The sequence below is a fragment of the Bizionia sediminis genome (assembly GCF_042684585.1).
Classification (GTDB): domain Bacteria; phylum Bacteroidota; class Bacteroidia; order Flavobacteriales; family Flavobacteriaceae; genus Algorimicrobium; species Algorimicrobium sediminis.
In genome coordinates this window covers 57,289-110,924 of the sequence record NZ_JBHULS010000007.1, presented here as the reverse complement: position 1 = coordinate 110,924, position 53,636 = coordinate 57,289, and the positions used below count along the sequence as shown (strand labels likewise).

The window sequence follows — 53,636 nt, the reverse complement described above, 5'->3', positions numbered from 1 at the left end:
TATCTTCTTTCTTGTTACTCGCGCAACAAAAACCGTTTCCAGCTTGTCGCTTAAGCGGGTGCAAATATAATAACTTTATTTCTTACCCACCAAATTTAATTTTAAAAAAAAATAACTTTTTTTACTCCTAAATTTAAATAACAAAACTGTCATGATCGTCTCTAAAAACACTGCCGTTTTTAGCGGCTGCAAACATACAACCTTTTTTATTCCTGCAAAGCTTTTTGTTACTTTTTTTTGAAAATGTTTTTTAAACCGTTTTCAACTTCTAATAACCCGCTTGTCAAAGATCCTAACGCATCATTTCTATACCCTGCGTTAGCGGCTGCAAATATGAAACCTTTTTTTGCTTCCTACAAAGCTTTTTCAATAATTTTTTACCACAATATTCAAGCGTTTTGAATTACAGACCGTTAGCGTCGTGTTTATCGCATTACCCGCTGTTCATTTCGTGGGGTTGCTTAAAGAAAATCCCCTCTAACACCGTCTAAAAAGCGTCTACTTTTAATTTGAGGTAAAAACAGCTTATAAATATAATTAAAATTTTTCACTTTTAGATGTAACCGGCAGCTTTCATTTACATAAAAACACCTATTGCAATTTTAATATAACTAAAAAAGCATTGTCCAATTTCAACAAAACTAAAAACCAAACACCATATTGTGACTTTAAACATAAAACGAATTACATCTTTTACAAATTAATAGACCTATATATATTGTATGTAAATATTTATCCCTTTATATTTGCGCTTCAAAATTTACACCATATATAATGATAGAGATTACCTTACCAGATGGCAGTATAAAGTCGGTTGCACCCGGCACTACCCCAATGGATATTGCAAAAAGCATTAGTCAAGGATTAGCAAGAAACGTTATTTCAGCAAAATTTAACGACACCATTGTTGAAACCAAAACCGCTTTAACCACAAATGGTAGTCTTGTATTATACACCTGGAATGACCCAGAAGGTAAAAAAGCGTTTTGGCACTCCTCTGCTCATATTTTGGCACAAGCTATAGAAATACTGTATCCAAATGCAAAATTGTGGGTTGGGCCAGCAATAGAAAATGGGTTTTATTACGACATAGATCTAGGAGACGAAACCATATCGGATAAAGATTTTAAGCGTATTGAAGATAAAATGTTGGAAATTGCGCGCGGAAAGCACGAATTTACCATGCGTGAAGTGTCAAAACTAGAAGCGCTAGCCTATTACCGCGATTCTAACAAATACAAACTAGATTTAATTGGTAATTTAGAAGATGGCACCATTACCTTTTGCGACCACGATACCTTTACCGATTTATGCCGTGGTGGCCATATTCCAAATACAGGAATTGTAAAAGCAGTTAAAATACTAAGTGTAGCCGGTGCCTATTGGAAAGGTGATGAAAATAACAAGCAGTTAACACGTGTGTATGGTATTTCTTTTCCGAAGCAAAAAGAACTAACAGAATATTTACAACTTCTTGAAGAAGCTAAAAAGCGTGATCACCGAAAATTAGGCAAAGAGTTAGAACTGTTTACATTTTCGAAAAAAGTAGGACAAGGGTTACCATTGTGGCTTCCAAAGGGGGCTGCTCTGCGTGAACGTCTTGAAAACTTCCTGAAACAGGCACAGAAAAAAGCAGGTTATGAAATGGTTATTACACCCCATATAGGGCAAAAAGAACTTTATGAAACCTCTGGCCATTACGCCAAATATGGAGAGGACAGTTTTCAACCTATTTTAACACCTAAAGAAGACGAGGAATTTTTATTAAAACCCATGAACTGCCCACACCACTGCGAAGTATACAATAGCAACCAGTGGTCCTACAAAGATTTACCAAAGCGCTTTGCCGAGTTTGGCACGGTATACAGATACGAACAAAGTGGAGAGCTACACGGACTAACACGTGTTAGAGGCTTTACTCAAGATGATGCACACATATTTTGTATGCCAGATCAATTAGATAAAGAATTTAAGGATGTCATTGATTTGGTTTTATACGTATTTGGCTCGTTAGGGTTTGAAAACTTTACAGCACAGGTATCTTTAAGAGACCCAGAAAAACCAGAAAAATATATTGGTAGTAACGAAAACTGGGAAAAGGCCGAAGCTGCCATACTTAACGCTGCCAAAGACAAAAATTTAAATTATGTTGTTGAAACAGGTGAAGCCGCATTTTATGGCCCAAAACTAGATTTTATGGTAAAAGATGCCCTAGGCAGACAATGGCAACTTGGAACCATACAAGTAGATTACAATCTACCCGAGCGTTTTGATCTTACTTATAAAGGTAGCGACAACGAACTGCACAGACCCGTTATGATTCATCGCGCACCGTTTGGCAGTATGGAGCGTTTTGTTGCTATTTTACTGGAGCATACAGCAGGAAATTTCCCGTTATGGTTAGTACCGGATCAGGTTATTGTGCTGTCTATTAGTGAAAAATATGAAAAATACGCTCAAAAAGTTTTAAATGTGCTAGAAAATAACGAAATTCGCGCCCTAATCGACAACAGAAATGAAACGATGGGTAAGAAAATTCGGAAAGCCGAAATGAAAAAAATCCCATATATGATTATTGTTGGAGAGAATGAAGAACAAGAAAATAAAATTTCTGTTCGCCAGCATGGTGGGGAAGATTTGGGTATGATTACCATAGAAGACTTTAAAACCCTGTTAAATAGCGAAATAGAAAAAACCTTAAAGCAATTTTAAAAAATAAGTTAAACTAAAATTATAAAGCCATAGCAATACGTAGAAGAAGACAAGCTCCTCGCAGAGTAAATCAAGAAGATCAGCACAGAATCAATTCTAAAATTAGAAATGAAAAAGTGCGTTTAGTAGGTGATAATGTAGAAGTAGGAATTTATCCAACCAAAGAAGCCTTGGCCATTGCCGATGCACAAGGTTTAGACCTTGTTGAAATTTCACCTAAGGCGGATCCTCCTGTTTGTAAAGTAATGGATTATAAAAAGTTTCTTTACGAACAGAAGAAACGTGAAAAGGTTTTAAAAGCAAAAGCCTCGAAAGTTGTTGTTAAAGAAATTCGTTTTGGTCCGCAAACAGACGATCACGACTATGAATTTAAAAAGAAACACGCCGAAAAGTTTTTGCAAGAGGGCGCAAAATTAAAAGCCTTTGTGTTTTTTAAAGGACGGTCTATTGTTTTTAAAGAACAAGGCCAAATTTTATTATTGCGTTTAGCACAGGATTTAGAAGATTTAGGTAAGGTTGAACAAATGCCTAAATTAGAAGGTAAACGAATGACTATGTTTATTGCCCCAAAAAAAACGAAATAAACAAAGCTTGGATACAAAACCAAGTTTGAATAACATATAGTAAGCGAAATAACTTAAACTAGGAAAACAAATGCCTAAAATGAAAACAAAATCTAGTGCCAAAAAAAGATTTAAACTAACTGGTACTGGTAAAATAAAAAGAAAGCACGCTTTTAAGAGCCATATCTTAACAAAGAAATCTAAAAAGCGCAAGTTAGCATTAACGCATAGTACTTTGGTACATGCCAACGATGAAAACAGCATTAAAGAACAATTACGATTAAAATAATTGTAAAAACGTTCGGTTAAAATTAATTACAAACCCTGGAGTTAGGCTCAAAAAGAATCTAAATTAGATCGCCTACTACAAAAAAATTTAAATTATGCCAAGATCAGTCAATTCTGTTGCCAAAAGAGCCAGAAGAAAAAAAGTTATTAAACAAGCCAAAGGTTATTTTGGAAGACGTAAAAACGTTTGGACAGTAGCCAAAAATGCGGTTGATAAAGCGATGCAATACTCGTACAGAGACCGCAGAAACAAAAAGAGAACATTCCGCGCACTATGGATTCAGCGTATTAATGCTGGTGCCAGACAACACGGTATGTCTTATTCGCAGTTTATGGGTAAACTAAAAGCTAATAACATTGAATTAAACCGTAAGGTTTTAGCAGATTTAGCTATGAATAACCCAGAAGCGTTTGCGGCTGTAGTAAATAAAGTAAAATAAGGCGTTTCGCCTATTGTAAAACATATTTCGCTTATTATTAAACCGAATCATTCCTGATTCGGTTTTTTTTGTGCCAAAAAAAACAGCGAACAACCACAATTGGTTCTCGCTGCCTTTAATCAAATAAAAGGTTCCCTTTAAAACCTTTTCTAACTAAAATGGTTTCCCACTGGAATTAATAGCTTACAAAAGTAAAGATACTATTGGGCTAATTAAATTGATAATTTATGTGTTAAAACACGCCATTTTGTATGCAAACTACTGCCTAAACTGTTTTGCGTAGGTTCTAGACAAGGGAATTAATTGCGTATCCACCAAAATGGAATTAGCCGAAACACGGCGGATATAAGTTGTGTTAATTACATACGACCGGTGTGTTTGTTTAAACGTATCTATAGGCAATTGCTTTGCAATAGCGTTTAACGACTGCCTGATAGTGTATTTTTTAGACCCAGAACAAATATTGCTATAATTACCGTTCGCCTTTATAAAAATAATATCAGAATACGGAAGACTAACCAAGTCGTAACCATCTTTAAACTGAAAGGTTTGCAATTGTTTTTTCTGGATAGTTAAATTTACTGTTGCCAACACATCCAATGGTTTAATGGGCTTTGTTAAATAAGCAACCGGATTTGTTTTGCAGGCCTGCCCCATTAAATGTACGTCTAACTGGCCAGTAACAAATATAACCGCAGCTTCATTGTTTTTTTGTTTAGCCAATTCAATTCCCGCATTCGTACCCTCCAAATTTATATCCATTAACACAATATCTGGTTTAAACAGGCGCATTTGGTATTGTGCAGATTCTACATTATGGGCCATTTTTACATTACAATACTGATTGTCTTGTAAAATTTCAGCAATATAATCGGCAATGAGTATATCATCTTCAACAATAAGTATTTTAGTTTGTAAATACTCCTTCATTTTTATAATTCTTTTTAAATGAAAACATAAAACCTGTGGCCGTATCAATAATATATACTATTTGCAACTGTCGGCATATTTTATCAATTAATTTGGGGGCTATTGCAGCGTTTATAGCGTTTTGGCCATTATCCTGATAATTAAAATGTAGGGTAGCCTCCTTATACCGCAACTCAAATAAAATACGTTTATTGGTTTGGTTAGTAAAAGCATGTTTTACAGAATTAATAGCCAACTCGGTAAACAATAACCCAAAGTACATGGCAAAATCGATTGGAATTTTAACCGCATCTGCATGAAAAATCATAGTTATTTTCTGCTCCTTAAAAACCTCATGAAAACTACTATTTACATCGTTCAGATATGTACACGCATCAACCCGCTTTTTATCTTCATGCTTATATAAGTGTTTATGCAGCATTGAAATAGCATCTACCTTTGTTAAAATACTTTGAAGCTGAAATTTGTTTTGAGTACTTGCTTTTTTTAACTGATCGGTAATAAGGATAACTACCAATTGCAAATTATTATTTATGCGGTGATTGGCCTCACTAAGAAGAAAGGCATTTTCTGTAGAGAGTTTATGAAGTTTTTTATTACTTTTTTTCGCTTTTTTAAGAAAATAAATTGTGAGACAAATAACAAATATGGCTAATAAAAACATACCCATACCAATATAGAAATTGGTTCTACTAGAGGCCAAGGCCTTATTTTTCTGGGCTATTTCCAACTGATTTATCCTAATCTGATTTTCCTTTTCCTTTAGTTTATGGCGCTCCTCCAACTCCAAGACAAAGCGATCGTATTCCTGAAAATCGTATTTTTCTTTTAATTTAGAGCGTAGTAAAAGGTATTCGTAAGCCTTCTTATAGTTATTTAACTTTTGGTAAGTTTCAAAAATATTGGTGCTTATAATGATACTATTATACGCTAAATGATGTTTTGTTGTGAACGCTAGGGCTTCTAAAGAAATTTGCAGCGCCTCATCCAAATCCTTATTTTTAATTAACGCATTTGTGTAATTTATATACACATCTGCCTGGTGCTGAATAAGTTTATTGCTCTGGGCAAAATCCAATAACTGCTTAAAATAGATTAAAGCTTCTTGCAAATTGTTTTGCCTGTAATACACATTGGCTATTTCTAAAGATGCATAAAAAATAGTATCTAAATCATTAGCTCTTTTTGCCAAATCCAACGCTTTATTAGCGTATACCAAAACAGAATCTAACTGACCAAAATGCTGGGAAAAAATTGCAGCACGTCTGCCATAATAAGCAGCTTTATAAGCATCAGGAATATGGGTGTTATGTAAAATTCTTTGCGCCTCCTGCTGATTTTTTATAGCGTCTGCATATAACCCTCGTTTTCTATAAAACTCCATCATTTTTACATGATATAAAAATTCTAAATCGCTGGCATTTACAAGGTCAATTTTTGCTTTAGCTTGCTGCAGGTAATTATAGGTTTTAGAATAATTTAATTGTAGTTTATAAACATCGGCTAAACCAAAAAGCAGGCCAATTTCCACCTTTTCTTGTGTGGATTTCGCTAATTGAGCGTTAAAGTAGGATATGGCGTCATCTAATTTATTTTCGTAAATTAAACGCGTTCCATGATGTAATATGGCGTTGTTTTGCGCGGATAGCACAAGGCTTGTAAACGATAAAAGAAGTGTAAAATAAAACTTCATTTTAAGTTTTTTGTTTCTTCTTTCTAGCTGCAGGAAACAAAACATTATTTAAAATTAACCTGTAACCTGGAGAGGTTGGGTATAAATCTAATTCTGTTTTAGGGTCGCCAACTTTATGCGTATAATCTTCCGGATCGTGCCCTCCATAAAAGGTAAAAAACCCTTTCCCCTTAACACCGTGAATATACCGGGCCTCGCCATTGGTTTTGTTTTCGCCCATAACCAATACGTTTGCTTTAATTTGATCGCGGTTATAGGCCGTTGTTTGCCCCATAAAACCTTTAACTAAAGCCGTATGATTTTGACAAAGCATGGTTGGAATAGGATCCCATTTGGCAGAAAAGTCCATTAGAGTGAAATAATCGGTCATTTTTGGAATTTGACGCCTACTGGTCATATCTATAGAGGCGAATTCGTACACATTTGGATTGCGTTCTAAAATAAAATCGGTAAAAGCAAAAGTCCTACTGTAATCAAGTTTACTTTGGTAATTGGCCTCGCTGGGGTCGCCATCAAACATAGGTTCGCATATATCTACACCATCGGCGGCCAGTGCAATATCAAAACTATCGGTTGCACTACACATGGCAAACATAAATCCGCCGCCAATTACATACTCTCTTATTTTGTTGGCCACTGCTAGTTTCTGTTCAGAAACCTTGCTAAAGCCCATGCGTAAGGCCTCGGACTCGGCTGTTTTTTTCTCTTCAATATACCAAGCGGCCGTTTTATAATTACCATAAAACTTTCCGTATTGGCCGGTAAAATCTTCGTGGTGTAAATGCAGCCAATCGTAAAGTAACAGGGCATCGTTTAAGACCGCTTCGTCGTAAATTGTTTCGTAAGGAATTTCGGCATAGCTTAAAACCATTGTAACCGCATCGTCCCATGGTAAGTTTCCTTTTGGCGAATACACGGCGATTTTAGGCGCTTTTTCTAAAATTACAGACTCCATATTTTTACTCGGACTTGCAATTTCAGATAAAATTGCCTCCGCTTTGGCATTGGATACAACTTCAAAAGAAACACCCCGTATTTGGCACTCGCGTCTTATACGTTCTGTATCGGGCATTAAAAAGGACCCACCTCTGTAGTTTAATAACCAATTAACCTTAACCTGATTATTAAGTGTCCAGTACGTAATACCATAAGCCTTAAGATGATTTTTTTGGCTTTCCGCATCCATAGGAATTAAAATATAGGAGGCAAAGCTATTAAGCGATAAAAACAGTAGCAATAAGAATGTTAACTTTTTCATAGTTGAAAGATACAGAAAATAAGCACCTTTCAAATTTATTTAAAAAAAAATTAACCTGCCAATACCTTAATTTTCGCCGGACAATAAACTAGCTATTACTTTGGTGCTACTAAACTGCTCCAACATAATTTTAATGAAAACCGTAATAGGAATGGCCATAATTAAGCCGGGTACACCCCATATAAAGCCCCACAACATAAGCATTACCAATACAGTAATAATATTTAATGAGAAAGATTTACCCATAAAAACAGGCTCTAAAATAGATCCAAATAACACTTGTACACCGGTTATGGAAAGGATGAAAAAGAATAATATACTGGTTGGATCTAACTCTATAAAGGCGAAAGCAGACAGCAATACAACCGTAATAATAGAGCCAACCATTTGAACAAAATTGATAAGAAAAGCAAATAAACCCCAAAAAATAGGGAAGCTAACATCAAAAAACAAACATGCCAAGCCGGTTCCTATACCGGTTGCCAAACTAACTAAAAACTTAACTTTTACAAACTTTATTAAATCCTTTTCAATTTTTAAAAACGTTTTTACAGACGTGTGTTTAAGTTTTAAAAGGGTATTGTTTAGAGCACGCTGAATGTTTATGGATTCTGCCAACCATAGGACAACAAAAAAGGCCGTCATTAAAATCATGGTAACCGTTTTACGCACAAAATCCAAGGTTAAACTAATGGATTCCTCGTGAATAAAGTTTTTAACCAGACTTTCTTTACTATCAATTTCAACACCAAATGTATCTTGAATGGTAAGCAGTAAGGCATCCAACTTGTCTTCGGCTTTTACAAAAAATTCAGTTTCCGAGTTTAATATTTCTCTACTGGAAAGCTGCACCAGTTCGGCACCAATTTTTAATCCTGCTGCAATTAATAAAACCACGACCAAAATACTAACTGGTTTTGGGATATTTTTTTTCCCAAGCCAGCGCATTAGTGGTAAAAACAGTAAAGCCACAAACATGGAAAAAATTAAAGGAATAAAAATAAAGGACAATATTTTTAATAAGTAAAATACTATCGGAATTACAATTATGGTTAATAGTAAGTTGGTTGTGCGCAACTGATTCATAAAAATACCCTGATTTAGAAAACTGCAAAATTACAAGAAAAAAAGCTGTTTGCTTCCAAAAACCTGCAACATTTTCGAAACTATCCTAATAACAATTACATTGGTACAACATACGAATTAAAACCTCTTTTAAAAAGGAACATCGTCATCGTCTGGCCCACCAAAGGCATCGTTTGCCGAAGGAAAATGATCAGATTTAAAGGTATTATCGTTGGCAGCTTCGTTCATTTTAGAATGAAATTCATGATCGAATGGTGTATCAAAATCATCCAAATTGTCAAACTTACCTAGGTTACCAATAAATTTCAAACGAATATTATCCAATCCACCATTTCTGTGTTTGGCTATTATAAATTCGGCTTGACCTTCGGTAGGCGATCGTTCATCGTCGTCCCATTCGTCTATTTTATAGTACTCTGGCCTGTAAATAAAGCTAACAATATCGGCATCTTGTTCAATGGCTCCAGACTCCCTTAAGTCGGACAATAACGGACGCTTACTACCGCCACGTGTTTCAACGGCACGCGATAGCTGCGACAGGGCAATAACCGGAATACTTAGTTCTTTTGCTAATGCCTTTAAGTTTCTGGAAATAGTGGATATTTCTTGCTCACGGTTTCCTCCTTTCTGACTACCACCAGCAGTCATTAATTGCAAATAATCCACCATAATAAGTTTAATGTCATGCTGCGACGCTAAACGTCTGGCTTTTGCACGCAAATCGAATATGGATAAGGATGGCGTATCGTCTATAAACAAGGGCGCTTTTTCTAAATCTTTTACTTTTACGTTTAGTTGTTCCCACTCATGTTTTTCCAGTTTTCCAGTTCGAAGTTTTTCTGAAGACAACCCCGTTTCGCTAGAAATTAAACGCATAATAAGCTGAACTGAAGCCATTTCCAGCGAGAAAAACGCAACTGGAATGTTTTGATCTACTGCAATGTTACGCGCCATGGAAAGCGTTAAAGCTGTTTTACCCATACCTGGACGCGCCGCCACAATAATTAAATCGCTTTCTTGCCAGCCCGACGTTAACTTATCCAACTTGGTAAAACCGGTTGGAATACCACTTAAGCCGTCTTTATTTGATATTTCCTCAATTTTCTTTTTAGCCTGAATAACTAAACTTTGTGCCGTTTCGCTCGATTTTTTAATGTTACCTTGGGTAACTTCGTAAAGTTTGGACTCGGCTTTATCTAGAAGATCAAAAACATCTTGTGTTTCATCATAGGAGTCTTCAATTATTTCACTGGAAATTTTTATCAGACTGCGTTGAATAAATTTCTGCAAAATAATGCGTGCATGAAACTCGATATGTGCCGAAGATGATACCTTTTGTGTTAAAGAAATGAGGTAAAAATCGCCTCCTGAAACATCTAGTTTCTGATTTTTCTTTAATTGACTAGAAACGGTTAATAAGTCTATTGGTTCACTATTTTCGAATAGCTGAAAAATAGCTTCAAAAATATGTTGGTGCGCTTCTTTGTAAAAGGCTTCGGGGCTTAAAATATCAATAACCTCATCGACACCTTTTTTATCTATCATCATTGCACCTAACACAACCTCCTCTAAATCAACAGCTTGAGGTGGAATTTTACCTTTCTCTAGGCTTACTAGAGTGCTTTTATCTATGGGATACCCTTTTATTTGCTTTGGTTGATTCATGTTAGCGAAAGTAATTAAAACAAAGCTATAATAACAGCTTTGGCACCGTTACGTTGTTAACCGTAAGTTAACAATTTAACTGTTAATAAGTTGATTTTATTGTTAATAAGCATAAAAAAATCTGAAACTACATATTTCAGATTTTAAGAGTATAAAGTATGAAAAGGATTAGCCTTTAAAGACACCCATTTCAAGATATTTATCCATTCTGGTTTTTACCAAATCTTTTGGTGATAAGTTTTTAAGTTCTTCAAAAGATTTTAAAATAGCTTCTTGAACGGATAAGAATGTGCTTTCACGATCTTTGTGGGCACCACCCAGTGGTTCCTTAATAATTTGATCTACTAATTTCATGCGCTTCATATCTGTTGCCGTAAGTTTTAAGGCAGCTGCCGCTTGTTCTTTATATTCCCAGCTTCGCCATAAAATGGATGAGCAGGACTCTGGTGAAATAACCGAATACCAGGTGTTTTCAAGCATTAACACCTTATCGCCTACGCCAATTCCTAACGCGCCTCCCGAAGCGCCTTCGCCAATAATAACGGTAATAATAGGCACTTTTAAACGGGTCATTTCCAGAATATTTCTAGCTATAGCCTCGCCTTGCCCCCGTTCTTCGGCTTCCAAACCAGGATACGCACCTGGGGTATCTACGAAGGTAATAACAGGAATACCAAATTTTTCGGCAGACTTCATTAAGCGTAAAGCCTTTCGGTAGCCTTCAGGATTGGCCATTCCAAAATTTCTGTATTGGCGGGTTTTGGTATTGTACCCCTTCTGCTGCCCAATAATCATGAAACTTTGATCGCCAATTTTTCCGAGTCCGCCAATCATGGCTTTATCGTCTTTTACATTTCTATCGCCATGGAGTTCCAAAAACGATTCGCCACAAAGCGCCTTCACGTAATCTAGCGTGTAGGGCCTACTAGGGTGACGAGACATTTGAACCCGCTGCCAAGGTGTTAAATTCTTATATATTTCTTTTTTAGTAGCAATTAATTTCTTTTCTATTTGCTTACAGGTTTCCGTAACATCTACCTCACTTTCCTTACCTATAATTTCGCACTTTTCTAATTGTGCTTCTAGCTCTTTTATTGGAAGTTCAAATTCTAAATATTCCATAGGAATTTTTAATTTAAATTAGTTAGCCTACAAACCTACATATTTTTTTTGTTTTTATACGGAACAAAATAAACGAAATATTAGTCGTGCATAATGCTTTTTTCAAAATTACTAATTACCAAATACATACTTATAAGTGCTAGTTTTTGCTTAAACCAAGCCTACTTTGGCTCTTTTGCGTTTCCTGTTTTTAAGTAATCCGTTTAGCACCACGACACTAATAATAATACTAGCACCAATGTAAAAATTTAAACTCATTTTTTCTTTTTCTGGAAAAATAAGTAGGGCTAAAATGATACCATAAATAGGTTCCAAATTATAAGTAAGCACGACGGTAAATGGTGTTATATAGCGCATAACATAAACCGATGCTATAAAGGCATAAGCAGTACAAACAGATGCCAAAATAAATAAGTACAGAATGTCCGAAAGGTGAATGGCAAAAAATGCTGGAGAAAATCCGTTGTCCGCAAACAACAAGTAAATTGTTATAAATGCCACACCACTAACAAACTCGTAAAAAGAAATGACGGTAGCCGAATGATGCTCCAAAAATTTACCATTTAACACCGCGAATAAAGACGACAAAAAGGCTGAAACAATACCTAAAACAATGCCTAACCAATAATGCCATTCGCTTTGGGTTATAAAAACAACCCCAACTATAACCAGTAAACCGAATAAAATTTCGTAGGAAATAAGTTTGCGCCTGTAAATTAGAGGTTCAATAAACGATGCAAAAAAAGCTCCTGTAGAAAACATGGCGAGCGTTATGGAAATGTTAGAGACTTTTATGGCCGCAAAAAACGTAATCCAGTGTAAAGCAATAACAATACCTGCAAAACTTAATTTTAAAATAAAACTAAAAGGAATATTTATTTTGGCTTTTGAAACATATACGTACAAAGCCATTAAAACCAATGCCATAAGCATGCGGTACCACACCAACGCAACAGCTTCCACGGAAATAAGTTGCCCAAGAATGGCTGTAAAACCAGCAATAAAAACCAATACGTGGAGGTGGGCGTAATTTTTAAGCTTATCGTTTAGCATTGTATAACAGATAGGCTGCTAATATAGCAAATATAACATTTGGGAACCACACTGCTACCAAAGGTGGAAAGTCTGATTGCGACGCTAGTACTCCAAAAATTTTATCGAAAAACACAAATACCATGGCAATACAAATACCAAACGCCAAATTTACTCCCATACCACCGCGGCGTTTTATGGAGGATACAGCAACGGCAATTATAGTTAAAATAAATATAGATACCGGTAAACTCCAGATACGGTATTGTACTAGCTTATACCTATTAATATAGGACGAACCTCGCGCCTCTTCCTTTTTTATAAACCGTATTAATTCGGAATACCGTAATGTTTCGGCAATGTATTCTACGGGTGTTAAATCTTCTAAATCGAATGAAAAAATAGTGTCTTTACGTCTGGCTGTTTCTAGTACATCAGCGCCTTTGCCAATTGTACGTTTTACATAATTGGTTAACCGGTACGTTGAGTCTTCTTCTATATAACGAATAGAGCCTGCTGTAATTTTATGCAGCATTTTGTCGTTTTCAATATATTCCAATGAAAAATTCTGACCCAATTTTTGTTGCGCATCAAAACTGCTAACAAAAATAATAGTATTGGCATCAATTTGGCGGTAAACGTTTTGGTTGTCTACGGCGCTTTTATTTTTTTTAAGGTATTTATACGTAAAATCGTTAAATCCTTTACTGGCTTCTGGAGCCAAATAAAGTCCTAATACTAGGGCAAACACCGATACAATAGAAGCACCAATTAAATACGGTCTTAAAAAACGCGCAAACGAAACACCCGAGCTTAAAAACGCAATAACCTCTGTATTGTTGGCTAGTTTGGAGGTAAACCAAATAACCGATAAAAACAAAAAAAGCGGAAATAATAAATGAGCAAAGTAGATTGTAAAATCTAAAAAATAAAGCATAACCTCGCCAAAAGGTGCTTCATTCTCTAGAATCTTCCCAATTTTTTCGGCCAGATGCACGGTTATACCAATTGGAATAAAAAGCAGCAACATTATTAAAAATGTAAACAAATAGCGCTTTAGTATGTACCAGTCTAATATTTTCAATGTTATCCTTTCAATTTTAAAGTCTGTTATCCATTTGTTTTACCATTTTGGTTTTCCAGGCGGCAAAAGTACCTGCTAATATTTGTTTTCTGGCCTCACGCACTAACCACATGTAAAAACCAAGGTTGTGTATGGTTGCAATTTGCTTTCCTAGCAATTCGTTTACGGTAAAAAGGTGTCGTAAATAGGCTTTGCTATATTGGGTATCGACGTAGGTTATACCCATACTATCTATTGGTGAAAAATCTTCACGCCATTTTACATTTTTTATGTTTATGGTGCCATGAGCCGTAAAAAGCATGCCATTTCGGGCATTTCTTGTTGGCATGACACAGTCGAACATATCCACTCCAAGCGCTATATTTTCAAGAATGTTAATTGGTGTTCCCACTCCCATTAAATAACGAGGCTTATCCTGTGGTAGTATTTCGGTAACCACCTCGGTCATCTCGTACATGGCCTCGGCTGGCTCGCCTACAGATAACCCGCCAATAGCATTGCCCACAGCTCCGGCGTTAGCAATATACTCCGCCGATTGCTTTCTTAAGTCTTTGTAGGTACTTCCTTGAACGATAGGAAAAAATGCCTGATTATAATCGTATTTTAAAGGTGTCTTTTCTAAATGATTAATACATCTATCCAGCCACCTATGCGTCATGTGCATGGAGCGTTTTGCGTATTTGTAATCGCATGGATACGGTGTACACTCATCAAAAGCCATAATAATATCGGCACCAATAGCGCGCTGAATTTCCATAACACCTTCAGGCGAAAAAAAATGATAACTGCCGTCTATATGACTTTTAAATTTAACACCTTCCTCTTTAATTTTTCTGTTTGCAGAAAGCGAATACACCTGATACCCTCCAGAATCGGTTAAAATATTCCTATCCCAATTCATAAATTTATGCAACCCACCTGCTTTTTCTAACACATCGGTTTGCGGACGCAGGTACAAATGATAGGTGTTTCCTAAAATAATATCCGGATTTATATCTTCCTTTAATTCCCGTTGGTGCACGCCTTTTACCGTACCTACGGTACCCACCGGCATAAAAATGGGTGTTTCAATGGTACCGTGATCTGTGGTTATTTTTCCAGCGCGTGCTTTTGTAGTTGGGTCTGTATGTTTTAATTCGAAAGTCATATTTGCATTATCATGAAGGAGCAAATATAAATAAGATATTAGGATGTCGTTCTTAATTAAAACAAAATTGTTAGCAAATGCGTGTAAATCGTTAATAAAAGCCCATTAACGGCCTTTATTACTGCTTATAAAATCTTATTTTTGTGACTTAAAATAAACAACACAAACATGTCGAACACACAACATTTAGAAGATTTAACAACCCAAGTTCGCCGCGATATTTTACGCATGGTACACAAGGTAAACTCGGGACATCCTGGCGGCTCTTTGGGCTGTGCCGAATTTTTTGTGGCACTTTACCAAGAAATTTTAGACCGAAAAGACACGTTTAATATGGACGGAATTGGGGAAGATTTATTCTTTTTATCTAACGGTCATATTTCGCCGGTGTATTACAGTGTTTTAGCCCGTTCTGGCTATTTTCCGGTTTCCGAATTAAATACATTCCGTTTAATTGATTCACGTTTACAGGGGCATCCAACCACTCACGAAGGCTTACCAGGTGTAAGAATTGCATCAGGATCATTAGGTCAAGGTATGTCGGTTGCTTTAGGTGCAGCACAAGCAAAAAAACTAAACGGAGATAGCCATTTGGTATACAGCTTGCATGGCGATGGAGAACTTCAAGAAGGTCAGAATTGGGAGGCTATTATGTACGCCGCAGGAAATAAGGTAGATAATATTATTGCTACCATCGATTTAAATAATCAGCAAATTGATGGGTCTACAGACGATGTATTACCAATGGGAAGCCTTAAAGCAAAATTTGAAGCTTTTGATTGGACCGTTGTAGAAATTGAAGCCGGCAATAATATTGAAGCCATTTTAAAAGGAATGGCTGAAGCTAAATCAAAAACTGGTCAGGGCAAACCAGTTTGCGTACTACTTAAAACCGTTATGGGCAATGGCGTCGATTTTATGATGCATACACATGCTTGGCACGGAAAAGCGCCTAACGATGACCAATTAGCAAGTGGTTTGGAACAAAACCCGGAAACTTTAGGCGATTACTAAAGCTGCTGTTATAAGCTCTTTTTAAAAAACAGAGCGTTTAAAACATGTATTAATAAAAAAGACACCCACCATAGTGGAATTACGATGAAAACATACACAAATACAGGAAATAAAGACACCCGTTCAGGTTTTGGAGCGGGCCTAACAGAACTAGGAAAAACCAACGAGAATGTAGTTGCCTTATGTGCCGATTTAATTGGCTCGTTAAAAATGGACGCGTTCAAAAAAAATCATCCAGAACGTTTCTTTCAAGTAGGCATAGCTGAAGCAAATATGATTGGTATAGCTGCTGGTTTAACCATTGGCGGTAAAATACCCTTTACCGGAACATTTGCCAATTTTTCAACGGGTCGGGTATACGATCAAATTAGACAAAGTGTGGCCTACTCTGGAAAGAATGTGAAAATTTGTGCATCGCACGCGGGTTTAACTTTAGGGGAAGATGGTGCCACACACCAAATTCTAGAGGATATTGGCCTAATGAAAATGCTTCCAGGGATGACCGTTATAAATCCGTGCGATTATAACCAAACCAAAGCTGCTACTTTGGCTATTGCAGAACATGAAGGTCCAGTTTATTTGCGTTTTGGCAGACCAAGTGTTCCTAATTTTACCGCAGCCGACCAACCTTTTGAAATTGGGAAAGCCCTGCATTTAGTAGAAGGGACCGATGTTACTATTATTGCTACAGGCCATTTAGTTTGGGAGGCTTTAGAAGCGGCTAAAGCACTAAACGAAAAAGGGATATCTGCAGAGGTTATTAACATTCATACCATTAAACCTTTGGATGATGCCGCTATATTAAAATCGGTTGCCAAAACGGGCTGTGTCGTTACGGCAGAGGAACATAACTATTTAGGTGGTTTAGGCGAAAGTGTATCGCGTGTGCTTTCAACCAATAATCCGGCGCCACAAGAGTTTGTAGCCACCAATGATACTTTTGGCGAATCTGGAACACCAGCACAACTTATGGAAAAATATGGTTTAAACGCTAATGCCATTATAAAAGCAGCCGAAAAGATTATAAAAAGAAAATAAATACGTAAGTTTCACGTTTAAAACACTTTAAAACCTTATTTTATGAAAAAGCTTGTTTTTGCTCTAGTGCTTCCGTTAGCTTTAACCTATTCCATTCAAGCCCAAAACGCCAAAGGCTTGGGTATAAAAGGAGGATTAAATTACAGCGGTAACGGTAACTATTACGAATCGGCAGTGAGCGCGTCGGAAAAACCAGACAGAAATTTAGGATTTCACTTTGGTGCTTTTTACAAAACAGGCGGTAAATTTTTTGTGAAACCCGAGCTTGTTTACACCCAAACAACCAGTGCTTACAAGCAAGGCGACTTTAAAATGCAAAAACTAGATGCGCCATTACTGGTGGGTATGCGCATATTTAAATTTGCCAATGTGTTTGCTGGTCCTGCTTTACAATATATTATTGATAGTGAATTTAACAAGATTGCTATTAAAGATATAAAAAACGATTTTACCGTTGGACTCAATGTTGGTGTTGGCGTTAGTTTTCAAAAAATTGGCATAGACCTGCGTTACGAGCGTGGCCTAAACAAAAATGAAGCGCGTTTTGTTACCAATAACGGTTTAAACACTAGCCGCATTGATACACGACCAGATCAGTTAATTTTAAGTTTGTCCTTTTCGCTGTAAAAGCGGTTTTACTTGCACAAATACTTTACTAAAGTCTCGTGGTAGTAAAAGGTATTTTAAAGATACCCGAAACTAGGTAATTTTAAACCTAACTTAAAACAATCTGGCTACATGGCTCAAGCCGCATGATCATGAATAAGATGCGTGTATTACTTACCTAAAAATATATGATAAAAAAAACCGCAATTAATGCGGTTTTTTTTGTGTTTAATATGCTGCCTTGTATTTTTTCAAGGCTGTCTTTTACGGCAATGGGATGGTATTTTTATCCAAATAATCTGGAATGCCGTCGTCGTTTCTATCGGTAACAATAACTGTTTTTATGGTTATCTGACCGTTGTTTTCAACGCGTGTACGTTCAAATTCATTTTCGGCTAATACGGGTTCTGGATCGCCCATCATAATTATATATTCGGCGTAGTCCAATTCGTCTCGAGTTAAATAACCGTCGCCATCATCATCGTTATCAATAAAATTTGGAAGCAAATCGCCATCGGTATCGTCATCGTACGGATTTCCATTTTTATTTAAATCTTCCATATAGGAGAAAATGGCGTCTACATCATGATCTAAAATGGTACGTTTAAACACATTAAATTTAAAAATAATAGGTGAATACCCCGGAACACCATCTAGCGGCTGATTAAAATAGCCCAAACCAGAAGGTATAAAAACAGCCCCAATTCCATGATTTCTATAGGTAACGGTACCATCGGTATTTATGGTAAAATCGTTGCTTGTTTTAAACTGAATAACCCCTTGCTGAAAACCTGTTACAACACCAAGCTGTGTACCTACGGTTAGCAAATTAAATTGTGTTTCGTTTACCGCACTATCAAAAACAAAGTTATCGGCAACACTTAAACCTTCGTAAGTTAAGGTTACTTGGTCTGAAAAATGTACTTCATTGCCCAAGCCCTCCCTAACTTTTAAATAATATAACGTGTAGTCCACTCCATCAAAAGGATACACAATGGATTCCACCATTTCTATTAACGGTATTTTATCGCTATTAGCGCCTGCTATAGTATCGAAAACAATCTGAAATTGATCGTTTTCTGGACTGTATGGATCATTTTCCTGAAAGGCTTCATAATTATAAAAATGTGTTCGCAAGTAAGTTTCAATTTCTGCAATATCCTCTTCATAAACCTCTGTAGCGTCTCTTAACGGCACCTCTTCACCAAAATCATCATCTTTTTTACAGGCTGTAAAAACAGTTAAAAGCCCGATACTTAAAAGTAAAGTTTTTCTTAAATTCATTATTACTTATTTTTGCGAGCAAGATACAATTTTTAAATAATTTTGTACAAGAAGATTAACGTAGTTTTTAAACGAATTATATGCGAGTAGATAAATTTTTATGGTGTGTTAGGTATTTCAAAACAAGAACTATAGCTACAACAGCTTGTAAAAAAGGCCATGTAAAAGTAAACGGCGATACGGTAAAACCCAGTCGGGAAGTATATGCCACGGACAAAATTGAGGTACGTAAAAACCAAATTCACTATACCCTTACGGTAAACGATTTACCTGCCAACCGTGTAGGCGCAAAATTAGTGGACATTTACCGAACGGATACCACACCCAAAGAAGCTTTTGAGGCTTTGGAATTATTAAAATACGCCAAAGACTACTACCGCAAAAAAGGAACGGGTAGGCCGACTAAAAAAGACAGGCGGGATTTGGAAGATTATACCGAGGATTTTGATTTAGATGAACCCAATGAAAATACGCCCGATTTATAAAAATTAGTAATTTCTGTATTACCTTTGAAAAAACACCAATTATGGAAATAAGCAACAACAATCGCATTTTAAATCACGATGAAATAGTTCATAAAATAAGACGCATAGCCTATCAAATTTATGAGCATAATGTAAATGAAGCTTCTGTTGTTTTAGCCGGAATAGATAAAAATGGTTTTTTACTGGCCGAGAGATTACAGGCTGTTTTAAGCGAAATTTCGCCCATTAAACCAGTTTTATGCCGGGTGTACATAAACAAACGAAAACCACTAGACCCTATTACCACATCTGTAGCCCCGGAATTATACACAAACCAATCGGTAGTCCTTATTGACGATGTTTTAAACTCTGGTACCACCCTAGCCTACGGGGTACGTCATTTTTTAAACGTACCGCTAAAACAGTTTAAAACGGCTGTACTGGTAAACAGAAATCATAAAAAATATCCTGTTAAAGCCGATTTTAAAGGAATATCCCTCTCTACTTCGCTGCATGAACACGTAAGCGTTAATTTGGAAAACGACCAACTAGAAGCCACTTTAGCCTAAAAGTTTTAGTAATTGCGTTAAAGTCTCTTCCGGCGTTCCGTTTGCATTTATGCTATAATCCGCTTGATTATAATAGCTGAGTCTTTCAAATAGGTGTTTCCCCACAAACTCGGTTACTGCCGCTTGGGTACCTAAATGCGCTACCAAGGGTCTTTCCGCTTTATTATGAAATAAGCGCTGACCTAATTGAGCAACAGATACGTTTAAATAAACCGTTTTAGCGTTTTCTTGCGCTTTAATAATATCTAAATTACTACCATAACAGGGCGTACCACCTCCCAACGCGTAAACGCCATCAGGTTGTTGTAAAAATGCTGGTAAATAGGAATGTTCTTTTTTCCGAAAATACAATTCGCCTTTGGTTTGAAAAATTTCTGAAACCGACATGTTTTCATTTGCTTCAATAAACTGATCCAAATCGTAAAAAGGCACTTCTAGTTTTTGAGCCAATTTTGGGCCAATTAACGATTTTCCGGAGGTCATATAACCAAAAATAATTATTTTCATAAAACGCTATAAATTGATTATTAAAAAGATAGGTAATTGCAGCGCAAAAAAACGAAAAAAAAGTAAAAAAAAGTATTGTATAATTAATAAATGCTCTTATATTTGCACCCGCAACGGAGAAACAAAACGACTAGGTAGCTCAGTTGGTAGAGCATCTCCCTTTTAAGGAGATGGTCCTGGGTTCGAGCCCCAGCCTGGTCACAAAAAAAAGTTAAGCATTCAGCTTAACTTTTTTTATTTAAAGACATTTTTAATGCGCACGTGGCGGAATTGGTAGACGCGCCAGCTTGAGGGGTTGGTGGACATTAGTCCGTGGAAGTTCGAGTCTTCTCGTGCGCACTTTTTTACTTCGCTTTTATTTTTAGGTAACACCGTGGGTTATTTGAATTAATTTAGTACTTTTGTTTAATCTTTTTAAATAAAGTATGAACAACGTTAAGAATAACTTTAGCATTAAGGACCTAGAAAATTTATCGGGTGTAAAGGCGCACACCATAAGAATTTGGGAAAAGCGCTACAACCTTCTGGAGCCAAACCGAACAGATACCAATATTAGACAATACAGTTTAGAAAGTTTACAAAAGTTGCTAAACATAACTTTTCTGTACAACCATGGTTTTAAGATATCGAAAATCGCTAAAATAAGTGAAAACGATATTGCAGACACGGTGCGTACCTTATCTGCCAAGGATTTTGCGGATGACCACGCCATAAATATGTTTAAAGTGGCTATGCTAAATTTCGATAAGTCGCTTTTTTTAAAAACCTACGATAACCTTAAAGCACAGAAAAACTTTTCAGAAATTTTTATGGAAGTTTTTGTTCCGCTTATGAGCGAAATTGGCTTGCTTTGGCAAACTAACACAGTTACGCCAGCGCAAGAGCACTTTATCTCGGAGTTAATAAAGCAAAAAATGTTGGTTAATATTGAAAAGCATCAATACGAGAAACCAAAAAATTTAGAACGTGTTTTTGTTTTATTTCTACCAAATAACGAAATTCACGACCTTGGCTTACACTTTTTAAACTATAAATTAAGTAAGGCCGGTTACCACACCGTATATTTGGGACCAAGTGTACCTATTGTTAGCTTGAAAGATGTTTTAAAAAATTACAACAACGTAACATTTCTTTCTTATTTTACTGTAAAACCGGAAGCCGAACATTTAGAGGCCTACCTTCAAGAATTTAAAGAAGAATTACTTCACGACACAAACGAATTATGGATTTTTGGTAGGATGATAGACCTGCTAGACGCTCAAAAACTGGATGAGGCTATTAAACCATTCCACGCAATTAAAGACATCGATAAATATCTTTAGAAAAACATATTTTTTGTTTAGTCTTTTTATATATTTGTTAAACATATGAAAAAGAAAATTACAATTATTGGTTCTGGGTTTTCATCCCTAGCCGCGGCATGCTACCTTGCAAAATCTGGCCACGAGGTTACCGTATTTGAAAAAAACGAAACCATTGGTGGTCGCGCTAGACAACTAATTAAAGATGGCTTTACCTTTGATATTGGTCCAACTTGGTATTGGATGCCCGATGTTTTTGAACGCTTTTTTGCCGATTTCAACAAAAAGCCTTCAGATTATTACCAACTAGACAAACTAAATCCAGCTTATTCCGTTTATTACGGCAAAGACGATTTCATAACCATTGAGGATACCTTGGAAAAAATATGTGTCGCTTTTGAAAACGAAGAGCCGGGCAGCGCAAAAATTTTAAAGAAGTTTATACATAAAGCGCAAGATAATTATAATGTTGCCATAAAGGATTTGGTTTACAATCCGGGCGTATCTCCATTTGAATTGGTAACACCAGAAACCATTAAAAAGGTGGGGCAATTTTTTAGTACCATAAAAAAAGATGTCCGTAAGGAATTTAAAAATCCCAGATTGGCTAAAATTTTAGAGTTTCCTGTTTTATTCCTTGGCGCAAAACCTAGCGATACCCCATCCTTTTATAGTTTCATGAACTACGCAGATTTTGGCCTAGGCACCTTTCATCCTAAAAAAGGGATGTATCAGGTGGTTTTAGCCATGCAAGAATTGGCTGTTAGTTTGGGTGTAAACATCATAACAAATGCCGCTATTAGTAAAATTTTAGTAGAAAATAATCAGGCTACTGGCGTTGTCGTAAATTCAGAAACGCACAAAAGCGATGTTGTTTTAAGCGGTGCAGACTACCACCATACCGAAACATTATTACCTGCGGCCAGCAAACAGTATTCCGAACGTTATTGGAGCAACAAAACCTTTGCACCATCCTCGTTGCTGTTTTATGTAGGCTTCAACACTAAAATTAAAAATGTAAATCACCATACCTTATTTTTTGATGTAGATTTTGATGCTCATGCAGCCACCATATACGACAAGGCCGCATGGCCAGAAAACCCCTTATTTTACGCCAGTTTTCCATCAATAACAGACAGCCACGCGGCTCCAGAAGGAAAAGAAGCAGGCATATTTTTAATTCCTTTGGCACCAGGACTTAACGACACACCAGAATTACGCGAGCGCTACTTTACTAAAATAATGGACCGTTTTGAGGAACTTACCTCGCAATCTGTGCGCCAAAATGTACTATTTAAGGAATCGTTTTGTGTAAACGATTTTGTTCAAGATTACAACTCCTATAAGGGGAATGCCTATGGTATGGCCAATACGTTATTACAAACTGCATTTTTAAGACCCAAATTAAAAAGTAGTAAGGTAAATAATTTGTACTTTACAGGACAATTAACCGTTCCTGGTCCGGGGGTACCCCCATCTTTAATCTCTGGTAAGCTAGTTTCAGAGCTTATAGACAAGTACCATACGGTTTAGTTTATACAAGGTTTTTAAAAAATATCGGTATAAATGAATCGTCGCTATCAATTAATAAAACACTAAAACATGAAATCAATTTTTGACCAAATTTCCCGTTCCTGCAGCCAAACGGTAACAAAGACTTACAGCACGTCTTTTTCTTTGGCCACTAAAATGTTGTCTGCTTCAATTAGGCAAGACATATATAATATTTATGGCTTTGTAAGATTTGCAGATGAAATTGTAGATAGTTTTCATGAGTTTGATAAAGAAACTCTTTTAAACGAGTTTGAAAAAGATCTTTATTTGGCCATAGATAGAAAGATAAGTATGAATCCTATCCTGAATGCTTTTCAAGAAACTTACCATAATTACGGTATTGAAAAACACATGGTAGAGGCTTTTATGAAAAGTATGCGAACAGATTTACATAAAACCACCTATTTAACCGAAACGGAGTACAAAACGTATATTTATGGCTCTGCCGATGTTGTTGGCCTTATGTGTTTAAAAGTTTTTGTAAAAGGTGATAATGAAAAATACAACAGTCTTAAAGATGCAGCTATGCATTTAGGATCTGCTTTTCAAAAAGTGAATTTTTTACGCGACCTTAAAAGTGATTTCGAAGATTTAAGTAGAACGTATTTCCCAAACACCGATTTAACCAAATTAGATGAAGCCTCAAAACTTGTTATTATTAACGAAATTGAACGCGATTTCGAATTAGGCTTACAAGGTATTAAAGAGCTTCCTATAGAAGCTAAATTTGGTGTTTTTACGGCCTACCGTTATTACAGTCAGTTATTAAAGAAATTGAAAAAAACTCCAGCGTTACAAATAAAAAATACGCGGATACGCGTTGCTAATTACAAAAAAATTGAGCTGTTAACGCGTAGTTATGTAAAATATCAATTAAATTTGCTATAAAAATAATTATGGATACCCTATACTGGATACTAATTTTTCTTGGCACGTTCATTTTCATGGAATTCATGGCCTGGTTTACCCATAAATACATCATGCATGGTTTTTTATGGAGTATTCATAAAGACCACCACCATAAAAAGCACGATAGCTGGTTTGAGCGCAACGATTTATTTTTTATTTTCTATGCCGTGGTAAGTATTAGTTTGTTTCTACTTTGGCGTTTTAAGGGTTTTTGGGCAGGACTTCCGCTTGGATTAGGTATTTTTGCCTATGGTTGTGCCTACTTTTTTGTACATGACATTTTTATACACCAACGTTTTAAAATTTTCAGAAATGCCAATAACTGGTACGCCAAAGGTGTTCGTAGAGCACACAAAATGCATCATAAGCATTTAGGTAAAGAGGATAGCGAATGCTTTGGTATGTTGTTTGTTCCTTTTAAATACTTCAAAAAGTAATTACTTAAATTGCGTTTAGCATGCATAACGATAATCATTTCGATTATATTATTGTTGGAAATGGTTTGGCAGGTCTGCAACTAGCGCTAGCTTTTATTCAGGACCCCATTTTAAGTAAAAAAACACTTGCTTTAATAGACCCTGTTACCAAAACTAAAAACGACAAAACCTGGAGTTTTTGGGAAATTGGTTACTCTGAATGGGACCCAGTTGTAGAAAAATCATGGCAAACGGCTTCATTTAAATCACCTAAAAAAGATTTGGTGCTTCCCTTAAAGCCGTACCAGTATAAAAGCATTCGTGCCATCGATTTTTATGACTTCGCGAAAACAAAATTAGCAGGTTACAATAACATTCGGTTTATTAAGGATGCGGTTATAACACTGGAAGAAGATACAAAAGTTCGTGTTATTGGAAAAAACAATAGCTATACGGCTTCACATGTTTTTGACAGCAGATTACCGGAAAAGTATTTTAAAAACATACATAAATATACGTTAGTCCAACAGCACTTTAAAGGTTGGGTCATAGAAACAGATGTTCCTGTTTTTAATAACAATATGTTTACCATGATGGATTATCGCTTTCAGTACCAAGGCAGCACAAGTTTCATGTACGTATTGCCTTTTTCCGAAACGAAAGCGCTCATAGAATATACATTTTTTACGCCCGATACTGTACCAGAAGCTGTGTATGACACGGCTTTAGAACATTACATTACGGAGCACTTACAAATAAAAAACTATCAGGTAGTTGAAACTGAACAAGGTAATATTCCCATGACGGACTTTCCTTTTTGGAAAGAAAACACGGCAAAAATTACTAAAATAGGTACAGCCGGAGGTTGGGTTAAAGCGTCCACCGGTTATTCTTTTAAGCACGTTGAAAAAAACGTTGCTAAAATGATAGCTAATATTAAGACTGGTAACTTACCGCATAGCAATTTATTTAAAAGGAAATACAAAATTTACGACAAAATATTTTTGCACGTTTTATATACTAATAATAAAAAAGGGGTCTGGATTTTTGAGCAATTTTATGCTAAAAATACCATTCCAACCATGTTCCGATTTTTAGACGAACAATCTACGTTTTCTGAAGATTTAAAGATTATGAAATCCTTATATTCCCTAGATTTTATAAGGGGTTTTTTTAAGGTGTTATTCCGCTAAAATTAAGGTATCTAGCACCGCTCGAACGCTGCTACTATTCCAATTTGCGGCACCAGATTTATCCATTACTATATAACCAGATTTATCTATAATATAGGTTTGTGGTATGCTTTGCGCTTGTAATTGTGCGGGTGCTTGGTTATACGCCTGGTAAAACGGAAATGAATAGTCATTTTTAGCCTTATAAGCTGTAATTGTACCAACCTCCTCATTGGAAACCAACAAAAATAAAACCGACTCCTTATAGTCTGTATACAAGCTGTTAATACTTGGCATTTCGGCAATACATGGCGGACACCAGGTAGCCCAAAAGTTAATAAATACAACTTTGCCTTTTGCGTCTTCAAAATTAAACACCTTACCATTGGCATCCACTAACTTCCAATCGCTATAATTGGTTAGCTTTTCACGTTTTTCTTCCTTTATTTCTGAAGGACTAATTAAGGCCATGCCTTTTTGGATAAACACTTGAATAGGTTGCCTTGTTTGCGGTATTATTAAAAGCATCAAAAATACCACGAAAACAATATTACTGACACTGAATTTATTTTTTTTCATAATAAGTCAATCAGTTAGGTAGGTCGGGAAAAGTTAATATTGCTAACAAAAAAACTCCTGAAAAGCATATTTACAGGAGTTTTTTTATGGTTACTAAAATATATAATTAAGCGTTATTTTGCTTCTTAATTAAGTTTAAAGCAGATCCTTCGTTATACCAATCTATTTGTGCCTGGTTATACGTATGGTTGGCCTTTATGATATCTTTGGTTCCATCGGCATGCACAAACTCAATTGTTAGCGGCGTATCTGGTGCAAAACCATCTAAATCCAAAAAGTTAATCGTATCATCTTCTTGAATTAAATCGTAATCGCTTTCATTTGCAAACGTTAAACCTAACATACCTTGTTTTTTCAAGTTTGTTTCATGAATTCTGGCAAAAGATTTTACCAATACAGCAGCAACACCTAGGTGTCTTGGTTCCATGGCAGCATGCTCTCTAGATGAGCCTTCCCCATAATTATGATCGCCCACAACTATAGAGTAAACGCCTTTAGATTTGTAGTAACGTGCCACATCTGGAACACCACCATACTCACCCGTAAGTTGGTTTTTCACAAAATTAGTTTTCTTACCAAAGGCATTAACTGCACCAATAAGCATGTTATTAGAAATATTATCTAGATGGCCTCTAAAACGCAACCAAGGTCCTGCCATAGAAATATGATCTGTAGTACATTTACCAAAGGCCTTAATTAACAATTTCGCACCTTTAATAGTATTCCCTATTGGTTCGAAAGGTGTTAATAACTGTAAACGCTCCGACTCTGGATTAACAGAAACCTCTACTTGACTACCGTCTGCTACAGGCGCCACGTAACCGGACTCTACTACATCAAAACCTAATGGTGGTAATTCCAAGCCATTTGGTTCATCTAATTTCACTTCTTCGCCATCTTCATTAATTAATGTATCTGTCATTGGATCGAAATCCAAACGACCGGAGATAGCTATAGCAGCTACCATTTCTGGTGATCCTACAAAAGCATGTGTGTTTGGGTTACCATCCGCACGCTTCGAAAAGTTTCGGTTAAACGAGTGTACAATGGTGTTTTTTTCATCGCCTTTTCTGTCGCTTCTATCCCACTGTCCAATACATGGTCCGCAAGCATTGGTGAAGATGGTAGCGTCTAAATCTTCAAAGATTTTCAATACGCCATCGCGTTCAGCTGTATATCTAATTTGTTCCGAACCTGGATTAATACCAAAATCAGATTTTGCTTTAATTTTTTTATCTACGGCTTGTTTAGCTATAGAAGCTGCCCGTGTTAAATCCTCGTAGGACGAGTTTGTACAAGACCCTATTAAACCCCAATCTACTTTTAGTGGCCAATCATTTTTTCTAGCTTTTTCACCTAATTCGCCCACTTCAGTAGCTAAATCTGGTGTAAAAGGACCATTTAAATGAGGACGCAGTGTGTCTAAATTAATTTCAATAACTTGGTCAAAATAGTTTTCTGGATTTGCATACACCTCATCGTCTCCAGTTAGGTATTCGCGAATTTTATTGGCTTCATCGGCTACATCATTTCTATCGGTTGCACGCAAGTAGCGTTCCATGGAATCGTCGTAACCAAATGTAGACGTTGTTGCACCAATTTCGGCACCCATATTACAAATAGTTCCTTTGCCCGTACATGATAAGTTTTTAGCACCAGGACCAAAATATTCAACAATAGAGCCTGTTCCACCTTTAACTGTTAAAATACCGGCAACTTTTAAAATAACATCTTTAGCTGAAGTCCAGCCATTTAATTTTCCAGTTAATTTAACGCCAATAAGCTTTGGAAATTTAAGCTCCCAAGCCATTCCTGCCATAACATCTACGGCATCTGCACCACCAACTCCAACGGCTACCATGCCTAATCCACCTGCATTTACTGTATGTGAATCGGTTCCAATCATCATACCACCCGGAAAGGCGTAGTTTTCTAATACTACCTGGTGGATAATACCTGCACCCGGTTTCCAAAAGCCCAATCCGTATTTTTTAGATACAGAAGCTAAAAAATCGAAAACCTCGTTACTTGTTTCGTTGGCACGTTTTAAATCTGGAACAGCACCTTGCTTGGCTTGTATTAAGTGATCGCAATGTGTAGTTGTAGGAACAGCAACTTTTGCTTTACCAGCCTGCATAAATTGCAATAGCGCCATCTGCGCAGTAGCATCTTGTAAGGCAATCCGATCAGGTGCAAAAACTACATAATCCTTACCTCGTACAAAGGCTTTGGTTGGAGCACCATCCCATAGGTGCGCGTATAAAATCTTTTCTGAAAGTGTGAGTGGTTTACCAACAACTTTGCGCGCTTGATCTACACGCTCGGCCATATTTGCATAAACCTCTTTGATCATGTCAATATCGAATGCCATATTATAATTTTTAGTATGAATAAACTTATTAATTCCCAAGTTAATGAGGACCGCAAAAGTACAAATTTTAAAGAAGATTTAAAAATATGTAACGAAAAGCCGGTATCATTGAAATATTTTAAATAAATATAACAATTTACCTAAAATTACAGCTTAAATTTGATTAATACCGTATAATTACTAATAATTTAACAATTTAAACCGGATATATTACCAAAGCATCAATTTAGAACCATTTAAAATAAACTTGTTATTATGGCTTCCTCTGTAATACCTTCGGCATCTGCCTTGTAGTTTTTAACAATACGGTGTTTAAAAATGGCATGCGCTACGGCTTGCACATTTTCGATATCTGGCGAAAATTTACCATGAACCGCTGCATGCGTTTTGGCTGCTAATATTAAATTTTGAGACGCTCGAGGTCCAGCTCCCCAATCGATAAAGTTTTTAACCATATCGGCAGCATGTGGACTATCGGGTCTTGTTTTTCCCGTCATTTTAACAGCGTATTCTACCACGTTGTCTGCCACTGGCATTCTGCGAAGTAATTGTTGAATATCGACAATTTCTTGCGCCGTAAATAACGGATTTACGGTATGTGTAACGTTTGAAGTTGTTGCCTTTACGACCGCCACTTCTTCTTCAAAAGTGGGATAATTTAAATTAATGGCAAACATAAAGCGGTCCAGTTGTGCTTCGGGTAACGGATAGGTACCTTCCTGCTCAATTGGGTTTTGTGTGGCCAATACAAAATACGGTAAATCCAGTTTGTAATGATGTCCAGAAACCGTAACAGATCGTTCCTGCATAGCCTCCAGCAAAGCGGCTTGGGTTTTTGGCGGTGTTCTATTTATTTCGTCGGCCAGAATGATGTTAGCAAAAACAGGCCCTTTTATGAATTTGAAATTTCTATTTTCATCTAAAATTTCACTACCTAAAATATCGCTTGGCATTAAATCTGGTGTAAACTGAATGCGTTTAAAATTTAAACCTAATGCTTCGGAAATGGTATTAACCATTAGGGTTTTGGCCAATCCGGGCACACCTATTAACAAGGCATGACCACCAGAAAAAATGGCTATTAAAATTTGATCGACAACCGCTTCTTGACCAATGATAACTTTGGCAATTTCGGTTTTTAGTGCTTTATATTTTTTTACGAAGCTTTCAATTGCAGCTACATCGGACATATTTATTGTTTTAACCAGTTACTAGAAAAATCGCAATCTCTGTAGTCACCATTAATTTTGATATAGGTATCCATTATTTTTTCGTTTTGCCATTTTTCAATTGCTTTAATACGTTTTTCGTTTAAAGCAAGTTCTTTTATTTTAAGATAATCGCGCGAATAGTCTGCCACGTGCTCCTCTACACGGTCGCTAACCATTAAAATTTTGAACTTAATATTGCCCGTTCTATCTTGATCTGTTTGTATTAAGCTCACTTCGCCCTCTTCCAAATCTTGAATTTGGCCGTATAATTCTGGATCTATTTTGGTTAACTCAAAATTATAGTCTTGCGTAGCTGGATTAATTAATAAGCCGCCCTCGCTTCTGGTTTCTTTCTGATCGCTAAACTCTCTAGCTGCATCGGCAAAGCTAATATGGCCATCCACAATGCGCTGTCTTATTTTTGTTAACTTTTCGCGTGCTTCGGCAATGGCCTCTTCCGACACTTTTGGAATTAAAAGTATATGACGCACATCGTATTCCTGACCACGAATTTTTTCTAGATAAATAATATGGTAACCATAATCTGTTTTTACAGGATCTGAAATTTCACCTTCTTGTAAAGAAAAGGCAACCTCCCGAAATTCTTTTACCATGCGTGGTCGTTTTCTGTTAAGTGTGTACATACCTCCTTGCGGTATAGAGGCTTTATCGTCGGAATATAAAACAACTTTCGATCGGAAATTGGCGCCATTTTCAATTACATCTGCTTTAAATTGTTTTAGTTGGTTAATGATGCGTTCGTTTTCCTCTTCTGACACTTTTGGTTCGATAACTATTTGCGACACTTTTAGTTCGGTTCCAAATGTTGGGCGTTCGTCTGCAGGAATCTGACTAAAAAATTGTCGTGTTTCTTCGGGCGTAATTTCCACACCATCCAAAATCTTCTTCTGCATTTCGCTTGCAAGCTTTTGGCTTTTATTAATCTCGTACATTTCCTCTCTAAACGCTTTTTCGTTAGGTTGGTTGTATAACTCTAAAAGCTGCTCCATGCTTTGTCCAGACTGTGCCATAAACTGTTGTAGCTGGTAGTCCACGTTGGACCGAATTTCGGCATCGGATACAATGATACTGTCTTGAATAGCGTGATGTGCATATAGTTTGTCTTCTAGTAATTTCCCAAATAATTGGCATCTGGTAACACCATCCAAGGAGGCTCCTTGCGCTTTAAGCTGCATAATATTGTCGTCCACATCGGATTCTAATATAACATACTCGCCTACTACCGCTGCAACGCCATCTATTTTTTTTGCGCCCGTATTCTCTAGCGTATCTATTACTTTTTTTGATGCAGGTGCATCGTCCTCAATAATTTCTTGTGCCTGTAAACCAGCCGAAAGTAAGCATATGGCTAAACAAAAAAGCACCTGAACAGGGCTAGTTGTAAATTTCAAATTGTTTATTTTTAATAGCATCTTTTGTAATATCTTTTTCTAATTCTTTAATGAGTTCTAACTTTCTTTTGTTTATAACAATTTGGTCTATAGTTGGTTTTATATAGTCCAGAGGTGCAGGGCTATTTTGCTCCAAAACATCTTCAATTTGCATCAAATATAGTCCTAATGAATCTTTGAGTTGTATAAAATTAGATTTTTTTAACAATTCATTTTTGTTTTCTGCTGTAATAACTGGCACCTTATTAATAATTTGATTCACATTTATCCAAATAGAATCGTTAAATGCATAGGATTTAAATTGAATGGCCATGGCATCCAATTCTTCCATATCATAACTATTAAAACGTTTAAATTTTGTTTTTATGGCCTCTAAATCCGATATGGTTTCATCCAGATGAATATACCTGAATTTAACCAAATCCTCTTTCAGTTTTAGAATATCCATGTTTGCCTCGTAAAACAATTGCGCCTCGGCAGTTGTTACTACGGTATCCAAACTACGGCGCACCAAAGCTTGTAAATAACTGGTGGCATACAAGTCGTTTTTGTATTGTGTGGCTAGCCTGTTAAAATGTGCTAGTTTGTCCTCGTTTAAGTTTATTTCAGCACCTGCTACCAATAATTGTTGGGTTGCCCAACGGTTAATAAAATTAGTAACCTGAAGCATACTATCGGTTTCTGGCATATTTTCTGTAAACAAATGTGCTACATCTTCTTCGTATAAAAACACATTATTTACACGTGCAATAGGTTTTTTTTCGCTCTCTTGTTTGTAGAAGTAATTACAAGAAACGAGCAAAAAAGCACTTGCTATAAAACCAAAAATAGTATGTTTCAATTAGTTATTTTTTAAAGTTTGTTTCACTTTGGCAAACACCGCTTCGTTTATTTCTACGGGATATTTCTTTTCCAGGTCCTTAAGCCACAAGGCTTCTTTGTGTATTTGGTAATCGTTTATAACTTGCCCTTTGGCTTCATCAAAACTTTTTAAAGCTTCCGGAATTATGTTTTTAATTTGATATACAATATACACACCATCTTGGTTATAAATTTTTGAAACACCTTCCTTAACAATCATGTCCTGCGGTAGTGCCTGATGGTCCAATGCCATAACATCCGATGTAAATATAACCTGAACGGTACCATTGGTATTTAAAGTAGTTTTTATGGCTTCTGGACTTGTCCCGTTCTTAAGCATTTGGCGTACCTTTTTTACTGTTTTTTTATCGTTGGCAGAAGCCACATCTGCATCTACACGAATTGGCCATGTGTAGGATGCTTTGTTTGCTTGATAAAACTCATTTACGGCAACTGAATCTGCACTAACAGTGTTCCAAATTTCTTTTTCCATTAAATCGAACAACAACAGTCCGTCTCGGTATTCCGCTACTATGTTGGCATAAGCCTGGTTTTCAGTTTCTAAATTAGCCTCTTCGTATTGCAACAAGTTGGTGTTTATAAAGGTGTTGTAATAATCGCTTACCAAATTGGCAAGTGGTTTTTTACCTGATATTTTACGCTGATTTTTTATTAAGTAAGTACCAAAATCGGCATAATATAACTGCAAATTTCCAATAGTAACCAAAGGTTTCTTCCCTGTAAATGCGTCTGGTAGCGTGTAAGTACCATTAAAATAACTATCGTCTAAAATGGTAGTAAAATAAGTTAGCGCCTCTGGGTTATCTGCAACCGCATACCGTTCTTTTAAGGTGTTTACTCTGGAGGTATTTATTAGTTGCGACCGCGAATCGGTTTTTACACGTGCTTCTAATTCCGATTTCATACTTTCGAAATCTGGAACCGGCATTTTTTCAAGTAATTTAACAATATGCCAACCAAATTCAGTAGCAAAAGGCGCCGATACATCGCCTGGTTTTTCAAGACTAAAAGCCATATCTTCAAAATCTGAAGAACTTAATTGACCACTACTAAATACAGCCAATTCACCTCCTTTTTCGGCAGAACTTTTATCCTCGGAAAATTGCTTGGCTATTACGGCAAAATCTTCGCCTTGCTTAATTTTTGTGTACAAATCGTTAATACGAGATTCCGCTGTTTGCGCCTCGCCATTGCGGTTATGCGCAATCATAATATGTGCCACTTTACGCTCGCCTCTGGATGGACGTATATCTTCAACTGTAACTATATGATAGCCAAAGCGCGTTTTAAACGGCATAGAAATAGTACCGACTGGTGTATTATAAGCTGCATTTTCGAAATTGTACACCATTTTAAAAGCAGAAAAGTAACCTAAATTTTCGGCGTATATGGTTTTGCCATCATGAATTTTCTTTTGCAGTGTTTCAAAACCGTCCTCCTGTATATCTTTGCGCCATTTAAGCAATTGATTGTAAACATTAAGCGTATCTGCTGGTTGGGCATTAGCATCCATTTTAATTAAAACATGAGACGCCTTCACCTCATTTTTTGTTCGAAAATAGGCTTCCTCCACCAGGGCTTCGGTTACCTGCGTATCAGTTAAAAAATTTCTTGCTAACTGTTTTTTGTAATTGGTTAGCTCCCGCACGTAGTTTGGTAAAGTATCTAAACCTTGGGCCTTTGCCTCTTGAATTTTTAGCTTATAATTCACAAATAAATCCAAATAGGCATCTACATCTTTTTGCGAATCATCTTTAACCAATTCTAAATTCTTTTTAAAGATGCGCACAAATTCTGTGTCGTAAACAGGCTCATTGGCCACCTTAAGCAATATGGCTTTATCTGAATTTTGAGCGGTAACGGCAACACCTACAAACAGCCAAGCTACAAAAAAAAGGTTTCTAAACATCTTAAAATTTTTTGTTGAATTCATGCAAAAATAGGAATATTAAGCCATAATACAAGTTACAAATTTAGCAGACTTATAAAGTTTTAACCTACTACTAAATTATTAGCTTTGCTTGCTATAAAAATTGTATATTTATAGGAGTAAAAAGACATTAGTATGACCTACACTCTGGAAACCACCATACATGTATCTTTGGAAACTTTTATGAAAAAGTTTAACAATCCAGAAAACCTGAAACATTGGCAACGCAATATTGTAGCTTACGATTTTATAACGGGTGTTTACGGGCAAACAGGATCCAAAATGCGTTTGCATTACAGGATAAACGATAAAGATTTTTATTTTATCCAAACCATGTCGCATGTTAGTTTACCCCACGAATTGGATATGTCTTTTCAAAATGAAGGCGTGGTGTCTTTTCAAAAAAACCAATTTAAAGCCATTAGCGACACAAAAACCTTGTGGATTTCAGAAAACACCATCGTACCCACAAGTCTAAAAATGCGCCTCATGCTTATATTTATGCCAAATGCTTTTAAGAAACAGAGCAAACAGTATTTTAACGATTTTAAAAACTTTGCAGAGCACGATATTTCTGTAAATAACCAGAATAGCAAATAAAAACAACCAAAAGTTGTAACCTAAAACAGTAAGTACTACTTTTAATTTTATGACAGACATAGATATTGAAAAAGAAAACGCCACAATAGCAAAAGCCTATCGCGAACTGTTGCGCGTAAGCTACAGAACCCTTTCTAAAGCAGACAAAATTCAAATTAGAAAGGCTTTTGATGTGGCCGTAGATGCACACAAAGATCAACGCCGAAAATCTGGCGAAGCCTATATTTTTCATCCAATTGCCGTTGCTAAAATTGTGGCCAAAGAAATTGGTTTAGACGCCACATCCATTACCGCTGCTCTGCTTCATGATGTGGTAGAGGACTGCGACCGCTACACGTTGAAGGACATTGAGGATATGTTTGGCGAAACAGTAGCCAAAATTGTAGATGGCCTTACCAAAATTTCGTTTATAAATAAGGACACGGACATGGATATTTCTATGCAAGCCGAAAATTTTAGGCGCATGCTCCTTACCTTAAACGACGATGTTCGGGTTATTATTATAAAAATTGCCGACCGTCTGCATAATATGCAAACTATGGATTCTATGCGTCCGGACAAACAGGTAAAACTAGCCTCCGAAACCTTATATATTTATGCCCCGCTTGCGCACAAAATTGGTTTGTATAACATTAAAACTGAATTGGAAGATTTAGGATTAAAATATACAGAACCAGAAGTGTACTACGATATCCTGCATAAAATAAAAGACAGTAAAGAAGAACAGGACACCTATATAAGTGAGTTTAGTAAAGTAATATCCACATCGCTAGATAAGGAACAACTGGATTACACCATTAAAGGCCGTACAAAATCTATTTTTTCCATCCGAAAAAAGATTTTAAACCAAGGGGTTTCTTTCGATGAAATTTACGACAAATTTGCTGTTAGAATTGTTTACAAGAGCGAACCCGAAAATGAAAAGTTTTTAGCTTGGAAAATTTACTCCATCGTTACCGATCACTTTAGGCCCAACCCCACGCGTTTACGCGATTGGATATCGTCGCCAAAATCTACTGGCTACGAAGCCCTGCACATTACTGTAGTTGGCCCAAAAGGTCGCTGGGTAGAAGTACAAATACGTAGCGAACGTATGAACGAAATAGCAGAAAAAGGGTATGCCGCGCATTACAAATATAAGGAAGGTAGCGAAAACGCCGATGAAACATTAGATTCATGGGTGGCAAAACTGCAAGAAACCCTAGAAAACCCTGAAACCAATGCTGTAGATTTTGTAGAACAGTTTAAGCTAAATCTTTACTCTAAAGAAATTTTTGTTTTTACACCAAAAGGCGATTTAAAATCGCTGCCAAAAGGCGCAACACCCCTGGATTTTGCCTTTAGCATCCATACCGAAATTGGCATGAAAACGCGAGGTGCCAAAGTAAATGGTAAACTCGTTCCTTTAAGTCATGTGCTAAAAAGTGGCGACAGACTAGAAATTTTAACTGCCGAAAATGCCAAGCCAAACCCGAACTGGTTGGATTACGCAACCACAGCAAAGGCACGCGGCAAAATTAAATCAGCACTAAAAGAAGATAAAAAACGTATTGCCGAAGATGGCAAGGAAATTTTACGCCGAAAGTTAAAGCAATTAAAAATTACTCTAGATGAAAAATCTGTAAATGAGCTTGTTAATTATTTTAAATTAAAAACCAGCTTAGACCTATTTTTTAGAGTTGGTGCGGGCACCATAGATAACGTTATGCTAAAAGCATTTGCCTCCTCACGAAGCAATGCGTTTATGAGTTATTTGAAAAACAAAATATCCCGACGTCCCAATATTCCTAAAGAGGAGCTTGAAAAAGAAGAAATTACCAACAAATACGATTTGCTTGTTTTTGGTAAAGATGAAGAAAAACTAAATTACAAATTTGCTAACTGCTGTAACCCCATTCCCGGCGACCCCGTTTTTGGCTTTCTAACCATTAACGACGGCCTTAAAATTCATAAAAAAAACTGTCCAAATGCTGTTAGTTTGCAATCTAATTACGCCTACCGCATCATGACAGCCAAATGGATTGATTCCTCGCAACAGGAATTTCCAGCACAAATTAAACTATCCGGTATCGATAATTTAGGCTTGGTAAACACCATAACAAATGTTATCTCATCCAACATGCACGTAAACATGAAAAGTATTAGTTTTGAAAGTGATGACGGCATTTTTTCAGGAAAAATTAATGTGGTAGTAACAAATAATACCATACTAAAAAAATTGGTTGATAATCTGAAAAAAATTAATGGTATTGATAAAGTAGAAAGAGTTTAAAAATAAATGTAAATTTGCAGCCAATTATGAGTGTAAAAACCGATATAAAAAACCAGGAAATTGTTAAAAATGTATTTACTACGTTTTTAAGCGAGAAAGGGCACCGTAAAACGCCAGAACGTTACGCCATTTTACAAGAAATTTACAATAGCGAGGAACACTTTGATATTGAATCACTGTACCTCAATATGAAAAATAAAAAGTATCGCGTAAGTCGTGCCACGTTATACAATACCATTGAATTATTGCTAGAATGCGGACTTGTACGTAAGCATCAGTTTGGCCAAAACCAGGCGCATTACGAAAAATCGTACTTCGACAAACAGCACGATCATGTTATTTTAACCGATACAGGCGAGGTAATTGAGTTTTGCGACCCACGCATACAATCCATAAAAAAAACAATAGAAGAAGTTTTTGATATTGAAATAAACAACCACTCGCTCTACTTTTACGGCAACAGAAAAACAACCAAATAATATTTTACAACATGGCAGTAGATTTACTACTAGGATTACAATGGGGGGACGAAGGCAAAGGAAAAATTGTTGATGTTCTTACCTCCAACTACAACATTATTGCACGCTTCCAAGGTGGACCAAATGCCGGTCATACACTAGAGTTTGACGGCATTAAACACGTTTTACGAACCATTCCGTCTGGAATTTTTCATGCCAATTCGGTTAATGTTATCGGAAATGGTGTTGTTATTGATCCGGTTGTTTTTGTAAAGGAGTTAGAAGGTTTAGACCAGTTTAACATAGATTATAAAAAGAAACTAATAATATCCAGAAAAGCGCATATTATATTACCTACACACCGCATGCTTGATGCCGCCAGCGAAACGGCCAAAGGAAAAGCCAAAATTGGTTCCACACTTAAAGGAATTGGACCAACTTACATGGATAAAACTGGAAGAAATGGTATAAGGGTAGGCGATTTAGAATTAGCAGATTGGAAAGAAAAATACCGCACCCTAGCCAATAAGCACGAAGCTATGATTAGTTTCTACAACGTACAAATTCAATACGATTTAGAAGAGCTTGAAACCGAGTTTTTTGAAGCTGTAGAACGATTAAAAGAACTTACTTTTATCGATTCCGAAGAATATTTATACCAAGCTCAAAAAAGCGGAAAAACAATTTTAGCTGAAGGCGCCCAAGGATCGCTTTTAGATATCGATTTTGGAACCTATCCTTTTGTAACATCTAGTAACACCACTGCTGCAGGGGCCTGCACAGGATTGGGTGTGGCACCAAACCAAATTGGCGATGTTTATGGTATTTTTAAAGCCTATACCACCCGTGTAGGATCTGGTCCGTTCCCTACAGAACTCTTTGACGATGTTGGCGCTGCCATGGCTAAAATTGGTCGCGAATTTGGTGCCGTAACAGGTCGTGCCAGACGTTGTGGCTGGTTGGATTTGGTAGCCTTAAAGTATGCCTGCCAAGTAAACGGAGTAACCAAATTAATGATGATGAAAGGCGATGTGCTATCCGGTTTTAAAACATTAAAAATTTGTACCGCCTACGAATATAAAGGTGAAACTATAACACATTTACCGTATAATATTGAACCTGAAAACATTAAACCAATTTATACCAACTTTGAGGGTTGGCAAGAAGATTTAACAAAAATGACCAACGCCTCCCAATTTCCAAAAGCTTTAGAAAATTATATTAGTTTTCTGGAAAAAGAACTGGAAATTCCTATTACAGTGGTTTCGGTTGGTCCCGATAGAAAACAAACTATTTTTAGATAAACTACAACATACGGGTTCTAAATTGTTCCATTTAGTAGAAACCCAGTAATGTATATCAACTAAAAAAAGACTGCTGTTGGCAGTCTTTTTTATTTAAACGAATTAAAAAAATTAGCACAACCTGTAAACTTCAAAAAAAAACAAGCAACTAAACTCTTTTTAGCTATTTTTGATTTTTTTATAAATAAATATAGCCGTTTCCTAACATAACGAGCACCCTTATAAACTTAAAAAGTTTGCAACAAACTGCAATATAATTGGTGCTAACACCAATAAACGTAAATTAATGGCCACGAAAACCCCGGTATTAATAATAGATAATTACGATAGTTTTACCTACAATTTAGTTCATTATTTGGAAGCTTTAAACTGCCGTGTCACTGTTAAACGAAACGATACCGTACAATTAGAAGCTATAAATACCTTTCATAAAATAGTATTATCGCCGGGACCTGGCATTCCTGATGAGGCTGGGCTACTAAAAACCATTATACAAACCTATGCTAGTAGCAAAAGTATTTTGGGCGTGTGTTTGGGCCAGCAAGCCATTGCCGAAGTGTTTGGTGGAACACTTATAAACTTAAACACGGTGTTTCATGGTGTTGCTACCAAAATTGAAATAACCGCAACAAACGAACCTCTTTTTAAAGGTTTAAATAAAACTTTAGAGGTGGGCCGGTACCACTCATGGGTGGTTGATAGTAATTTACCAACAAGTTTGGAAGCTACATCGGTAGATGCGCAAGGCCAAATAATGTCCTTAAGACACCGGTCTTTAGATGTGCGCGGCGTTCAATTTCATCCGGAATCTGTTTTAACACCGCAAGGTAAAACCATGCTGGCTAATTGGCTGGCTATTTAAGATGTTCAGAACCTTATACATTTAAACACCTTCTTTTGTAAAGAATTTATAACTTTGAACCAAATTATTAGCCCCTAACAAATACCTTATGCAAACCATTATAAATAATTGGAAACTACTTTTAATATTGTGTGCAACTTTGGGTTTAGCACCGTTTTTCCCAGAGCCTCATTTATGGGGAAAGCTAAAGTGGTTTGCCGGTGGGGCACATGGTATGGTTTTTATGGATTGGTTCGATCTATTTTTTCACGGTTTTCCATTTATCCTATTGGTACGCCTACTTGTTGTAAAAAGCTTAAAAAAAGGAGCCAAAGCCAAGTAATAAATGCTTTTAAATAATTTATAAGCCCTGCCATTTTAATAAAAAAAGTGTTCATGTTTTTTAATAAACCCCTTTCTACTTCGAAATACATTGTTGTTTTTTTCTGTCTATTCGGATTAAATTCGGCCGTTTTTTGGGCCCAAAACGATACGCTTGTACTTAAAAACAACGACCAATTAATAGGTGAAATAAAATCTATGGACAAAGGCGTTGTAACCTTTAAAACAAGTTACAGCGATTCCGATTTTAAAATAACGTGGCTGGATGTTAAATTTGTTAGAAGCGCGCAATCTTTTTTGCTAACACTGTCAAATGGCGAACGCTTAAATAGCACCCTATACACCGAAAATTCTAACTACGTTACATTACAAGAAGAAACCACAAAAAAAACCGTTCTTATTGCCGATATAGTTTACATTAAACCTGTTAAAACTAACTTTTTATCGCGGGTGGTTGCTTCCATTTCATTAGGATTTAATAAAACAAAAAGCAATAATTTAAATCAATTTTCGGTTAATAGCGAATTAAGTTATACCGCCTATAAATGGCTTTTTTCTGGTAGTTATAATTCGGTTAGAAGTAACCAGGATGGGGTTTCAGAAACACACCGCACCGACGCACGCTTAAGTTTAACGTACATTATGAAAAAGGACTGGTTTTTTTCGTCAGAAACCAATTTTTTATCCAACGACGAGCAAAAGCTTAAATTACGATCGACGGTTGAGGCTGGTTTGGGTAAATTTTTTATTCGCTCGAACAAATTGTTTTTTGGCAGCGGCTTTGGATTGGCTTGGAACAACGAAAACTTCTCTGCCATAAATATCGAAAACAAAAACTCCATGGAGGCCTATGGAAATATTACGTTGAATATGTTCGACTTTAACGATTTTAATTTAAATACAGATCTTTCTTTCTATCCCAGCTTAACCGAAAGTGGGCGGTATAGAGCGGATTATAAATTAAATTTAAAATACGATTTACCGTTGGATTTTTTTGTAAAACTAGGCTTAACCTATAATTACGATAGTAAACCAATAGCTGGCGGCTCTGTATCGGATTATGTTATCCAAAGTTCCTTTGGTTGGGAGTTTAATTAACCCATAAACCTAGTAAATACAAATACGCACAGAATTTGGTTTACGTTTTTTTATGTTGCTGCTTTTTTAGCATATTAACATACATAGCCTCTACTTTGTTTCTAGCCCAAGGTGTGCGTCTTAAAAATTTTAAACTAGATTTTACAGACGGATTGTTTGTAAAACACTTAATGGTTATTTGGTGCCCCATATATTCCCAACCATAGTGCGCCTCTAAAGCCACTAATATGTTTTCTAATGTAACCCCATGCAGAGGATTGTTTGGTTGTTCTTCCATAAATAAGAAGCTTGTTTACCTTATTATACCAATACGTTGCTTTTTTTGCTCCTGTTAACCTAATATATTACCCTTTTCGTCTTTTTGATTGTCCGCCTCTACCTTGGTCATCCGAAAACCGGTTTCGCAATCCCGATCCGGATCCTTTTTTCGTGCCTTTGGTACTTGCCTTTCTGGTGGTTTGCTTTCTTTGTCGCCCCTGACCTTGCTTTACGGGTTCTGTAGAAGCATTAGGGTCTGGTTCAAAACCTTCCACGATGGATACGGGTATTTTTAAACCTACCAGCTTTTCAACATCGCGTAAAAATACTGTCTCGTCTGCACTTACCAACGAAATAGCTTCGCCACTAGCTCCTGCTCTACCCGTTCTTCCAATGCGGTGCACGTAATCCTCGGAAACATTTGGTAATTCAAAATTAATAACATGTGGTAATAGCGGAATATCCAAACCTCTAGCCGCTATATCTGTTGCCACCAACACCCTAATAGTTCCTGCTTTAAAACCTGCCAAAGCCTTTGTACGAGCTCCCTGACTTTTATTACCATGAATGGCTGCGGCACTAATACCGCTACTCACCATTTTTTTACAAAGCTTGTTAGCACCGTGTTTGGTACGCGTAAACACAAGCACTTGTGTCCAGTTACCTTCTGAAATAAGCTTAATAATTAAGCCTGTTTTTTTGCCTTTTGCTACACGATATACTTTTTGAGAAATGGCATCTACAGTAGAGTTTTCGGGTGTCGCCTCCACCACAACTGGTTTTCTTAAAATACCATTTGCTAATTTTTTAATTTCCTTGGAAAACGTAGCAGAAAACAGTAGGTTTTGCCTTTTCACTGGCATTAAATTCATTAGTCGCTCAATATCGCGTAAAAACCCCATATCAAGCATTCTATCGGCTTCATCTAAAACTAATATTTCAATTTGTTTTAAAGATACGACTCCCTGACTATGCAAATCTAATAAACGTCCGGGGGTTGCCACCAATACATCTACGCCTCTATTTAAAACAGCCACCTGTGGTTTTTGATTTACACCGCCAAAAATAACTGCCGATTTTAATTGTGTAAACTGGCTGTATTGTTTTACGTTATCGTGCACCTGTGCCGCTAACTCGCGTGTTGGTGTTAAAATTAAAGCACGAATGGGTGGTTGTTTGGACCTTTCAGACTGTGATAATATATGCAACAGTGGCAACGTAAATCCTGCTGTTTTACCTGTTCCAGTTTGAGCCGATGCTAACACATCATGTCCTTCTAATACCGCGGGAATGGCTTTTTTTTGAATTGGTGAAGGTGTCTCGTAACCCTGCTTACTGACCGCTTTTAAAAGGGCGTCAGACAAACCTAACATTTTAAATGTCATATCGTTTATTTGTGAAGTGATAGACTTATAAAAAATGTCACTTCGTTTGTATGGCGCAAAGGTACACTTAATTAATTCCTTGTGCTTACTCTGCTTCTATTTTAATTTTTATGGTAATTCAGCCCTGTTTTTAACATTTTATCAAGGTAATTTAAGATACTTTTAATACAAAAAGCCCTGAAAATTAATATCTTAAACAAAAACAAAACAACTTAATATTATGGGAATTACAGAAGACAAAAGAAAATTTAAACCTACCAAAAAACAATCTAATCCAACAAACCCAACTGGTGACACCACTATTAAAACGAACGATTTTGATATAAATAAAAAAACCATAAAGGACCAACAAAACAAAGAATAACAAAAAGAAATGCATTAGTACAGGAAGTCTGAAGTATCCAATTACTTCAGACTTTTTTATGTATACAACCACCTATAAGCTCTAAAAAATAAGCGTTTCTTTTTTTTAAAACCTAACTATAAATTGTGTTATTTTGCCATATGAATAATGCCATAGCATCCTACATTCCACAAGCCGCTGTAAAGCCGGTGCAAGCATTGTTAGCGGATGAAAATGTTACAATAACAATAAAAAGTGAACGAAAAACACGCCATGGCGACTATAGGCGCTTGCCTAACGGACGCCATGAAATTACCATTAATGCTAATTTAAATCCATATCGCTTTTTAATAACACTTATACATGAAATAGCTCATTTGGAAGCTTACAAAAATTATGGTATTGGTATAAAGCCGCATGGAAAAGCTTGGAAGCGCACATTTCAGAAACTTATGTTGCCATTTCTAAATCCAACTGTTTTTCCGGAGAAATTGCTGCCCCTATTGGCTAAACATTTTAAAAATCCAAAAGCTAGTAGCGATACCGATGTGGCATTGGCCTTTGCACTAAAGCAATTTGACCCACCCAATAATAAAACCTATGTGTTTGAAATTAAAGATGGCCAAGTTTTTAAATTATATAACGGTAAAATTTTTAGAAAAGAATACAAACGCGTAAAACGCATTGCCTGCACCGAAATTAAAACAGGCAAACTATATCTTTTTAATCCAAACGCCGAAGTAGAGCTATTAAATAACGAAAAAACGGTATCTTAAGTGCCGTAAAAAATAATACCGAGTAAATACGAGTACATGAATACTAATTATTATGCAATTTTAATGGCGGGCGGGGTTGGCTCCAGATTTTGGCCCGTTAGTACAACAGCTTTTCCTAAACAATTTCACGACATGTTAGGAACAGGCGAAACTCTCATTCAAAAAACGTTTAGTCGATTGTCTAAGTGCATTCCTAAAGAGAACATTTTTATATTAACCAACGAAAAATACAACGATTTAGTTTTTGAACAACTTCCAGAACTTACCAAACGGCAAGTACTTTTAGAACCAGCCATGCGCAATACAGCACCGTGTATTTTGTATGCTTCGTTAAAAATTAAAAAAGAAAACCCGAATGCTTTAATGCTTGTGGCTCCTAGCGACCATTGGATTGAAAACGAAGACGCCTTTATACAAAATGTAGAACAAGCTTTTAATTTTTGCAGCACCAACGATGCACTAATGACTCTAGGAATACAACCAAGCTTTCCTAATACCGGTTACGGTTATATAGAGTATCCTAAAGATGTAAAAACACCAATAAAACCCGTAAGGCAATTTCGTGAAAAACCAGATTACCAAACGGCTACTAATTTCTTAAAACAGGGCAACTTTTTATGGAACGCCGGTATATTTATGTGGAGCGTTAACAGTGTTTTGCAGGCTTTCAAAACAAATCAGCCAGACTTATATGCGCTTTTTGAAAAAGGTATGGCGCATTATAATACAGAAACCGAAGCAACTTTTATAGCCAATTATTATGGTCATGCCCCCAATATATCAGTGGATTATGCGCTTATGGAAGCATCGGACAATGTTTTTGTTTTACCCGCTAGCTTTGATTGGAATGATTTGGGTACCTGGGGAAGTCTGTATGACAAATTGGATAAAGACGCCAATAATAATGCGGTAATTAACGCAAAAACCTTAACGGAAAACGCATCAGGAAACATCATCCGAACGGATCAAAAAAAAGTCGTTGTAATTGATGGTTTAAACGATTATATAGTGGTGGATAAAAACGATGTTTTACTTATCTTTCCAAAATCTAAAGAACAGGATATTAAACAAACATTAGAACGTGTAAAAGCCAAGTTTGGCAGTAAGTTCGTTTAAAACTATGGAAGAAAATAAATTCAACTTTTCTGAAGAAGTACCTAAAAACAATCCAGATAGTGAGGCCGCCAAGAAAGATGCTGCTATGGCCGAGTCCAAACAGGCGGTTAAGAAGGATGCCAAAGGCTTATTTCAAAATATTAAAAAATTCTTAATTGAATTATTAGATTTTCGCGAAGATACCGACAGGGATGAAACTGTTGAGGCTATTAAAAAAGATATTTCGTTTAAAGGCGCCACTGCCTGGATTTTAGTTTGTTCCATTTTTGTGGCTTCCGTAGGTTTAAACGCTAACTCTACAGCTGTTGTAATTGGTGCCATGTTAATTTCGCCCCTAATGGGACCTATTTTAGGGGTAGGCTTATCGGTAGCGATAAACGATATTGATACCATGAAAAAATCGTTAATAAACCTGGCAACCATGATTGGTTTAAGCTTATTAACGGCTTATTTATTCTTTTTACTATTTCCGTTAAGCGAGGATACTTCGGAACTACTAGGACGTGTGCAACCCGATATTCGCGATGTTCTTATTGCTTTTTTTGGTGGCGCAGCCCTAATAATTGCTAAAACAAAACGCGGTACCATTGCCTCGGCTATTTTTGGTGTTGCCATAGCCACAGCCTTAATGCCACCGCTCTGTACGGCAGGTTATGGCTTGGCAAAAGGTAATTTGCCCTACTTTTTTGGCGCCATGTATTTGTTTATTATTAATACCATTTTTATTGCGCTGGCAACCTTTATCGTGCTAAAAGCGTTGCGTTTTCCTATGTTAAAATACGTAAACTCAAAAAAACGCAAGCGCACCGCACAAATAGCATCCGTATTGGCCATTGTAGTAATGATTCCCGCAGGTATTACTTTCTGGAAGGTATTACAGGAAAGCAACTTTAATAACGAAGCAAAGCGTTTTGTAGATAGGGAATTAAAGGGATTACCACAGTTTGAATTTATTAAAAAAAATACCATTCCTAACTACAACAATGGGGACTCATATATAGAATTTAATACCTTTGGACTAGGCGAAATTCCCGAGTCTACTATTAGCCTTATACGTAGTAAACGCGCAGATTATCCTGCTCTAGCTAATACCCGTATTATTTTTAACCAGAGTAGAACGGAGCAATACGATAATATGAAATTTATGGAACAACTGCGCTACCGGGATTCTATTGATTTAATATCGCAATCGCAAAAAATTAGTTTGTTAGAAAACCGTGTTAAAGCATTGCAAGCCCTAGAAAAGAACACCATACCATTTCAGGATGTCCTAAAGGAAGTTGAAATTAATTACGAAAATTTAGAGCGGTTTAACTACGCCAACGAAATTGAATCGGATTTTAAATCAATAGACACCGTTTCGGTATTTACCGTAAAATGGGATAACAGCAAATTATCTGATGCAGAAATAGCCAAGGAACAAAGCAAGCTGGAGCGATGGCTAAAAGTAAAGTTGAAACTGGACACCTTGGTTGTAAGACAACTGTATTAATTAGGTGTTACGCGCGTTACGCGCGTTCCTCTAAATACATTTGACGGACTTTTTTGAAAAGCTCCGAGGAATAAACAAAGTTGGTTACGGCTTCATTATCCGTTTTAAAAATGGTTTTATTGGAGCCTTCCCACGCTTTTAAACCATCTTTTAAAAACACTATTTTTTGTCCTATTTCCATAACCGAATTCATATCGTGCGAATTGATTATAGTGGTAATATCATATTCTTCGGTAATTTCTTGAATTAAATTATCTATTACCATAGCCGTTTTAGGATCTAACCCCGAATTAGGTTCGTCGCAAAACAAATAATTTGGCTTATTAACAATGGCGCGTGCTATAGCCACACGCTTTTGCATACCGCCAGAGGCCTCGCTAGGAAATTTATTATGAGCATCGTCCAAATTAACCCGTTTTAATACAAAATCGGCACGGTCCTGCATTTCACTTTTACTCTGTTTGGTAAACATGCGTAACGGAAACATTACATTTTCTAAAATTGTCATGGAATCGAATAAGGCACTCCCTTGAAAAACCATTCCCATTTCGGCTCTTAAATTACGTTTTTGATCTTCTGTTAATTCCGAGTATATTTTCCCATTGTAAGCAATAGTGCCTTGTTCCGGACTAAATAACCCCAACAAACATTTTAAAAACACTGTTTTACCAGAACCACTTTGGCCAATAACCAAACTGGTTTTACCTTTTTCAAAATTGGTAGAAATTCCTTTTAAAATGTGGGCATCGCCAAATGATTTATGTAAATTTTTTACCTCTATCATGCGCTTAATAATAACTGGGTTAAAATATAATTACAAAGAATAATCATAACACTTGTCCAAACAAATGCCGTTGTACTGGCCTTTCCTACTTCTAAAGCACCGCCGTCCATATAATAACCGTAATAGGAAGGAATGGTAGCTAATAAAATGGCAAACACAAAGGTTTTTATAAAGGCATAGGTAATATGAAATGGTATAAAGTCCAGTTGCACACCAATAATAAAATCTTCTACAGAACTAAAGCCACCGTAATAACAGGCCGCCAAACCGCCAAGAATTCCCAAAAACATGGCTATAGAAATAACAAAAGGATACAATAGCAAGGCAATAAACTTTGGAAACACCAAATAGTTAAGTGAATTAATACCCATAACTTCTAGCGCATCAATTTGTTCGGTTACACGCATGGTACCAATACTAGAGGTAATGAATGAGCCCACTTTACCAGCCATAATGATGGAAATAAAAGTAGGCGCAAATTCCAAAATAACCGATTGTCTTGTGGCAAATCCTACCAAATATTGTGGTATTAACGGATTTGTAATATTTAAAGCCGTTTGGATGGTAACAACACCTCCTACAAAAAAGGAAATAAAAGCTACAATGCCCAATGAGCCAATAATTAAGTCGTCAATATCATTAAGGATTAAGCGTTTCATTACCGACCATTTAGTAGGCTTCCGAAACATTTCTTTAATCATTAAAAAATAAGTACCAATGTTGTGCAGGTATTTCATTTTGCAGTTTAATTCGTGCTAAAATAAAAAACTAAAATGTATTTAACGGTAATTTTAAATAGGGATATTTAAAAATCATTACTTTTGATTTACAAACATACAATTTGCAATGAAAAAAATAGCGATTCTCATTTTTAGTGGCTTACTATTCACGGGGTGCCAAGCTCAAAAAACATCTGTAAATAATTCAGATACAGCAACTTTAAACCCCCATAACAGCAATCCAAAACTGGTTGTTGGCATTGTTGTGGACCAAATGCGTTACGATTATTTAACTCGTTTTTACAGCAAGTACAGTGAAGGTGGTTTTAAACGGCTAATGCGCGACGGCTTTAACTTTAAAAACAACCATTTTAATTATATTCCTACTTACACAGGTCCAGGACATGCTTCGGTTTTTACTGGTACAACACCAAAATATCACGGTATAATTGCCAACAATTGGTACGATAAAGAAACAAAGGAACGTGTTTATTGCGCAGGAGACGATACCTATGAACCTTTGGGAACCACGGACAAAGCAGGCCAAATGTCGCCGCACCGTATGCAAACCACTTCTTTTGCCGACGAAAATCGCCTGTTTACGCAAATGAAGGGTAAAACAATTGGCATAGCCCTTAAGGACAGAGGTGCCATACTACCAGCTGGACACACTGCAAATGGTGCGTATTGGTTTCATGGTGAAAATGAAGGTGTATGGATAAGTAGCACGTTTTACGGAACGGCCTTACCACAATGGGTATCAGATTTTAACGCGTCCAATACCACCGCTTCATATTTACGAGAATGGCATACTTTATACCCTATTGAAACTTATACCGAAAGTGGACCAGATTTAAATACCTTTGAAGGTGGCTTTAAAGGAAAAAGCACGCCAACATTCCCATACGATTTAGCAGCCCTAAAAGATGCTAACAAAGGCTATGATATTTTAAAAGCAACCCCTTACGGAAATAGCTTAACAACCGATTTTGCCATGGCTGCTATTGCCGGCGAAGCATTAGGCACCGATGCCTTTACCGATGTGTTAACCTTAAGTTATTCCAGTACCGATTACGTTGGCCACAATTTTGGTGTAAGCTCCAAGGAAATTCAGGATACGTATTTACGTTTAGACCTAGATTTAGAACGCTTTTTTAATTACCTAGATGCCACAGTAGGCAAAGGCGAATACACGGTGTTTTTAACAGCAGATCATGGCGCGGTGGAAGTACCTTCCTATTTGAAATCTGTTAATATTCCTTCAGGATATTTAAACAATAAAGAAACCAGAGAAAAATTTAACTTGTTTATGTCTGACACCTTTGGGGCGTCAGATTTGGTTGAAAATATTAGCAACAACCAAATATTTTTAAACAGAGAAAAAATTAAAGCCCTTCAACTAAACTTATCGCATGTTCAAGAGCTTATCGTTAACGAACTCATAACCTACAAAAACATAGACAAGGTGTACACTGCCACTGCCATGAGTAACACTTCATTTACAACTGGTGTAGCCTCGTTGCTACAAAATGGTTTTAATCAAAAACGCTCTGGCGATATTTTAATGGTTCCCGACGCGGCTTACATTTCATACAGCTTAACCGGATCAACCCACGGTAGTGGTTTCAATTATGACACACACGTGCCTTTATTGTTTTATGGAAAAGGTATTAACAGCGGGAGTTCCTTGGAGAAAACAGTTATTCCAGACATTGCCCCTACCATATCTGCCTTATTAGGAATTAGTTTTCCTAGTGGAACCACCGGCAGACCTTTGGGTGCAGCCATAAACACGAACTAAAAAAAAGACTTTACAATACCAAAAAAGACCTTTATATAAAGGTCTTTTTTATTGATGCTACCTGTACGTGCCATGATGTCCAATTACCAGCAAACTACATACCAATACTATACGCTAGTTTAGACCACAAAAATGGCACTAATTATAAGTTGTAAACACATGCTGTTTGGGTTAATGCCAATACGTAACGTTTGTAAGTTTAAGACTGTATGTATAAAAAAAGGCAAAAAGTACAGACACTCCGCAATGGAAAATGATACGTTAATTAACAGCAGTGGCTTTTAGGTTTTCAGAAGATTAAACCAGATGGTTACTTCCGGTACAAAAAATAGGTATTTACCAAATCAATGTAAGTTTGTTTGGCTTCGTCTTCAGTAATATTTTGAATTTGAAACAAGGCATTCGTTTTAAAAGCCGTAATTAAGGGTTTGCTACCACGACTTGGCTGACTATAATCATTGGTAGCTTTTTTATAATAGGCGTACAAACGCAATAGAAAATCGGCAGGAAAAGGTTCCTGGTGCTCATTAATTTTCTCTACGGCTTCCTTAAAGGCTATATCTAGTTCTTTGGAGGTCATTACTTTTCGGCAATAATGCTTTCAGCACCGCGCACTTTTTGATTGAGTTTTACATTAATTTTAGCATCCAAAGGTAAAAATAAATCCACACGTGAACCAAATTTTATAAAACCTGAATCGCTTCCTTGGTTTACTTGCATATTGGGTTTGGCATAATTAACAATACGCTTAGCCAAAGCTCCTGCAATTTGCCTGTACAGGACACTACCAAACACTTCGTTCTCTACAACAACTGTTGTACGCTCGTTTTCTTCGCTAGCTTTTGGATGCCACGCCACTAAATATTTGCCTGGATGGTATTTACTATAAAGCACTTTTCCTGCAATTGGGTAGCGCGTAACATGCACGTTAATAGGCGACATGAAAATACTAACCTGCAAGCGTTTTTCTTTAAAAAACTCGGTTTCCATCACCTCTTCAATTACCACCACTTTACCATCTACAGGCGAAACTACGTGATGGTCGTTATAACTTGTTTGCCGCTTCGGGTTTCTGAAAAATTGCAGAATGAGCAGTAAAAAAAGTAACAAGCCAACCATAATGGCCATATTTAACCAAGGTATTAATACAAAGGTATCTACAATTAAAAACAGTGCTACAATAATGATAAGTGTAACAACTATAATTTTATGGCCCTCTTTGTGAAACATACTATATAATATCTAAAAACAAATGAATAAATGGTGCTGCAAAAATAATACTATCCAACCGATCTAGCAATCCGCCATGTCCTGGCATAATAACACCACTGTCCTTTACACCCGCTTGACGCTTAAATTTGGATTCAATTAAATCGCCTAGGGTGCCAAAAACGCTAATTATAATTGCTAAAACCAACCAACTATTAAAATTTAATGTGCCCGTAAAGGTAGCAATAAAATAACTAGCCACCGACGAAAAAAACAAACCACCTATAAAACCCTCTACGGTTTTCTTTGGCGAAATTTTTTCGAACAACTTTTGCTTACCAAAGTTTTTGCCTACCAAAAAAGCAAAGGTATCGTTAACCCACACTAAAATAAAAGACCCCAATAAAATTAGCGGATTATAAGTACTGTTGTAATTGGCTATTAAAACCAAAAACACAAAAGCACTGGATAAGTAAAAGGTGGCTATTAAAAACCGCTTGGAAATAAATAGAGGTATTTCTTTTTTCGAAAATAAATCCTTTATTAAAAAGAGCTGCACGAATATGGTAATAACCTGCAAAATACGGGTAGCTTCAGTTAAACCGGCCTCCGATTTCATAAAAAATTGCCAGTATCCAAACACCAAATATAACAGCGTAAAAATTATAAAGGGTAGTACCGAATTATAATTTATAAGTTTTTTAAACTCGGCCATACAAATAAGGCCAAATAAAAAGAAGAGTATAATTAAGGCATGTTCGTTTAACAAAGATGCCATTAACAAGGAAACATAAAGTAAGCCCGTAAAAGACCTTAAAAGTATTTCTTTCATGCTAGAGGTCCTCTAAAAGGAGAAGGTATAAGTTTTTGGAACTGCTTCCGTAATTTAAAAAATTAGTTTCCTTCTCGGTGGAATCCAATGTTTTAAAATGTTTAATGGTTGTAATATTTGTAGGAATTTTTTTGCTACTGTTACTTTTAATGCCTCTTAATCCTTCGCCTATACTAGCCGTAATTTGGCTAGTGGTAGCAAATACGATAAAATTTTCGGGAAATTCGGCCAAACGCTTTTCAGCAATTTGGTTGGACGATATTAAAATGGAACCATCATCGGCAATTAAATTCTCGCATGTAAGTAAAAAATAGGTAGCTGCTTCGCTTTGCTTGGTAGTATGCAACCCCGAATGTTTAAAACGTGCTTGCAGTTGGTCGTCTACAATAAGTACTTTTTTTTCTTCCCAATCGTTTTCTAGAATGATATTGTTTAAACTGTCATAAATTTCATCCAGATTTTCGCAATACAGAAATTTACCGCCATTAGCCTTAAAGTTTATGGTAAACCGTTCATCTATGGGCAATTTAACTTCCGGCATGTACTTACCGCGCTCATTAGATTTTAATTCGCCGTCTGTTTTTTCAGATTTGGAACCAAAAATTTTTCTAAATAGACTCATTTATGCATTACTGTTAAATATGCGTACTTTCGGGTGTTTTTCAAATATAAAAAATCTTAAACGAACCGCTAGGCTAATTTAAGATTTTAAATAAATGTTAACAGAAAAATTTTAATTATTCTTCTTCTTCCGAAATAACATGTTTATCAAATGGTCGTTTCCCGAATATTTTTTCAAGATTATCCTTAAAAATAACCTCTTTTTCCAGTAACACCTCTGCTAATTGCGTTAATTTATCTTTGTGTTGCTCCAATAAATTAATAGCGCGTTGGTACTGTTCTTCTATAATTCGCGAAATTTCTTGGTCTATTAATTCGGCCGTTTGCTCGCTATAGGGCTTGGTAAAACCATAATCGCCTTGCCCCGATGAATCGTAATAAGTTAGATTTCCTAATTTATCACTTAAGCCATAAATGGTTACCATGGCACGTGCTTGTTTGGTTACTTTTTCCAAATCGCTTAACGCACCTGTTGATATTTGGTTAAATATAACTTGCTCTGCCGCACGACCACCTAAAGCCGCACACATTTCATCCAACATTTGTTCTGGACGTACAATTAAACGTTCTTCTGGCAGGTACCATGCAGCACCTAACGAGCGGCCTCTAGGCACAATGGTAACTTTTACCAGTGGTGCCGCGTGTTCTAGCATCCAGCTTACCGTTGCATGGCCCGCTTCGTGGTAGGCAATGGCTTTTTTCTCGTCTTTCGTAATGATTTTGTTTTTCTTTTCTAAACCACCAACTATTCTGTCTACCGCATCTAAAAAGTCCTGCTTATCTACGGCTTTTTTATTGTTTCTAGCGGCAATAAGGGCGGCCTCATTACAAACGTTAGCAATATCGGCTCCAGAAAAACCAGGTGTTTGTTTAGATAGGAAATCGACATCTAAATCGTCTGCTTTCTTTAAAGGTCTTAAATGCACCTCAAAAATTTCTTTTCGTTCGCGAACGTCTGGTAAATCCACAAAAATTTGTCTGTCAAATCGTCCGGCACGCATAAGTGCTTTATCTAAAACATCCGCTCGGTTTGTAGCTGCTAAAACAATAACATTGGTATTGGTTCCAAAACCATCCATTTCTGTAAGCAGTTGGTTTAAGGTATTTTCGCGTTCATCATTAGAACCCGACATATTGTTTTTACCA

At 36.5% G+C, this 53,636-nt stretch carries 52 protein-coding genes and 2 tRNA genes (1 of these 54 running past the window's edge); 28 read left to right on the top strand and 26 right to left on the bottom strand.

Annotated features, from left to right (window positions below; genetic code table 11):
• Window positions 1–774 precede the first annotated feature (774 nt).
• From thrS to rplT, 4 genes are all read left to right on the top strand, one after another.
• A complete protein-coding gene (gene thrS, locus ACFSQP_RS12545) occupies window positions 775–2,712 on the top strand; it encodes a threonine--tRNA ligase (protein WP_376895033.1) in 1,938 nt (645 codons plus the stop codon).
• 29 nt (window positions 2,713–2,741) lie between these two features.
• Complete coding sequence (gene infC, locus ACFSQP_RS12540) at window positions 2,742–3,296, top strand: translation initiation factor IF-3 (RefSeq protein WP_376895041.1); 555 nt, start codon at window positions 2,742–2,744, stop codon at window positions 3,294–3,296.
• Between the two features lie 70 nt (window positions 3,297–3,366).
• Window positions 3,367–3,564 carry a 50S ribosomal protein L35 gene (rpmI, locus tag ACFSQP_RS12535; protein ID WP_376895031.1) on the top strand — a complete coding sequence of 66 codons (198 nt, stop codon included), beginning with the start codon at window positions 3,367–3,369 and terminating at the stop codon, window positions 3,562–3,564.
• A gap of 94 nt (window positions 3,565–3,658) precedes the next feature.
• Window positions 3,659–4,003 carry a 50S ribosomal protein L20 gene (gene rplT / locus ACFSQP_RS12530; RefSeq protein WP_376895029.1) on the top strand — a complete coding sequence of 115 codons (345 nt, stop codon included), beginning with the start codon at window positions 3,659–3,661 and terminating at the stop codon, window positions 4,001–4,003.
• Window positions 4,004–4,261: 258 nt separating this feature from the next.
• On the opposite strand, the gene ACFSQP_RS12525 is transcribed toward rplT, so the two are convergent.
• From ACFSQP_RS12525 to tgt, 9 genes are all read right to left on the bottom strand, one after another.
• Window positions 4,262–4,933, bottom strand: coding sequence for a LytR/AlgR family response regulator transcription factor (locus ACFSQP_RS12525; RefSeq protein ID WP_376895027.1), 672 nt, complete (start codon window positions 4,931–4,933; stop codon window positions 4,262–4,264).
• The gene (locus ACFSQP_RS12520; RefSeq protein WP_376895025.1) at window positions 4,911–6,626 is read right to left on the bottom strand and encodes a sensor histidine kinase; all 1,716 of its coding nucleotides are present in this window, start codon (window positions 6,624–6,626) and stop codon (window positions 4,911–4,913) included. Before ACFSQP_RS12520 ends, ACFSQP_RS12525 begins: the two co-directional genes overlap by 23 nt.
• A gap of 1 nt (window position 6,627) precedes the next feature.
• The gene (locus ACFSQP_RS12515) at window positions 6,628–7,812 is read right to left on the bottom strand and encodes an asparagine synthetase B (protein ID WP_376895039.1); all 1,185 of its coding nucleotides are present in this window, start codon (window positions 7,810–7,812) and stop codon (window positions 6,628–6,630) included.
• 138 nt (window positions 7,813–7,950) lie between these two features.
• Entirely contained in the window at window positions 7,951–8,970 is a 1,020-nt protein-coding gene (locus ACFSQP_RS12510) for an AI-2E family transporter (protein WP_376895023.1), read from the bottom strand.
• Between the two features lie 129 nt (window positions 8,971–9,099).
• A complete protein-coding gene (gene dnaB / locus ACFSQP_RS12505; RefSeq protein WP_376895021.1) occupies window positions 9,100–10,635 on the bottom strand; it encodes a replicative DNA helicase in 1,536 nt (511 codons plus the stop codon).
• Window positions 10,636–10,803: 168 nt separating this feature from the next.
• On the bottom strand, window positions 10,804–11,757 hold the full coding sequence (locus tag ACFSQP_RS12500; RefSeq protein ID WP_376895019.1) for an acetyl-CoA carboxylase carboxyltransferase subunit alpha: 954 nt from the start codon (window positions 11,755–11,757) through the stop codon (window positions 10,804–10,806).
• A gap of 150 nt (window positions 11,758–11,907) precedes the next feature.
• Window positions 11,908–12,810, bottom strand: coding sequence for a DMT family transporter (locus ACFSQP_RS12495; protein WP_376895018.1), 903 nt, complete (start codon window positions 12,808–12,810; stop codon window positions 11,908–11,910).
• Complete coding sequence (locus tag ACFSQP_RS12490; protein WP_376895016.1) at window positions 12,797–13,873, bottom strand: LptF/LptG family permease; 1,077 nt, start codon at window positions 13,871–13,873, stop codon at window positions 12,797–12,799. The genes ACFSQP_RS12495 and ACFSQP_RS12490 overlap by 14 nt, the downstream gene beginning before the upstream one ends.
• Before the next feature lie 16 nt (window positions 13,874–13,889).
• Entirely contained in the window at window positions 13,890–15,020 is a 1,131-nt protein-coding gene (gene tgt, locus ACFSQP_RS12485) for a tRNA guanosine(34) transglycosylase Tgt (protein ID WP_376895014.1), read from the bottom strand.
• 168 nt (window positions 15,021–15,188) lie between these two features.
• Between tgt and ACFSQP_RS12480 the strand changes: the two genes are divergently transcribed.
• The 3 genes from ACFSQP_RS12480 to ACFSQP_RS12470 all read left to right on the top strand — a co-directional run bounded on the left by ACFSQP_RS12480 (window position 15,189) and on the right by ACFSQP_RS12470 (window position 17,699).
• On the top strand, window positions 15,189–16,034 hold the full coding sequence (locus tag ACFSQP_RS12480; protein WP_376895012.1) for a transketolase: 846 nt from the start codon (window positions 15,189–15,191) through the stop codon (window positions 16,032–16,034).
• A gap of 84 nt (window positions 16,035–16,118) precedes the next feature.
• Entirely contained in the window at window positions 16,119–17,072 is a 954-nt protein-coding gene (locus ACFSQP_RS12475) for a transketolase family protein (protein ID WP_376895011.1), read from the top strand.
• Window positions 17,073–17,114: 42 nt separating this feature from the next.
• Window positions 17,115–17,699, top strand: a complete 585-nt coding sequence (locus ACFSQP_RS12470) for an outer membrane beta-barrel protein (RefSeq protein ID WP_376895009.1) — start codon at window positions 17,115–17,117, stop codon at window positions 17,697–17,699.
• Between the two features lie 243 nt (window positions 17,700–17,942).
• On the opposite strand, the gene ACFSQP_RS12465 is transcribed toward ACFSQP_RS12470, so the two are convergent.
• Window positions 17,943–18,962 (bottom strand): FKBP-type peptidyl-prolyl cis-trans isomerase, encoded by a 1,020-nt coding sequence (locus ACFSQP_RS12465; protein WP_376895007.1) that lies wholly within the window; start codon window positions 18,960–18,962, stop codon window positions 17,943–17,945.
• Between the two features lie 80 nt (window positions 18,963–19,042).
• On the opposite strand from ACFSQP_RS12465, the gene ACFSQP_RS12460 reads away from it, so the two are divergent.
• Window positions 19,043–19,447, top strand: coding sequence for an RNA-binding S4 domain-containing protein (locus ACFSQP_RS12460; protein WP_376895005.1), 405 nt, complete (start codon window positions 19,043–19,045; stop codon window positions 19,445–19,447).
• Window positions 19,448–19,488: 41 nt separating this feature from the next.
• Window positions 19,489–19,995 carry a phosphoribosyltransferase family protein gene (locus ACFSQP_RS12455; RefSeq protein WP_376895003.1) on the top strand — a complete coding sequence of 169 codons (507 nt, stop codon included), beginning with the start codon at window positions 19,489–19,491 and terminating at the stop codon, window positions 19,993–19,995.
• Here ACFSQP_RS12455 and ACFSQP_RS12450 read toward each other — a convergent pair.
• Window positions 19,987–20,502: a shikimate kinase gene (locus tag ACFSQP_RS12450; protein WP_376895001.1), complete on the bottom strand. Its 516-nt coding sequence runs from the start codon at window positions 20,500–20,502 to the stop codon at window positions 19,987–19,989. The two genes, ACFSQP_RS12455 and ACFSQP_RS12450, sit on opposite strands and share 9 nt — an antisense overlap.
• Before the next feature lie 128 nt (window positions 20,503–20,630).
• Here ACFSQP_RS12450 and ACFSQP_RS12445 point away from each other — a divergent pair.
• From ACFSQP_RS12445 to ACFSQP_RS12415, 7 genes are all read left to right on the top strand, one after another.
• A tRNA-Lys gene (locus ACFSQP_RS12445) sits at window positions 20,631–20,703 on the top strand.
• Window positions 20,704–20,757: 54 nt separating this feature from the next.
• Window positions 20,758–20,841, top strand: a tRNA-Leu gene (locus ACFSQP_RS12440).
• An 86-nt stretch (window positions 20,842–20,927) separates the two neighbouring features.
• The gene (locus ACFSQP_RS12435) at window positions 20,928–21,824 is read left to right on the top strand and encodes a MerR family transcriptional regulator (RefSeq protein WP_376894999.1); all 897 of its coding nucleotides are present in this window, start codon (window positions 20,928–20,930) and stop codon (window positions 21,822–21,824) included.
• Window positions 21,825–21,869: 45 nt separating this feature from the next.
• Entirely contained in the window at window positions 21,870–23,336 is a 1,467-nt protein-coding gene (locus ACFSQP_RS12430; RefSeq protein WP_376894997.1) for a phytoene desaturase family protein, read from the top strand.
• 69 nt (window positions 23,337–23,405) lie between these two features.
• The gene (locus tag ACFSQP_RS12425) at window positions 23,406–24,245 is read left to right on the top strand and encodes a phytoene/squalene synthase family protein (RefSeq protein ID WP_376894995.1); all 840 of its coding nucleotides are present in this window, start codon (window positions 23,406–23,408) and stop codon (window positions 24,243–24,245) included.
• Between the two features lie 8 nt (window positions 24,246–24,253).
• On the top strand, window positions 24,254–24,703 hold the full coding sequence (locus ACFSQP_RS12420; RefSeq protein WP_376894993.1) for a sterol desaturase family protein: 450 nt from the start codon (window positions 24,254–24,256) through the stop codon (window positions 24,701–24,703).
• A gap of 20 nt (window positions 24,704–24,723) precedes the next feature.
• The gene (locus ACFSQP_RS12415; RefSeq protein ID WP_376894991.1) at window positions 24,724–25,875 is read left to right on the top strand and encodes a lycopene cyclase family protein; all 1,152 of its coding nucleotides are present in this window, start codon (window positions 24,724–24,726) and stop codon (window positions 25,873–25,875) included.
• Here the strand turns inward: ACFSQP_RS12415 and ACFSQP_RS12410 are convergent.
• The 6 genes from ACFSQP_RS12410 to ACFSQP_RS12385 form a co-directional block, all read right to left on the bottom strand.
• Window positions 25,864–26,433, bottom strand: a complete 570-nt coding sequence (locus ACFSQP_RS12410) for a TlpA family protein disulfide reductase (protein WP_376894989.1) — start codon at window positions 26,431–26,433, stop codon at window positions 25,864–25,866. The genes ACFSQP_RS12415 and ACFSQP_RS12410 overlap by 12 nt on opposite strands.
• Before the next feature lie 106 nt (window positions 26,434–26,539).
• On the bottom strand, window positions 26,540–28,804 hold the full coding sequence (locus ACFSQP_RS12405; RefSeq protein WP_376894987.1) for an aconitate hydratase: 2,265 nt from the start codon (window positions 28,802–28,804) through the stop codon (window positions 26,540–26,542).
• 236 nt (window positions 28,805–29,040) lie between these two features.
• Window positions 29,041–29,994, bottom strand: coding sequence for an AAA family ATPase (locus tag ACFSQP_RS12400; protein ID WP_376894985.1), 954 nt, complete (start codon window positions 29,992–29,994; stop codon window positions 29,041–29,043).
• Between the two features lie 2 nt (window positions 29,995–29,996).
• The gene (locus ACFSQP_RS12395; RefSeq protein ID WP_376894983.1) at window positions 29,997–31,448 is read right to left on the bottom strand and encodes a peptidylprolyl isomerase; all 1,452 of its coding nucleotides are present in this window, start codon (window positions 31,446–31,448) and stop codon (window positions 29,997–29,999) included.
• Entirely contained in the window at window positions 31,411–32,268 is an 858-nt protein-coding gene (locus tag ACFSQP_RS12390) for a peptidyl-prolyl cis-trans isomerase (RefSeq protein WP_376894981.1), read from the bottom strand. Before ACFSQP_RS12390 ends, ACFSQP_RS12395 begins: the two co-directional genes overlap by 38 nt.
• Window positions 32,269–34,218: a peptidylprolyl isomerase gene (locus ACFSQP_RS12385; protein ID WP_376894979.1), complete on the bottom strand. Its 1,950-nt coding sequence runs from the start codon at window positions 34,216–34,218 to the stop codon at window positions 32,269–32,271.
• Window positions 34,219–34,374: 156 nt separating this feature from the next.
• Between ACFSQP_RS12385 and ACFSQP_RS12380 the strand changes: the two genes are divergently transcribed.
• The 7 genes from ACFSQP_RS12380 to ACFSQP_RS12350 all read left to right on the top strand — a co-directional run bounded on the left by ACFSQP_RS12380 (window position 34,375) and on the right by ACFSQP_RS12350 (window position 41,154).
• Window positions 34,375–34,839, top strand: coding sequence for an SRPBCC family protein (locus tag ACFSQP_RS12380; protein ID WP_376894977.1), 465 nt, complete (start codon window positions 34,375–34,377; stop codon window positions 34,837–34,839).
• 49 nt (window positions 34,840–34,888) lie between these two features.
• Window positions 34,889–37,111 (top strand): RelA/SpoT family protein, encoded by a 2,223-nt coding sequence (locus tag ACFSQP_RS12375; RefSeq protein WP_376894975.1) that lies wholly within the window; start codon window positions 34,889–34,891, stop codon window positions 37,109–37,111.
• A 26-nt stretch (window positions 37,112–37,137) separates the two neighbouring features.
• Window positions 37,138–37,590: a Fur family transcriptional regulator gene (locus ACFSQP_RS12370; protein ID WP_376894973.1), complete on the top strand. Its 453-nt coding sequence runs from the start codon at window positions 37,138–37,140 to the stop codon at window positions 37,588–37,590.
• Between the two features lie 11 nt (window positions 37,591–37,601).
• Window positions 37,602–38,873: an adenylosuccinate synthase gene (locus tag ACFSQP_RS12365; protein WP_376894971.1), complete on the top strand. Its 1,272-nt coding sequence runs from the start codon at window positions 37,602–37,604 to the stop codon at window positions 38,871–38,873.
• A gap of 286 nt (window positions 38,874–39,159) precedes the next feature.
• Window positions 39,160–39,735: an anthranilate synthase component II gene (locus ACFSQP_RS12360; protein ID WP_376894969.1), complete on the top strand. Its 576-nt coding sequence runs from the start codon at window positions 39,160–39,162 to the stop codon at window positions 39,733–39,735.
• Window positions 39,736–39,823: 88 nt separating this feature from the next.
• Window positions 39,824–40,057, top strand: a complete 234-nt coding sequence (locus tag ACFSQP_RS12355) for a hypothetical protein (protein WP_376894967.1) — start codon at window positions 39,824–39,826, stop codon at window positions 40,055–40,057.
• Between the two features lie 53 nt (window positions 40,058–40,110).
• A complete protein-coding gene (locus ACFSQP_RS12350) occupies window positions 40,111–41,154 on the top strand; it encodes a DUF481 domain-containing protein (RefSeq protein ID WP_376894965.1) in 1,044 nt (347 codons plus the stop codon).
• Between the two features lie 40 nt (window positions 41,155–41,194).
• Here the strand turns inward: ACFSQP_RS12350 and ACFSQP_RS12345 are convergent, their stop codons facing one another.
• Both ACFSQP_RS12345 and ACFSQP_RS12340 read right to left on the bottom strand, forming a co-directional pair.
• Window positions 41,195–41,431, bottom strand: coding sequence for a VF530 family protein (locus ACFSQP_RS12345; protein ID WP_376894963.1), 237 nt, complete (start codon window positions 41,429–41,431; stop codon window positions 41,195–41,197).
• A 67-nt stretch (window positions 41,432–41,498) separates the two neighbouring features.
• Window positions 41,499–42,797: a DEAD/DEAH box helicase gene (locus tag ACFSQP_RS12340; protein ID WP_376894961.1), complete on the bottom strand. Its 1,299-nt coding sequence runs from the start codon at window positions 42,795–42,797 to the stop codon at window positions 41,499–41,501.
• 220 nt (window positions 42,798–43,017) lie between these two features.
• Here ACFSQP_RS12340 and ACFSQP_RS12335 point away from each other — a divergent pair, with 220 nt between their 5' ends.
• The 4 genes from ACFSQP_RS12335 to ACFSQP_RS12320 all read left to right on the top strand — a co-directional run bounded on the left by ACFSQP_RS12335 (window position 43,018) and on the right by ACFSQP_RS12320 (window position 46,524).
• Window positions 43,018–43,161: a hypothetical protein gene (locus tag ACFSQP_RS12335; protein WP_376894959.1), complete on the top strand. Its 144-nt coding sequence runs from the start codon at window positions 43,018–43,020 to the stop codon at window positions 43,159–43,161.
• 140 nt (window positions 43,162–43,301) lie between these two features.
• Window positions 43,302–43,916 carry a SprT-like domain-containing protein gene (locus ACFSQP_RS12330; RefSeq protein WP_376894957.1) on the top strand — a complete coding sequence of 205 codons (615 nt, stop codon included), beginning with the start codon at window positions 43,302–43,304 and terminating at the stop codon, window positions 43,914–43,916.
• Window positions 43,917–43,952: 36 nt separating this feature from the next.
• Window positions 43,953–45,032 carry a mannose-1-phosphate guanylyltransferase gene (locus ACFSQP_RS12325; RefSeq protein ID WP_376894955.1) on the top strand — a complete coding sequence of 360 codons (1,080 nt, stop codon included), beginning with the start codon at window positions 43,953–43,955 and terminating at the stop codon, window positions 45,030–45,032.
• 4 nt (window positions 45,033–45,036) lie between these two features.
• Entirely contained in the window at window positions 45,037–46,524 is a 1,488-nt protein-coding gene (locus tag ACFSQP_RS12320; RefSeq protein WP_376894953.1) for a DUF389 domain-containing protein, read from the top strand.
• Window positions 46,525–46,540: 16 nt separating this feature from the next.
• Here the strand turns inward: ACFSQP_RS12320 and ACFSQP_RS12315 are convergent, their stop codons facing one another.
• Both ACFSQP_RS12315 and ACFSQP_RS12310 read right to left on the bottom strand, forming a co-directional pair.
• Window positions 46,541–47,308, bottom strand: coding sequence for an ABC transporter ATP-binding protein (locus ACFSQP_RS12315; protein ID WP_376894951.1), 768 nt, complete (start codon window positions 47,306–47,308; stop codon window positions 46,541–46,543).
• Entirely contained in the window at window positions 47,305–48,045 is a 741-nt protein-coding gene (locus tag ACFSQP_RS12310) for an MlaE family ABC transporter permease (RefSeq protein ID WP_376894949.1), read from the bottom strand. Before ACFSQP_RS12310 ends, ACFSQP_RS12315 begins: the two co-directional genes overlap by 4 nt.
• A gap of 109 nt (window positions 48,046–48,154) precedes the next feature.
• Between ACFSQP_RS12310 and pafA the strand changes: the two genes are divergently transcribed.
• Complete coding sequence (gene pafA / locus ACFSQP_RS12305; protein ID WP_376894947.1) at window positions 48,155–49,828, top strand: alkaline phosphatase PafA; 1,674 nt, start codon at window positions 48,155–48,157, stop codon at window positions 49,826–49,828.
• A 310-nt stretch (window positions 49,829–50,138) separates the two neighbouring features.
• On the opposite strand, the gene ACFSQP_RS12300 is transcribed toward pafA, so the two are convergent.
• From ACFSQP_RS12300 to ftsH, 5 genes are all read right to left on the bottom strand, one after another.
• Complete coding sequence (locus tag ACFSQP_RS12300) at window positions 50,139–50,408, bottom strand: acyl-CoA-binding protein (protein WP_376894945.1); 270 nt, start codon at window positions 50,406–50,408, stop codon at window positions 50,139–50,141.
• A complete protein-coding gene (locus ACFSQP_RS12295) occupies window positions 50,408–51,058 on the bottom strand; it encodes a phosphatidylserine decarboxylase family protein (protein ID WP_376894943.1) in 651 nt (216 codons plus the stop codon). Before ACFSQP_RS12295 ends, ACFSQP_RS12300 begins: the two co-directional genes overlap by 1 nt.
• Before the next feature lies 1 nt (window position 51,059).
• Window positions 51,060–51,869 (bottom strand): phosphatidate cytidylyltransferase, encoded by an 810-nt coding sequence (locus ACFSQP_RS12290; protein WP_376894941.1) that lies wholly within the window; start codon window positions 51,867–51,869, stop codon window positions 51,060–51,062.
• A 1-nt stretch (window position 51,870) separates the two neighbouring features.
• On the bottom strand, window positions 51,871–52,491 hold the full coding sequence (locus tag ACFSQP_RS12285) for an LUD domain-containing protein (protein ID WP_376894939.1): 621 nt from the start codon (window positions 52,489–52,491) through the stop codon (window positions 51,871–51,873).
• Window positions 52,492–52,606: 115 nt separating this feature from the next.
• Window positions 52,607–53,636, bottom strand: partial view of an ATP-dependent zinc metalloprotease FtsH gene (ftsH, locus tag ACFSQP_RS12280; protein WP_376894937.1) — the 3' portion only. The gene runs 917 nt beyond the window's last position; 1,030 of the gene's 1,947 nt are visible here — the last part of the coding sequence; its start codon lies beyond the right edge, outside the window; it ends in the stop codon at window positions 52,607–52,609.

Bases quoted from the DNA above. Each gene is read 5' to 3' on its own strand.
- thrS (WP_376895033.1), top strand. From the start codon at position 775: ATGATAGAGATTACCTTACCAGATGGCAGTATAAAGTCGGTTGCACCC.
- rpmI (WP_376895031.1), top strand. From the start codon at position 3,367: ATGCCTAAAATGAAAACAAAATCTAGTGCCAAAAAAAGATTTAAACTA.
- rplT (WP_376895029.1), top strand. From the start codon at position 3,659: ATGCCAAGATCAGTCAATTCTGTTGCCAAAAGAGCCAGAAGAAAAAAA.
- ACFSQP_RS12525 (WP_376895027.1), bottom strand. From the start codon at position 4,933: ATGAAGGAGTATTTACAAACTAAAATACTTATTGTTGAAGATGATATA.
- ACFSQP_RS12520 (WP_376895025.1), bottom strand. From the start codon at position 6,626: ATGAAGTTTTATTTTACACTTCTTTTATCGTTTACAAGCCTTGTGCTA.
- ACFSQP_RS12515 (WP_376895039.1), bottom strand. From the start codon at position 7,812: ATGGATGCGGAAAGCCAAAAAAATCATCTTAAGGCTTATGGTATTACG.
- ACFSQP_RS12510 (WP_376895023.1), bottom strand. From the start codon at position 8,970: ATGAATCAGTTGCGCACAACCAACTTACTATTAACCATAATTGTAATT.
- dnaB (WP_376895021.1), bottom strand. From the start codon at position 10,635: ATGAATCAACCAAAGCAAATAAAAGGGTATCCCATAGATAAAAGCACT.
- ACFSQP_RS12500 (WP_376895019.1), bottom strand. From the start codon at position 11,757: ATGGAATATTTAGAATTTGAACTTCCAATAAAAGAGCTAGAAGCACAA.
- ACFSQP_RS12495 (WP_376895018.1), bottom strand. From the start codon at position 12,810: ATGCTAAACGATAAGCTTAAAAATTACGCCCACCTCCACGTATTGGTT.
- tgt (WP_376895014.1), bottom strand. From the start codon at position 15,020: ATGACTTTCGAATTAAAACATACAGACCCAACTACAAAAGCACGCGCT.
- ACFSQP_RS12480 (WP_376895012.1), top strand. From the start codon at position 15,189: ATGTCGAACACACAACATTTAGAAGATTTAACAACCCAAGTTCGCCGC.
- ACFSQP_RS12475 (WP_376895011.1), top strand. From the start codon at position 16,119: ATGAAAACATACACAAATACAGGAAATAAAGACACCCGTTCAGGTTTT.
- ACFSQP_RS12470 (WP_376895009.1), top strand. From the start codon at position 17,115: ATGAAAAAGCTTGTTTTTGCTCTAGTGCTTCCGTTAGCTTTAACCTAT.
- ACFSQP_RS12465 (WP_376895007.1), bottom strand. From the start codon at position 18,962: ATGAATTTAAGAAAAACTTTACTTTTAAGTATCGGGCTTTTAACTGTT.
- ACFSQP_RS12460 (WP_376895005.1), top strand. From the start codon at position 19,043: ATGCGAGTAGATAAATTTTTATGGTGTGTTAGGTATTTCAAAACAAGA.
- ACFSQP_RS12455 (WP_376895003.1), top strand. From the start codon at position 19,489: ATGGAAATAAGCAACAACAATCGCATTTTAAATCACGATGAAATAGTT.
- ACFSQP_RS12450 (WP_376895001.1), bottom strand. From the start codon at position 20,502: ATGAAAATAATTATTTTTGGTTATATGACCTCCGGAAAATCGTTAATT.
- ACFSQP_RS12435 (WP_376894999.1), top strand. From the start codon at position 20,928: ATGAACAACGTTAAGAATAACTTTAGCATTAAGGACCTAGAAAATTTA.
- ACFSQP_RS12430 (WP_376894997.1), top strand. From the start codon at position 21,870: ATGAAAAAGAAAATTACAATTATTGGTTCTGGGTTTTCATCCCTAGCC.
- ACFSQP_RS12425 (WP_376894995.1), top strand. From the start codon at position 23,406: ATGAAATCAATTTTTGACCAAATTTCCCGTTCCTGCAGCCAAACGGTA.
- ACFSQP_RS12420 (WP_376894993.1), top strand. From the start codon at position 24,254: ATGGATACCCTATACTGGATACTAATTTTTCTTGGCACGTTCATTTTC.
- ACFSQP_RS12415 (WP_376894991.1), top strand. From the start codon at position 24,724: ATGCATAACGATAATCATTTCGATTATATTATTGTTGGAAATGGTTTG.
- ACFSQP_RS12410 (WP_376894989.1), bottom strand. From the start codon at position 26,433: ATGAAAAAAAATAAATTCAGTGTCAGTAATATTGTTTTCGTGGTATTT.
- ACFSQP_RS12405 (WP_376894987.1), bottom strand. From the start codon at position 28,804: ATGGCATTCGATATTGACATGATCAAAGAGGTTTATGCAAATATGGCC.
- ACFSQP_RS12400 (WP_376894985.1), bottom strand. From the start codon at position 29,994: ATGTCCGATGTAGCTGCAATTGAAAGCTTCGTAAAAAAATATAAAGCA.
- ACFSQP_RS12395 (WP_376894983.1), bottom strand. From the start codon at position 31,448: ATGCTATTAAAAATAAACAATTTGAAATTTACAACTAGCCCTGTTCAG.
- ACFSQP_RS12385 (WP_376894979.1), bottom strand. From the start codon at position 34,218: ATGTTTAGAAACCTTTTTTTTGTAGCTTGGCTGTTTGTAGGTGTTGCC.
- ACFSQP_RS12380 (WP_376894977.1), top strand. From the start codon at position 34,375: ATGACCTACACTCTGGAAACCACCATACATGTATCTTTGGAAACTTTT.
- ACFSQP_RS12375 (WP_376894975.1), top strand. From the start codon at position 34,889: ATGACAGACATAGATATTGAAAAAGAAAACGCCACAATAGCAAAAGCC.
- ACFSQP_RS12370 (WP_376894973.1), top strand. From the start codon at position 37,138: ATGAGTGTAAAAACCGATATAAAAAACCAGGAAATTGTTAAAAATGTA.
- ACFSQP_RS12365 (WP_376894971.1), top strand. From the start codon at position 37,602: ATGGCAGTAGATTTACTACTAGGATTACAATGGGGGGACGAAGGCAAA.
- ACFSQP_RS12360 (WP_376894969.1), top strand. From the start codon at position 39,160: ATGGCCACGAAAACCCCGGTATTAATAATAGATAATTACGATAGTTTT.
- ACFSQP_RS12355 (WP_376894967.1), top strand. From the start codon at position 39,824: ATGCAAACCATTATAAATAATTGGAAACTACTTTTAATATTGTGTGCA.
- ACFSQP_RS12350 (WP_376894965.1), top strand. From the start codon at position 40,111: ATGTTTTTTAATAAACCCCTTTCTACTTCGAAATACATTGTTGTTTTT.
- ACFSQP_RS12345 (WP_376894963.1), bottom strand. From the start codon at position 41,431: ATGGAAGAACAACCAAACAATCCTCTGCATGGGGTTACATTAGAAAAC.
- ACFSQP_RS12340 (WP_376894961.1), bottom strand. From the start codon at position 42,797: ATGACATTTAAAATGTTAGGTTTGTCTGACGCCCTTTTAAAAGCGGTC.
- ACFSQP_RS12335 (WP_376894959.1), top strand. From the start codon at position 43,018: ATGGGAATTACAGAAGACAAAAGAAAATTTAAACCTACCAAAAAACAA.
- ACFSQP_RS12330 (WP_376894957.1), top strand. From the start codon at position 43,302: ATGAATAATGCCATAGCATCCTACATTCCACAAGCCGCTGTAAAGCCG.
- ACFSQP_RS12325 (WP_376894955.1), top strand. From the start codon at position 43,953: ATGAATACTAATTATTATGCAATTTTAATGGCGGGCGGGGTTGGCTCC.
- ACFSQP_RS12320 (WP_376894953.1), top strand. From the start codon at position 45,037: ATGGAAGAAAATAAATTCAACTTTTCTGAAGAAGTACCTAAAAACAAT.
- ACFSQP_RS12315 (WP_376894951.1), bottom strand. From the start codon at position 47,308: ATGATAGAGGTAAAAAATTTACATAAATCATTTGGCGATGCCCACATT.
- ACFSQP_RS12310 (WP_376894949.1), bottom strand. From the start codon at position 48,045: ATGAAATACCTGCACAACATTGGTACTTATTTTTTAATGATTAAAGAA.
- pafA (WP_376894947.1), top strand. From the start codon at position 48,155: ATGAAAAAAATAGCGATTCTCATTTTTAGTGGCTTACTATTCACGGGG.
- ACFSQP_RS12300 (WP_376894945.1), bottom strand. From the start codon at position 50,408: ATGACCTCCAAAGAACTAGATATAGCCTTTAAGGAAGCCGTAGAGAAA.
- ACFSQP_RS12295 (WP_376894943.1), bottom strand. From the start codon at position 51,058: ATGTTTCACAAAGAGGGCCATAAAATTATAGTTGTTACACTTATCATT.
- ACFSQP_RS12290 (WP_376894941.1), bottom strand. From the start codon at position 51,869: ATGAAAGAAATACTTTTAAGGTCTTTTACGGGCTTACTTTATGTTTCC.
- ACFSQP_RS12285 (WP_376894939.1), bottom strand. From the start codon at position 52,491: ATGAGTCTATTTAGAAAAATTTTTGGTTCCAAATCTGAAAAAACAGAC.